General features: G+C 45.3%; 47 protein-coding genes (1 of these 47 running past the window's edge). 35 read left to right on the top strand and 12 right to left on the bottom strand.

Annotation, left to right across the window (positions count from 1 at the left end; translation table 11 throughout):
• The 5 genes from H6A34_RS00990 to H6A34_RS00970 all read left to right on the top strand — a co-directional run.
• Positions 1–193 carry the 3' portion of an NADH-quinone oxidoreductase subunit J family protein gene (locus H6A34_RS00990; RefSeq protein WP_205102900.1) on the top strand. 320 nt of this gene lie to the left of the window's left edge, so only the last 193 of its 513 coding nucleotides appear in the window; its start codon lies beyond the left edge, outside the window; the stop codon is at positions 191–193.
• A 6-nt stretch (positions 194–199) separates the two neighbouring features.
• On the top strand, positions 200–508 hold the full coding sequence (gene nuoK, locus H6A34_RS00985; protein WP_021948889.1) for an NADH-quinone oxidoreductase subunit NuoK: 309 nt from the start codon (positions 200–202) through the stop codon (positions 506–508).
• A gap of 7 nt (positions 509–515) precedes the next feature.
• Entirely contained in the window at positions 516–2,495 is a 1,980-nt protein-coding gene (locus H6A34_RS00980) for an NADH-quinone oxidoreductase subunit 5 family protein (protein WP_021948888.1), read from the top strand.
• A gap of 15 nt (positions 2,496–2,510) precedes the next feature.
• Positions 2,511–4,016, top strand: coding sequence for a complex I subunit 4 family protein (locus H6A34_RS00975; protein WP_205102899.1), 1,506 nt, complete (start codon positions 2,511–2,513; stop codon positions 4,014–4,016).
• Positions 4,017–4,145: 129 nt separating this feature from the next.
• Complete coding sequence (locus H6A34_RS00970; RefSeq protein WP_205102898.1) at positions 4,146–5,582, top strand: NADH-quinone oxidoreductase subunit N; 1,437 nt, start codon at positions 4,146–4,148, stop codon at positions 5,580–5,582.
• Between the two features lie 975 nt (positions 5,583–6,557).
• On the opposite strand, the gene H6A34_RS00965 is transcribed toward H6A34_RS00970, so the two are convergent.
• Complete coding sequence (locus H6A34_RS00965; RefSeq protein ID WP_205102897.1) at positions 6,558–10,049, bottom strand: hypothetical protein; 3,492 nt, start codon at positions 10,047–10,049, stop codon at positions 6,558–6,560.
• 656 nt (positions 10,050–10,705) lie between these two features.
• Here H6A34_RS00965 and gyrA point away from each other — a divergent pair.
• The 9 genes from gyrA (at position 10,706) to H6A34_RS00920 (ending at position 21,975) form a co-directional block, all read left to right on the top strand.
• Positions 10,706–13,315, top strand: coding sequence for a DNA gyrase subunit A (gene gyrA, locus H6A34_RS00960; RefSeq protein WP_205102896.1), 2,610 nt, complete (start codon positions 10,706–10,708; stop codon positions 13,313–13,315).
• Between the two features lie 24 nt (positions 13,316–13,339).
• Positions 13,340–14,581 carry a tetratricopeptide repeat protein gene (locus tag H6A34_RS00955; RefSeq protein WP_239480710.1) on the top strand — a complete coding sequence of 414 codons (1,242 nt, stop codon included), beginning with the start codon at positions 13,340–13,342 and terminating at the stop codon, positions 14,579–14,581.
• Between the two features lie 156 nt (positions 14,582–14,737).
• Positions 14,738–15,961, top strand: a complete 1,224-nt coding sequence (locus tag H6A34_RS00950) for a tetratricopeptide repeat protein (protein ID WP_205102892.1) — start codon at positions 14,738–14,740, stop codon at positions 15,959–15,961.
• A gap of 122 nt (positions 15,962–16,083) precedes the next feature.
• On the top strand, positions 16,084–17,355 hold the full coding sequence (locus tag H6A34_RS00945) for a nucleoside permease (protein ID WP_205102890.1): 1,272 nt from the start codon (positions 16,084–16,086) through the stop codon (positions 17,353–17,355).
• Positions 17,356–17,369: 14 nt separating this feature from the next.
• Positions 17,370–17,933 carry a bifunctional nuclease domain-containing protein gene (locus tag H6A34_RS00940; RefSeq protein ID WP_205102889.1) on the top strand — a complete coding sequence of 188 codons (564 nt, stop codon included), beginning with the start codon at positions 17,370–17,372 and terminating at the stop codon, positions 17,931–17,933.
• A gap of 12 nt (positions 17,934–17,945) precedes the next feature.
• Positions 17,946–18,677, top strand: a complete 732-nt coding sequence (locus H6A34_RS00935; protein WP_021948878.1) for a 16S rRNA (uracil(1498)-N(3))-methyltransferase — start codon at positions 17,946–17,948, stop codon at positions 18,675–18,677.
• Positions 18,678–18,752: 75 nt separating this feature from the next.
• Positions 18,753–20,126: a DUF4836 family protein gene (locus tag H6A34_RS00930; RefSeq protein ID WP_205102888.1), complete on the top strand. Its 1,374-nt coding sequence runs from the start codon at positions 18,753–18,755 to the stop codon at positions 20,124–20,126.
• 5 nt (positions 20,127–20,131) lie between these two features.
• Positions 20,132–20,776 (top strand): ATP-binding cassette domain-containing protein, encoded by a 645-nt coding sequence (locus H6A34_RS00925; protein WP_205102887.1) that lies wholly within the window; start codon positions 20,132–20,134, stop codon positions 20,774–20,776.
• Complete coding sequence (locus H6A34_RS00920) at positions 20,773–21,975, top strand: ABC transporter permease (protein ID WP_205102886.1); 1,203 nt, start codon at positions 20,773–20,775, stop codon at positions 21,973–21,975. The genes H6A34_RS00925 and H6A34_RS00920 overlap by 4 nt, the downstream gene beginning before the upstream one ends.
• 517 nt (positions 21,976–22,492) lie before the next feature.
• Here the strand turns inward: H6A34_RS00920 and aroB are convergent.
• Positions 22,493–23,545, bottom strand: coding sequence for a 3-dehydroquinate synthase (gene aroB / locus H6A34_RS00915; RefSeq protein ID WP_205102885.1), 1,053 nt, complete (start codon positions 23,543–23,545; stop codon positions 22,493–22,495).
• Between the two features lie 131 nt (positions 23,546–23,676).
• On the opposite strand from aroB, the gene H6A34_RS00910 reads away from it, so the two are divergent.
• Positions 23,677–26,634 carry an outer membrane beta-barrel protein gene (locus H6A34_RS00910; RefSeq protein WP_205102884.1) on the top strand — a complete coding sequence of 986 codons (2,958 nt, stop codon included), beginning with the start codon at positions 23,677–23,679 and terminating at the stop codon, positions 26,632–26,634.
• Positions 26,635–26,730: 96 nt separating this feature from the next.
• Here H6A34_RS00910 and H6A34_RS00905 read toward each other — a convergent pair whose 3' ends face one another.
• On the bottom strand, positions 26,731–27,981 hold the full coding sequence (locus tag H6A34_RS00905) for a type IX secretion system plug protein (protein WP_205102882.1): 1,251 nt from the start codon (positions 27,979–27,981) through the stop codon (positions 26,731–26,733).
• 312 nt (positions 27,982–28,293) lie between these two features.
• Between H6A34_RS00905 and H6A34_RS00900 the strand changes: the two genes are divergently transcribed.
• The 13 genes from H6A34_RS00900 to H6A34_RS00840 all read left to right on the top strand — a co-directional run bounded on the left by H6A34_RS00900 (position 28,294) and on the right by H6A34_RS00840 (position 37,423).
• Positions 28,294–28,800, top strand: a complete 507-nt coding sequence (locus tag H6A34_RS00900; RefSeq protein WP_021948948.1) for a DMP19 family protein — start codon at positions 28,294–28,296, stop codon at positions 28,798–28,800.
• A 70-nt stretch (positions 28,801–28,870) separates the two neighbouring features.
• On the top strand, positions 28,871–29,350 hold the full coding sequence (smpB, locus tag H6A34_RS00895) for an SsrA-binding protein SmpB (protein ID WP_021948949.1): 480 nt from the start codon (positions 28,871–28,873) through the stop codon (positions 29,348–29,350).
• Positions 29,351–29,449: 99 nt separating this feature from the next.
• Positions 29,450–30,103, top strand: a complete 654-nt coding sequence (locus tag H6A34_RS00890; RefSeq protein ID WP_205102881.1) for an HAD family hydrolase — start codon at positions 29,450–29,452, stop codon at positions 30,101–30,103.
• Positions 30,104–30,175: 72 nt separating this feature from the next.
• Positions 30,176–31,039, top strand: coding sequence for a type I methionyl aminopeptidase (gene map, locus H6A34_RS00885; RefSeq protein WP_205102964.1), 864 nt, complete (start codon positions 30,176–30,178; stop codon positions 31,037–31,039).
• 10 nt (positions 31,040–31,049) lie between these two features.
• A complete protein-coding gene (gene tsaD, locus H6A34_RS00880) occupies positions 31,050–32,075 on the top strand; it encodes a tRNA (adenosine(37)-N6)-threonylcarbamoyltransferase complex transferase subunit TsaD (RefSeq protein ID WP_205102880.1) in 1,026 nt (341 codons plus the stop codon).
• Between the two features lie 11 nt (positions 32,076–32,086).
• Positions 32,087–32,635, top strand: a complete 549-nt coding sequence (locus tag H6A34_RS00875) for a CinA family protein (RefSeq protein ID WP_205102879.1) — start codon at positions 32,087–32,089, stop codon at positions 32,633–32,635.
• Positions 32,636–32,791: 156 nt separating this feature from the next.
• The gene (rpmB, locus tag H6A34_RS00870) at positions 32,792–33,055 is read left to right on the top strand and encodes a 50S ribosomal protein L28 (protein ID WP_021948954.1); all 264 of its coding nucleotides are present in this window, start codon (positions 32,792–32,794) and stop codon (positions 33,053–33,055) included.
• A gap of 5 nt (positions 33,056–33,060) precedes the next feature.
• Positions 33,061–33,249 (top strand): 50S ribosomal protein L33, encoded by a 189-nt coding sequence (gene rpmG, locus H6A34_RS00865; RefSeq protein WP_021948956.1) that lies wholly within the window; start codon positions 33,061–33,063, stop codon positions 33,247–33,249.
• 20 nt (positions 33,250–33,269) lie between these two features.
• Positions 33,270–33,428 carry a DUF4295 domain-containing protein gene (locus tag H6A34_RS00860; protein WP_006950479.1) on the top strand — a complete coding sequence of 53 codons (159 nt, stop codon included), beginning with the start codon at positions 33,270–33,272 and terminating at the stop codon, positions 33,426–33,428.
• A gap of 103 nt (positions 33,429–33,531) precedes the next feature.
• On the top strand, positions 33,532–34,491 hold the full coding sequence (ftsY, locus tag H6A34_RS00855) for a signal recognition particle-docking protein FtsY (RefSeq protein ID WP_205102878.1): 960 nt from the start codon (positions 33,532–33,534) through the stop codon (positions 34,489–34,491).
• Positions 34,488–35,792: a 30S ribosomal protein S12 methylthiotransferase RimO gene (gene rimO, locus H6A34_RS00850; RefSeq protein WP_205102877.1), complete on the top strand. Its 1,305-nt coding sequence runs from the start codon at positions 34,488–34,490 to the stop codon at positions 35,790–35,792. The genes ftsY and rimO overlap by 4 nt, the downstream gene beginning before the upstream one ends.
• 27 nt (positions 35,793–35,819) lie before the next feature.
• Positions 35,820–36,107 (top strand): HU family DNA-binding protein, encoded by a 288-nt coding sequence (locus H6A34_RS00845; RefSeq protein ID WP_205102876.1) that lies wholly within the window; start codon positions 35,820–35,822, stop codon positions 36,105–36,107.
• The gene (locus H6A34_RS00840; protein WP_205102875.1) at positions 36,107–37,423 is read left to right on the top strand and encodes an HU family DNA-binding protein; all 1,317 of its coding nucleotides are present in this window, start codon (positions 36,107–36,109) and stop codon (positions 37,421–37,423) included. The genes H6A34_RS00845 and H6A34_RS00840 overlap by 1 nt, the downstream gene beginning before the upstream one ends.
• A 124-nt stretch (positions 37,424–37,547) precedes the next feature.
• Here the strand turns inward: H6A34_RS00840 and H6A34_RS00835 are convergent, their stop codons facing one another.
• On the bottom strand, positions 37,548–38,783 hold the full coding sequence (locus tag H6A34_RS00835) for a DUF4861 domain-containing protein (RefSeq protein ID WP_205102874.1): 1,236 nt from the start codon (positions 38,781–38,783) through the stop codon (positions 37,548–37,550).
• A 508-nt stretch (positions 38,784–39,291) separates the two neighbouring features.
• Between H6A34_RS00835 and H6A34_RS00830 the strand changes: the two genes are divergently transcribed.
• From H6A34_RS00830 to H6A34_RS00820, 3 genes are read left to right on the top strand one after another with little or no spacing between them, the layout of a single operon-like run.
• Positions 39,292–40,104 (top strand): gliding motility protein GldB-related protein, encoded by an 813-nt coding sequence (locus tag H6A34_RS00830; protein WP_205102873.1) that lies wholly within the window; start codon positions 39,292–39,294, stop codon positions 40,102–40,104.
• A 45-nt stretch (positions 40,105–40,149) separates the two neighbouring features.
• Positions 40,150–41,604 carry a right-handed parallel beta-helix repeat-containing protein gene (locus tag H6A34_RS00825; protein ID WP_205102872.1) on the top strand — a complete coding sequence of 485 codons (1,455 nt, stop codon included), beginning with the start codon at positions 40,150–40,152 and terminating at the stop codon, positions 41,602–41,604.
• A gap of 19 nt (positions 41,605–41,623) precedes the next feature.
• Positions 41,624–42,103: a cytidine deaminase gene (locus H6A34_RS00820; RefSeq protein ID WP_205102871.1), complete on the top strand. Its 480-nt coding sequence runs from the start codon at positions 41,624–41,626 to the stop codon at positions 42,101–42,103.
• Here H6A34_RS00820 and H6A34_RS00815 read toward each other — a convergent pair whose 3' ends face one another.
• From H6A34_RS00815 to H6A34_RS00800, 4 genes are all read right to left on the bottom strand, one after another.
• Entirely contained in the window at positions 42,104–44,971 is a 2,868-nt protein-coding gene (locus H6A34_RS00815; protein ID WP_205102869.1) for a PD-(D/E)XK nuclease family protein, read from the bottom strand. It lies immediately after the preceding gene.
• Positions 44,972–45,129: 158 nt separating this feature from the next.
• A complete protein-coding gene (gene rpsA, locus H6A34_RS00810; RefSeq protein WP_021947407.1) occupies positions 45,130–46,899 on the bottom strand; it encodes a 30S ribosomal protein S1 in 1,770 nt (589 codons plus the stop codon).
• A 178-nt stretch (positions 46,900–47,077) separates the two neighbouring features.
• Positions 47,078–47,608 carry an FHA domain-containing protein gene (locus H6A34_RS00805; RefSeq protein WP_021947408.1) on the bottom strand — a complete coding sequence of 177 codons (531 nt, stop codon included), beginning with the start codon at positions 47,606–47,608 and terminating at the stop codon, positions 47,078–47,080.
• Position 47,609: 1 nt separating this feature from the next.
• On the bottom strand, positions 47,610–48,731 hold the full coding sequence (locus tag H6A34_RS00800; RefSeq protein ID WP_205102868.1) for an HU domain-containing protein: 1,122 nt from the start codon (positions 48,729–48,731) through the stop codon (positions 47,610–47,612).
• A gap of 105 nt (positions 48,732–48,836) precedes the next feature.
• On the opposite strand from H6A34_RS00800, the gene rfbC reads away from it, so the two are divergent.
• The 3 genes from rfbC to H6A34_RS00785 are packed head-to-tail and all read left to right on the top strand — an operon-like array spanning position 48,837 to position 51,517.
• Positions 48,837–49,385, top strand: coding sequence for a dTDP-4-dehydrorhamnose 3,5-epimerase (gene rfbC, locus H6A34_RS00795; RefSeq protein WP_205102962.1), 549 nt, complete (start codon positions 48,837–48,839; stop codon positions 49,383–49,385).
• A 12-nt stretch (positions 49,386–49,397) separates the two neighbouring features.
• A complete protein-coding gene (locus tag H6A34_RS00790) occupies positions 49,398–50,714 on the top strand; it encodes a UDP-glucose dehydrogenase family protein (RefSeq protein WP_021947411.1) in 1,317 nt (438 codons plus the stop codon).
• Positions 50,711–51,517, top strand: coding sequence for a DUF4738 domain-containing protein (locus H6A34_RS00785; protein ID WP_205102866.1), 807 nt, complete (start codon positions 50,711–50,713; stop codon positions 51,515–51,517). The genes H6A34_RS00790 and H6A34_RS00785 overlap by 4 nt, the downstream gene beginning before the upstream one ends.
• Before the next feature lie 232 nt (positions 51,518–51,749).
• Here H6A34_RS00785 and glyA read toward each other — a convergent pair whose 3' ends face one another.
• The 3 genes from glyA to pyrB form a co-directional block, all read right to left on the bottom strand.
• On the bottom strand, positions 51,750–53,030 hold the full coding sequence (glyA, locus tag H6A34_RS00780; protein WP_021948995.1) for a serine hydroxymethyltransferase: 1,281 nt from the start codon (positions 53,028–53,030) through the stop codon (positions 51,750–51,752).
• Between the two features lie 106 nt (positions 53,031–53,136).
• The gene (gene pyrI / locus H6A34_RS00775; protein ID WP_021948996.1) at positions 53,137–53,592 is read right to left on the bottom strand and encodes an aspartate carbamoyltransferase regulatory subunit; all 456 of its coding nucleotides are present in this window, start codon (positions 53,590–53,592) and stop codon (positions 53,137–53,139) included.
• A 16-nt stretch (positions 53,593–53,608) separates the two neighbouring features.
• Positions 53,609–54,556, bottom strand: a complete 948-nt coding sequence (gene pyrB, locus H6A34_RS00770) for an aspartate carbamoyltransferase (protein ID WP_021948997.1) — start codon at positions 54,554–54,556, stop codon at positions 53,609–53,611.
• Positions 54,557–54,674: 118 nt separating this feature from the next.
• Here pyrB and H6A34_RS00765 point away from each other — a divergent pair, with 118 nt between their 5' ends.
• The gene (locus H6A34_RS00765; protein ID WP_205102864.1) at positions 54,675–56,975 is read left to right on the top strand and encodes a transglycosylase domain-containing protein; all 2,301 of its coding nucleotides are present in this window, start codon (positions 54,675–54,677) and stop codon (positions 56,973–56,975) included.
• A gap of 405 nt (positions 56,976–57,380) precedes the next feature.
• Here H6A34_RS00765 and H6A34_RS00760 read toward each other — a convergent pair.
• A partial coding sequence (locus tag H6A34_RS00760) for a hypothetical protein (RefSeq protein ID WP_205102862.1) occupies positions 57,381–57,671 on the bottom strand: 291 nt, incomplete at its 5' end.

The raw sequence follows: 57,671 nt of genomic DNA, 5'->3' as shown, positions 1-57,671 counted from the left end.
TGTAGCGGTGTTTTTCAAGAACAAGTTTATAGATATGTCGATGCAGATGACTGACGCAGAAGTTCCGATGAACGTAATAGGCAAGACTCTTATGGGATCGGAAAAATACCAGTATGTGTTGCCGTTCGAGTTTATCTCTGTGTTCCTGCTCGCATGTATCATAGGTGGAATTGTAATATCGAGAAAGGAGTAATATAGTATGGTACCGGTAGAATGTTTCTTCGTGCTTTCAGCACTGTTGTTTTTTATTGGCGTATTCGGGTTCATTACGAGACGCAACCTGATTGCCATGCTTATTTCCGTAGAGTTGATACTCAACTCGGTCGATATTAACTTCGCGGCTTTCAACCGTCTGTTGTTCCCCGGACAGTTCGAGGGATTCTTTTTCACCCTGTTCAGTATTGGTGTGAGTGCAGCCGAGACAGCCGTGGCAATAGCTATTATTATTAATGTTTACCGTAATTTCCACAGTGACCAGGTGAACTGTATTGAAAACATGAAAAATTAATTGAGTTATGGATTATAGTTATGTATTTCTGATACTCTTGTTGCCTGCTCTCACGTTTGTGCTGTTGGGATTGGCCGGAATGAAGATGTCGCATAAGACGGCAGGTCTTATCGGCACATGTTCATTGGCCATTATAACAGTGCTGTGTTACTATACGGCATTTGAGTATTTCCTTGTGCAAGGAAGAGACGCGGCTACGGGACTTTATCCGACAGTTACCGTGTTTGATGTCACTTGGCTTAAGTTTTCTGAACTTCTTACTTTTAACATCGGTTTCCGTATAACTCCGATTTCGGCCATGATGCTTATCGTCATTTCCACGGTAAGTTTTATGGTTCACATTTATTCGTTCGGATATATGCACGGTGAAAAAGGCTTCCAGCGTTATTACGCTTTCCTTAGCCTCTTTACGATGTCAATGCTTGGATTGGTTGTCGCTACCAACATCTTCCAGATGTACTTGTTCTGGGAGCTCGTGGGTGTAAGCTCATATTTGCTTATCGGTTTCTATTATCCGTTGCATGCGGCTGTGGCAGCTTCAAAGAAGGCATTTATCGTTACACGATTTGCCGATTTGTTCTTCCTTATAGGTATTCTGTTCTACAGTTTCTATGTTGGAACGTTCAATTACGATTTGACAGCAATGGCTCCTGCGCAGGCGGGTGCACTCCAGCAGGCAAGTTGGATTATGCCTACGGCACTCTTCCTGATGTTCATCGGTGGTGCCGGTAAAAGTGCGATGTTCCCGTTGCATATTTGGTTGCCGGATGCAATGGAAGGTCCGACTCCTGTCAGTGCACTTATCCATGCGGCTACGATGGTTGTTGCGGGCGTTTACCTTGTGGCAAGCCTCTTCCCGCTGTTCATTGAATTTGCTCCCCAGGCTTTGCATTGGGTTGCTTATATTGCCGCTTTCACGGCATTCTATGCTGCTGCTGTTGCATGTTGCCAGAGCGACATCAAGCGTGTACTTGCTTTCTCTACCATTTCACAGATCGGTTTCATGCTCGTTGCGCTTGGCGTTTGCATGCCCGACCCCGAACTTGGCAAGGTTGCAATGACAGAGGAGTATGCTGACGTTAACGGCCTTGGCTATATGGCCGGAATGTACCACTTGTTCACACACGCTATGTTCAAGGCTTGCTTGTTCCTTGGCGCTGGTTGTATCATTCACGCGGTACATTCTAATGAAAAAATGTACATGGGTGGTTTGCGCAAGTATATGCCCGTTACCCATTGGACATTCCTTATCTCATGTCTAGCCATTGCAGGTATTCCGTTCTTCTCGGGCTTCTGCTCAAAGGATGAAATCCTTGTGGCTTGCTACAATTTCTCTCCCGTGATGGGCGTAATAATGAGTGGAATCGCTGCCATGACAGCGTTCTATATGTTCCGTCTGTATTACTCTATCTTCTGGGGCAAGAGCTATTACGAGACTCACAAGGCCGAAGGCGCGCACCAGCCTCACGAGGCTCCGGCAACGATGACCATACCACTTATTGTTCTTTCGGCAATTACCATGCTTGTCGGTATATTCGGAACGTTGCATGTATTCGAGTTCGGTGAGTTCGTATCAGCCAATGGTATAGGTTTCGGTACCCATACTAACTGGGCTGTGGCAGCGTCGAGCACGATATTGGCATTGTGTGGTATCGCCCTTGCGACATATATGTACAAAGGCGAGGAAACACCTGTTGCAGATATGTTGGCAAAGAAATTCCCGCGCCTGCATGAGGCCGCATACCGCCGCTTCTATCTTGATGAAGTGTGGATGTTTGTTACCCATAAGATTATCTTCCGTTGCGTGAGCCGTCCTTTGGCATGGTTCGACCGTCATGTTGTTGACGGAGCCATGAACTTCATGGCTTGGGGAGCTAACGAGGCAGGAGAGAGCATTCGCGGATGGCAGAGTGGCGACGTTCGCCAATATGCCGTGTGGTTCCTCACTGGAGCTGTTGCATTAGTCCTGATATGTATTTGTCTATAAAAGAAAACCGGTAAAATGAGTATATTAAGTTTATTCGTATTGATACCCGCGCTGATGTTGCTTGGCCTGTGGCTGGCACGCAATCTTAACCAAGTGCGCGGTGTAATGGTGACCGGAGCGTCTTGTTTGTTGCTCTTGTCAATTTGGTTGACTGTTACATTCATACAGATGCGTGCGGGAGGCAACACAGACGAGATGTTGTTTACATACAGCATACCTTGGTTCGAGCCTTTGAATATTGCCTATTCTGTAGGTGTTGACGGTATCTCTGTCGTAATGTTGCTGTTGTCGAGCATTATCGTGTTTACCGGTACGTTCGCTTCATGGCAGTTGAAGCCGCTTACAAAGGAGTATTTCCTTTGGTTCACGCTGCTTAGCACAGGTGTGTACGGTTTCTTCATCACTACCGACATGTTCACGATGTTCATGTTCTATGAGGTTGCGCTCATACCGATGTATCTTCTTATTGGTGTTTGGGGCAGCGGTCATAAGGAGTATTCGGCAATGAAGCTTACCCTTATGCTTATGGGAGGTTCGGCCCTGCTTATTCTCGGAATCCTCGGAATATATTTCGGCAGTGGCGCTACTACAATGAACGTGCTTGAGATTGCGCGTATGCATAATATCCCGGTGGACATGCAAAAGGTGTTCTTCCCGTTTGTTTTCATAGGATTCGGAGTTCTCGGGGCACTGTTCCCGTTCCATACATGGAGTCCTGACGGTCACGCTTCAGCCCCCACTGCGGTGTCAATGCTTCACGCCGGCGTGCTGATGAAGCTTGGAGGCTATGGCTGTTTCCGCATCGCAATGTTCCTCCTGCCCGAGGCTGCCCATGAGTTGGCATGGATATTCCTTATCCTCACTACCATCTCAGTTGTGTACGGAGCGTTGTCTGCATGTGTGCAGACCGACTTGAAGTACATCAACGCGTATTCTTCAGTGTCGCACTGCGGTTTGGTGCTCTTCGCTCTGCTGATGATGACAAAGACGGCATGCACGGGAGCAATCCTCCAGATGCTTTCACACGGATTGATGACGGCCTTGTTCTTCGCACTTATCGGTATGATTTACGGTCGTACACATACCCGTGATGTACGCCAGCTTGGCGGCTTGATGAAGATTATGCCGTTCCTTAGTGTCGGCTATGTCGTTGCCGGTCTTGCCAATCTTGGTTTGCCGGGCTTCTCGGGCTTCGTTGCCGAGATGACGATATTCGTAGGTTCGTTCATGAACAACGACGTATTCCACCGCACCGCTACGATAATAGCCTGCACGAGTATAGTCGTTACGGCTGTGTACATTCTTCGTGTAGTGGGCAAGATTCTTTATGGTAAGGTGGCCGATCCGCATTACGAGACTCTCACCGACGCTACATGGGACGAGCGCGTGGCTGTATGCTGCCTGATATTCTGTGTGGCAGGCCTCGGTATCGCCCCGCTTTGGGCGAGCGACGTTATCGACAACGCGCTTGTGCCGATACTCGACCATATTAATAACGTTTCAGCTATAGCGGCAATTTGATGAAAGCAGACAAGTGACAAGTAAACAAGCAGACGAGGAGAAATGCCTGCTTGACGGCCGAAATGCTACAAGTGAAATCTCCTTGTTTGCCCGTCTCTCGTCAACTTGTCAACTTAAAAAACAAGAACAATGAATTACAGTCAATTTTTAAACATGATACCGGAAGCCACGTTGATGGCTATCCTAATTATCGTCTTCATTGCCGACTTCGCGTCGAGCCGCAGCCAGGAGCGCAGGTGGTTCAATCCGCTGGTGTGCCTGCTCTTGCTTGTGCAGACGGTAGTGTCTGCTGTGCCTCAGGAGCCTACGTCGGCCTTCGGCGGCATGTATGTTACCACAGCGGCCGTCAACGTGATGAAGGCAATACTCGCCGGCGGTACGCTAATCGTGACGATACAGGCACGTAAGTGGCTGAGCCGTCCCGACACGAGCTTCAAGGAGGGCGAGTTCTACATGCTGGTAATATCCACGTTGCTCGGAATGAACATGATGATGAGCGCGGGCCACTTCCTGATGTTCTTCCTCGGCCTTGAGATGGCGTCTGTGCCTATGGCGTGTCTCGTGGCTCTTGACAAATACCGCCACAACTCGGCTGAGGGCGCTGCCAAGTTCATACTTACGGCCATGTTCTCAAGCGGCGTAATGCTGTTCGGCATATCGTTCATATACGGCGCGGCAGGCACCCTTTACTTTGACGACGTTGCCTTGGCGCTTGCGCAGAAACAGCATCTCACGATGAGTGTGATGGGTCTTGTGTTCTTCTTCAGCGGTCTGGGCTTCAAGATAAGCCTCGTGCCGTTCCACTTCTGGACGGCTGATGCCTACCAGGGAGCGCCTACAACGGTTACGGGCTACTTGAGCGTCATCTCCAAGGGAGCCGCTGCGTTTACGCTTATGGCCATTCTCATGAAGGTTTTTGCGCCGCTTACCGAGTATTGGACGTACGTGCTCTACATTCTCGTGGCGCTTACGATAACGGTGGGCAACCTCTTCGCCATACGCCAGAAGGACCTCAAGCGCTTCATGGCGTTCAGCTCCATATCCCAGGCAGGATATATCATGCTTGCGGCGATTGGCGACAGTGCCATGGGCGTGGCCGCCCTGTCGTACTACGTGCTGGTTTACGTAGTGGCTAACATGGCTGTCTTCGCAGTGATAGGAGTTGTTGAGGAGAACAACGGGGGCGTTACCGACATGGACGCTTACGACGGTCTTTATACCACAAACCCGAAGCTCTCGCTGCTGATGACCTTCGCGCTGTTCTCGCTGGCGGGCATACCGCCTTTTGCCGGCATGTTCAGCAAGTTCTTCGTGTTCATGGCGGCTGCCCACGAGGGCTCTCCGCTGACGTACGTAGTGGTGTTCATAGCGTTGGTAAACACTGTGGTGAGCCTTTACTACTACCTGCTGATTGTCAAGGCTATGTACATCAAGAAGTCAGATGCGCCGCTGCCTACGTTTAAGAGTGACGGCAATACAAAACTGGCTCTCGCGCTTTGCACGGCAGGCATACTGCTCTTCGGCGTATGCAGCTGCTTCTACGACTGGATTGCCGCAGCAGCATAGTCATATAGTCACATACATTAAGGCGGACGGGCCCGGGCGTAAGCCCTGCCCGCCCGCCTTAATGTATGCGTGGGTTTGAGCCAGAAAATTGAATGATGTAATCAGTTGAACGCAGTGTGATATGCAGTATTAGGCGATATGGAACAGTTTGCTGTTGTAGCTTTGTTTATAATCCCTTACGTACACTTTTCATTTCTTTTGACTTTACGCTTAAATGAGTAGCGAAAAAACGTAATTCCTGCATAAGAGAGATCTTGTTTCAAGCCCGTTATTGTCAATAACGCCAATATTCAATGGCGGTTCTTCTAACTCCTATTTAATTTTGCACTTGTTGATTGTAAAGCGTTATGATGCAAAGCGTTGATTAACAAGTGATACATCCGTTTGTGGCCTTTTACCATATAAAAGAACGCGAATCGCAAGGTAAAAAGCCGTGTTTTATAAGTAAACAAATGATGATAATTTTCGCTAAATCTCCGTCAGTCTGTCAGCATAGAGGATAACACGCTGTTTATCAAGACGTTTGCTGCTGAAAGATTGAGTAAGTATCTTTCAGTCTCCTTCATCCCTGCAACTGACGGGAAACGGGCTGACAGATGTAAGTACGGCATCTGGCAGTCTGTAAACAGCTGATGGCCAGGCTGTTAAGCGCAAGACTGAAAGATGACAGATATTTACCGAAAATGTCTTTACACGCAAAGCTGTGTCGTCAGCCAAATTCTTTAACCGTCGTCGGCAAGTCACCGGCCTGTCGCATTATTGGTTCATCCGCTGTTTAGTGCATGCGGGAATATACATTCATATCGGCTTTTTCGACGTTCTTATATTGTAATATTTCATACAATCAAATTGCAAATGACCCCCGTTAGCGCCCTTTAGAAGCGCAAAAGACCGCAAAACGCATGATGAAAGGCCGCAGTTTGCATTGCAAACTGCGGCCTTTTGTAAGTATCAGGATGTCAGTATATTATGCGGTTACTTGACAATAAACTTCTTCCCGTCCATGATATAAATGCCCTTTGGTAATTTTTTGAGGTCGCCGTCACTGTTCACCATGCGTCCGTCAACGGTATAAACCGGGCCACGCTTGAGGCTGTCGACATCTGCTGTTGTCACGTCATCGATGCCGGTTGGCGTGCTGTAATTTACAGAGTTGGACTCGGCTGACTCGTCACCGTCAACTGTTGCGGTAACGGTGTATACTCCCTCCGCCGCATTCTCAACAACAAATTCGGTAGCGGTTATACCTGTCTGCACAGGTGTACCGTCTCTGTAGACAGTGTAAGTTATGCCTTCGTCGCCAGCAGCTTTGGCTTTCAGCGGTTCAAGCTGCTGGTCTGCCGTCTTCAGTGTGGCAGAAATCGCCCAGTTCCAGGCGTAGCCGTAGTTTTCTGTAAGCGATCTCCAGTAATCAGGAGTTGCCGATGACGAGATGAGGTCGCTGTAATATGGTGTCACCGTTACTCCTTCATAGCCAAGTAAAGGATGGCCTCCTGAATTATATGTGATGAAATAGCCCACTGACAGGTCTTGCCCTGCAATAACTGGCACGGGTTTGTCAAGACGCACAGTCGTGAACCTTTCGCCGAGAGTTGACGGATCTACGTCCTGCATGTAAATAATATTCTCACCATACATGACATAAACGGACAATGTAAGTGCAACGTTTTCATATAGTCCGAAAGTGATGTGTGACACCTCTTGTCCTACTTTATCGGCTATCTCTGATGCCGGGAATTTCACAGCAACGTAACTTTCGATAACGCTACTGCCGGTCATTGCTATGCCTCTCAGCGTACCTTCGCCTGTGTTGTAGGTCAACACTGGCGCAGAGGACACTGGCTTCCACGTCAGGTTCAGGTTCTTGCCGTCTGGCGTTCCTTTCAGGTCGTAGGGCGCTTCAGTGCGCTGTGCTATGGTGTTGGTGAATCGCATCACGTCGCTCGCCGGCGACTCCCAACCGTTTTCATATACGGTGGTTATGTAATAGTCGAATACGCCGTAGTCGGTCAACGTCGTAGTGTATTCCGTTGCTTCGGTCTCAGTCACTATTTCGCCGTTGCTGTATATTCGATAGCTCTTTGCCACAGGCTTTTCTGCGGATTTCGCCGGAGTTTTTGCCTGCTTCATAAGCGGTTCTACGCCAAAGGTTGCATCGTCAAGATTGACGTTGCGTATCTTTGCCGCAGCAAGTTTCTCTATTCTTTGGCCGTCAAGCTTCGTGCCGTTAAGGCGTACGGCCTGGGCCTTGGCCATGCTTTGGCTCGCATTGTCTGCCACAGCCAGTGCGCTGATGACGATATTCGTGCCGGCAAAGTCAGAGGCAATGGTGCCGAGATTGAGCCATGGACCCGTGCCGCCGGTCAGGTTGACAACGGCTCCGCCATTGACTTCGGGACCACCGTCGAGCAGTATCGCTGACACTCCTGCGGGCAACGTGGCATCATAAGCGAGGTAAATGTCCTTGCCTTCAGGTATTTTTATGGCTTTGTCAGCCTCAAAAGTAAGAGTGTAAATGTATCCGGGCTCGATGTCACCCTTGACAAACGGTTCTTCATAAAGTACTTCTCCGTCTTCTGTTATTACCTTCAGGCTGAACGCATCAAGTTCTTCGCCGATACCGAAAGTCATCGAATAGAGCTTGTAGCCTGCATAGTCGGCAAGTTCTTCGGCGGTAAACCTTGCTCCATACATCATTGCAATTTCTTCGGCGAAGCCTGCGATGTAGGTTGCGGTGCTGTATTTTTTCATTTCATATGCGTTCGAGCTCCATGACATTGAAATGTCTTTGCCAGTCTGTTCGTAGTCAACTATCACGGGAGCGGTGTACTCAGAAGGCAGCGTATATGTCATATTGAAGGATGCGGGCTCTGACTTCTCGCCGCTTTCGCCATTTTCCACAATGGCATAAGTGTATGTTCCGAGGTCTGGCACCTCATCTTTGTATGTGGTTTCCGTCAAGTTTGAAGCTATTATTTCACCGTCACGATAAACGTCATAGCCGGCTATAGTCTGGGGCTCTGCAGCCTCGGGGCTCATTGCCTCGACGTCGGCCGTAAGCATGAAATTGCCTGCAATGTCGCCGCTTGACAGTGTTTTCCAGTAAGGATCGCTCTTTCCAAAGTCGCTTGATGACGGCCCGGAGGTAGAGAATGTGTTGCCTTTGCCTTCAACGGTGACGCCGTTGTCAACGCCTACGGGGTGTCCGCCCGTCGTGTGTTTGTAATAAAGGCCGAAGGCGTATTCGTTGCCCAGTTCCATCTTGTACGGCTCTGCGAGCGTAAACTTGTTCCAGGCGTCGGGGCTGATGGCCTCCACTGCGTCGGCGCTTATTTCCTCGAAATAGTCTATCACGCCGTTTTTCATCACGAAAGCCGTGGCCGTCGTGATTGTTCCGTCATTCTTGATGTAAGAGTTGATGGCTGTTATCTGGTGGTCGGGGAAAGCCGCGAGGTCTGTTGGTGAGAACTGTTGGATGATCCATACCTGCGGATTTGTCGACGAAGTTCCGCCTATTCCGTTTGCCAATTCCTTGTTGCTCCAAGTCATTTCACTGCCACGTTTAAGCGGTGTGGCCCAAGTTAGCGTGCCTGAAAGATGGTCAGCAGTGCCTGAAATGCCAGATACGGACGGCAGACAACTGTATACAGACATTGCGTTTGCAGTAACTTCGGCGGACATCTTTTCGTCGGAAGTATATACAGCGCCTACTTTATATTTATGCGTTCCTTCCGTCTCGCCAGTCAATGTATAGCTTGTGGCGTCGGTCAAAAGTTCGGTATTGACCTTTGTATCGTCACGGTATACGTTGTAACCTGTAGGTGCTGTTGTAGCTTCGTTGTGCAAGAGCGCGGTTATGAGGAAGTCGCCTGGGCAGTCGTTGTGCCATGTTTGGCCGTCGTATGAGTATAGATTACCTTTGCCGATGGTCGGTATGCGATCACAGATAGCCACGAAGCTCATGTTGCGTCCGCACGAAAACTTCACTGCTATCATTACTTCCTTACCCTCCGGGATTGTGTAAGGCTTGTCAAACTTTACGTTACGCCACGAATTCTTTTCAAATTCAGACAAGTCGGCGTTCTGCTCATATACAGCCTTGCCGTCTTCAAAAATAATTACTGAGGCTTTGAATACTTCGCGGTATTCCCAATACCGCACGGCGTCAATTGTCTGTCCTGAATATGGGGCAAGCTCATCCGCCGTAAACTTGCTTGCCGCATAAAACTCAACTGCCCCTTGCGGGTCTTTCAATACACCGTCAAGGCCGTTGTAATCCTCGTCGTCATGCCACTGCAAAACAATCTCGTCTGCAGGTGATTTCCAACTAAGTGTAACGTCTTGGAATGTAACATCGGCCTTTAAAGAGTGAGGTTGTCCGTTCTGAGCATGGATTTTACCCCCCCCCGAAAGTCCGTAAACAACTGACACTAAGGCCATTGCACGTAATAGTAGGCTCTTTCTCATAGGAATGTGTTTGATTTAAGATTAAGCGGCGGTTGATAACGGGCTACATCTTGACTTCCTGTCGGTGTGCTGTCGCCCAACCACGCTCAATGGCGCCGCTTTTCCCATTGAACGCAACAAATGGTCATCTTTGGCAAAGATAGCGATTTGTTTTCAAATGACAATGCGAAAAGAACATTTTTTCTTATTTTATTTACATTAACATTAAATAAAGTGTATTTGTGTAAATGAAAATTGATATTTTGTGCCTTAAGAAAGTATTTTTACTCATTAAGAAAGCGTGTTTTATATCTGTGCGACTATATTACTTTTTAAGAATCAAAATGCCCTGTTTCTGAAGACATGATCTATGTGATATGTTAAATTTTCTAATCCAGATGTATAATTACTAAAATAACGTGCGCACGTACCTTTAGTAGGATCCTTTCGTCATGTTACGACAAGCTGTACCTGTATCCTTATCTTTATTACGGTCATGCGAGAAGCGTGGAGGAGGGGAGAACGAATATGCCCGTGTTTTGCTTTTTTTGCGTGAAAAGCCTTTCGTAATTCGAGGAAAAGCAGTAATTTAGCACGCTGAAAACAACCAAGAACGCCGCAGAGCGCAAGCAAATGGCCTCAGGCGGCGTTTATCGAGAATTTTAACTAACTGATAAATGGACAATAACAACAACACGTTCGACCAGGACAGGATAATCAAGATTAACATCGAGGACGAGATGCGCTCGTCGTACATCGACTACTCAATGTCGGTGATTGTGGCCCGTGCGCTGCCCGACGTGCGTGACGGCTTCAAGCCCGTACATCGCCGCATTCTCTACGGCATGCTGGGCATAGGCAACACGAGCGACAAGCCATACAAGAAATGCGCCCGCGTGGTAGGTGAGGTGCTCGGTAAGTACCACCCTCACGGCGACAGCTCAGTCTACGGAGCGCTGGTGCGTATGGCGCAGGACTGGAACATGCGCTACACGCTCGTTGACGGCCAGGGTAACTTCGGCAGCATTGACGGCGACTCGCCGGCGGCCATGCGATACACCGAGTGCCGCCTGTCGAAGATGGGCGAGCACATCATGGACGACCTCGACAAGGACACCGTCGACATGACCAACAACTTTGATGACTCCCTGCAGGAGCCTACCGTCATGCCGACGAAGATACCCAACCTGCTCGTCAACGGCGGCAACGGAATAGCCGTGGGCATGGCCACCAACATACCTACGCACAACCTCGGCGAGGTGATAGACGGCTGCTGCGCCTACATAGACAATCCCGACATCGACACCGACGGACTGATGCAGTACATCAAGGCGCCCGACTTCCCCACCGGGGCATATATCTACGGCATACAGGGAGTGCGCGACGCCTACGAGACGGGGCGCGGGCGCATAGTAATGCGCGCCAAGGCCGAAATAGAGAGCGGCGAGGCGCACGACAAGATTGTCGTCACCGAGATACCCTACGGTGTCAACAAGGCGCAGCTCATAGAGTATATCGCCGACCTGGTGAAGGAGGGGCGGCTCGACGGAATAAGCAATGTCAACGACGAGTCTGACTACCACGGCATGCGGATAGTAATAGACGTTAAGAAGGACGCCAACGCCAATGTCATACTGAACAAGCTGTTCAAGATGACGGCGCTGCAAAGCTCGTTCTCGGTCAACTGCATCGCCTTGGTGAAGGGACGCCCACGCTTGCTCACGTTGAAGGACTGCGTGCGCTACTTCGTTGACCACAGGCACGACATAACTATACGCCGCACACGCTACGAACTGCGCAAGGCACGAGAGCGCGAGCACATACTTCAGGCCCTCATAACGGCCTGCGACAACATTGACGAGGTAGTGCACATAATACGGGCCTCGAAGACGCCGTCCGACGCACAGCGCAACCTTGAGAGCCGATTCGGCTTCGACGAGGTGCAGTCCAAGGCCATCGTCGACATGCGTCTTAGCCAGCTCACGGGCCTGCGCATGGAGCAGCTCCGCGCAGAGTACGAGGAGATAGAGCGGCGCATTGCCTACCTGCAGTCGATACTCGACGACCCCGAGCTGTGCAAGAAGGTCATGAAGGACGAACTGCAAGCCGTCAAGGAAAAATACGGCGACGAGCGGCGTACGGAAATCAAGTACTCGAGCGAGGAATTCAACCCCGAGGACTTCTATCCAAACGACCCCGTAGTCATAACTATAAGCCATCTCGGATACATCAAGCGTACGCCACTGTCCGAATTCCGCGAGCAAGCCCGCGGCGGAGTGGGCAGCAAGGGGGCGCACAGCCGTGACAACGACTTCACCGAGTACATCTACCCGGCCACCATGCACAACACCATGATGTTCTTCACGCAGAAGGGCCGCTGCTACTGGCTGAAGTGCTACGAGATACCCGAGGGCGCGAAGAACTCGAAAGGGCGCGCCATACAGAATCTGCTTAACATTGAGAGTGACGATAGTATCAAGGCTTTCCTCCGCCTGCGCGGCAGTCTTGACGATGAGGAATTTATCAACAGCCACTACGTAGTCTTCGCCACCAAGCGCGGACTCATCAAGAAAACCAGCCTCGAGGCATACAGCCGTCCGCGCGCCAACGGCGTTATCGCCATCAACGTGCTCGAGGGTGACGAGGTGGTAGGTGTGCGTCTCACCAACGGACGCAACGAACTGCTCATGGCTGACCGTAACGGACGTGCCGTGAGGTTTAACGAGAACACGGTGCGTGCCATGGGACGAGTGTCTACGGGCGTCCGTGGCATGAAGCTCGACGACGGCGACGACGAAGTAGTAGGCATGGTTGTGGTTAACAGACCCGATGTCGAGACTATAATGGTGGTCAGCGAGAACGGCTACGGCAAGCGCAGCCAAGTAGAGGACTACCGTATGACGAACAGGGGCGGTAAGGGCGTCAAGACGCTCAATATAACCGACAAGACCGGACGGCTTGTTGCCATAAAGGTAGTAACCGACGAAAACGATCTCATGATTATTAATAAGAGCGGAATACTCATACGCTTGAAAGTTTCCGACTGCCGTGTCATGGGGCGCGCCACGCAGGGCGTAAGGCTGATAAACCTGACAAAGAAGAACGATGTAATCTCGAGTGTTTGCAAGGTGATGGGTTCTGACCTTGAGGCTGTGGCCGAGGCTGAGAGCCGCAAGGATTGGGAAACTGACGGCGAGGCAACCGTGGATGATACTACGGACTTGTCGACAAATGACAGTGACATGACCGACAACACCGGAGGGTTGACCGAAGAAGAGAATATTTAGGTTTTAATTTAATATACATTGATTATGAAAAAATTAACCATGTTGGCGCTTGCTGCAGTGTTCAGCGCGTCTGCTTTTGCACAGGATGTGTATAAGCAAATTTCTAAGATCAAGGATTATAAGGAGGCTTATAATCTCTTGCAGGCAAATCTCGGCAGCCTGTCGGCCGAAGAGAAGGCAAAGTGTTATAATGCCTTGGTTGATCTGGCCCTGGATAAGGTTGCCAAGGAACAGGGTACGATAACCAGTAACCAGATGGCAGAGCAGTTGAAGACAAAAGTCGAGCCATATGATACCGTCGGTCTGTATGACGCCGTGATGCAGGCATTGGAGAACGGTGTGGCTTGCGACGAGTTTGACATGCAGCCAAATGAGAAAGGAAAGGTTAAGCCAAAGTTCCATAAGTCGAATGGCGACCGCTTGTATCCCATCCGTTTCCATTTGGTTAACGCAGGTATCTATTACCAGACGTCAAATCCAGAGTTGTCATACAAGTACCTCGCAACTTATGTTGAGAGCGCTGATTACCCTCTCTTTAAGGAGCAGGACAAGAGCAAGGACCCATATCTGACGCAGATGGCATATTATGCAGCCCGTGACGCTTATTTCGCAAAGGACTATGCGAAAGCTGAAAAATATGCGGACGTTGCTATGCAGGATACTGCAATGTCAAAAGATGCGCTTCAGTTGAAGCTTGCCATTATGCAGAACCAGCTGAAGACACATGAGGATACTCTCAATTATGTCGCTAAGTTGAAAGATATTTATGCAAAGGACGAGAATAATGACGTGGTGTTCAGTACTATCTGCTCAATGCTTATTTCAATAAGCGACAAAGCAGGCCTTAACGAGATTGTGCAGGCAAAGCTTGCTAAAGACCCCAATAACTTCACGGCATTGGCAATGCAAGGACAGGCATACATGAGTGACAGCAAGTGGGACGACGCTATTTCGTCATTCAACAAGGCCGCCACTGCTCAGCCGGACAACGTTGCGATTTTGGCTTCTGTCGGCAACTGCTATATGTATAAGGCACAGGAGACTGCGGAAAAGGCTTTGGCTAATGGCAAGACATTGACTCCTGACGCAGAAAAAGAGATTGTCGGCATATATGAACAGGCCATTGGTTATCTTGAGAAAGCCAAGGATTTGGATAAGACAATGCAGTTCAAGAGCTTCTGGGCATACTCTCTTTACACTTGCTGTTACAGGGCTTTGGGTCCGGACGATGCGAAGACGAAAGAGGCAGAAGCCTTAACAAAGTAGTAATAATCCATTAACGGTTATAAAGTGGGTGTGCCAAGACAAAATTGGCAGTACGGTTTAGAATTGTTTTTACGGTACATGCTGATGTGACGTGACGGCCGTGTTTTTTATCGTGCTCATGCCATGGTTTTGTCTTGACACTCCCACGGTTATTGTTTGATTTCTAATTTGTCTTTTACAATGCGTTTATTGTTATTGTTTTTAGCAATATTGTCACTTTCTTCCGCGTATGCACAGAAAAAAGAGATAAGTGAGGCACGTTCGAATATTAAGAGCCGCAGCAATCTCAGTCAGGCTGAGGCATCAATGCGTGGCTTGCTTGCGGATTCGGCAAATAGACGCAATGTGAAGATATATTTAACGCTTGCCGAGGCTGTACGTGCACAGTACGAGGAGGCTAACGAAAAGTTGTATTTGAAAGAAGGCTATGATACAGCCGCGTTTTTTGATACGGCCAGACGTATGTTCCTTGCATATGAAAGTCTTGACAGCATAGAGATGTTGCCTGACAGGAAAGGCCGTGTAAAGCTGAAGTATCGTGAGAAAAATGCTGAATATTTAAACAAGTATCGTCGTAATCTTTATAATGGTGGAGTGTATTTTCTTCATAAGAAGGATTATGTCAGGACATTCGCAATGATGGATACTTATATGGATTGCCGCCGGCAGCCTTTGTTCGCTGAGTATTCTGCGGATGAAGATCCGTTATATGTGCCAGCTGCTTTTTGGACGGTGTTTTGTGGATATAAGCTAAATAGTCCGGACAGTACACTCAAATACTCGTCAATAGCATTACAGGAAAAGAAATTCAGGCGCCGCACCTTGGCTTATATGTCGTCTGCTTATTTGTGGCAAGGGGACACATTGAAATACGTTGAGACATTGCGCCGTGGTTTTGATGAGAATAAAAAGTCTAAATTCTTTTTTAAGCGTTTGATGGATTATTATAACGCCGTCAATCAGCTTGATACGGCAATGAGCATAGCTGACGAGGCACTTAAGAGCGACAGTCTGAACGCATTGTTTTTATTCGCGAAAAGTAATATATTGCTCAATATTGGTGATTATGCTGGTTGTATAGCAATAAGTGATACGCTTTTGGCGCGTAATGACACTTTGCCTGATGTTTATCTTAATGCCGGAGTTTCGTATCTGAATCTGGCTTTGGCTCTTGAGAAAGATGTAAAATCAAAGCGCACTGATCGAAAAAAGATACTTGGTTATTACAGGAAAGCATTGCCTTATATGGAAAAATACCGTGAATGTGAGCCTGACGATAAAGAACGATGGGCTCCTTCACTCTATAATATATACCTGAAACTTAATATGGGGCGCAAGTTTGAAGAAATAAGCGATATATTGAGGAAAATGCGAGAGTAAGCTTGGCTCTCTTTATAAAATAATGTTATTTTTTTTGACGGTACTTTTTTTTGAGTTATCTTTGCATAAAGATAGGCGGTATGTAGCTTCATGCCGTTTTGAAGATTAAAAGTATCGGAATTATGTATCTTAAAGTTCGCTTAGCGCTCATGAACTTTCTTGAGTATGCGGTTTGGGGCGCTTATTTGACTTCAATGGGCCGCTATCTCGGAAATATAGGATTGGGCTCAGATATTGGTTGGTTTTATTCAATGCAGGGTATTGTGTCTATTTTCATGCCTGCGTTGATGGGAATAATAGCGGACAGATGGGTTCAGGCACAGCGTTTATTGGGCCTTTGTCATCTTATAGCGGGGCTGTTCATGATTTTTGCTGCATTGTATGGTCTTTCATTTGGTATTGATTCCGATTTCTCCATTCTTTTTATATTGTATTCCTTTTCTGTTGCTTTTTACATGCCAACCTTGGCATTGAGTAATTCGGTTGCATATAACGCATTGACACAGGCGGGGCTTGATACGGTAAAGGATTTTCCTCCGATACGTGTGTTCGGTACAATAGGTTTTATTTGTTCGATGTGGCTTGTTGACCTTATGGGATTTCAAGCCAATCAAAACCAGTTTGTTGTATCCGGAATATTGGGGGTAATATTGTTTTTATACACGTTTACATTACCTTCTTGTCCGGTAGCGGCGTCTGGTGAAAAGAAGAGTGTAGTTGATGCTTTAGGTCTTAAGGCTTTTACGTTGTTCAAGCGTAAGGATATGGCTATATTTTTTATATTCTCTATGTTGCTGGGCGTAAGTCTTCAAATTACCAATGGCTTTGCTAATCCTTTCATAAGTAGTTTTGCTGCTTTGCCTGAGTTTAGTGATACTTTTGGAGTACAGCATGCTAATATTCTTATATCTTTGTCGCAAATAAGTGAGACATGTTGTATTTTATTGATACCTTTCTTTATGAAGCGTTACGGTATTAAGAATGTTATGTTGATAGCTATGTTTGCGTGGGTATTGAGATTTGGCCTTTTCGGACTTGGCAATCCTGGCAGCGGTGTATGGATGTTTATTCTTTCAATGCTTGTTTACGGTGTCGCTTTTGATTTCTTTAATATAAGCGGTTCGTTATATGTTGATAAAAGTACAGACCCTTCAATACGTTCCAGTGCACAAGGTTTGTTTATGCTCATGACAAATGGAATAGGGGCAACAATTGGAACTTTGGGGGCACAGGCCGTTATTAATGCATATACGATGAGTGAGCAGGTCGGTGACGACTTTTATACTGTTGGTGATTGGCAGACGTGTTGGTTTATCTTTGCTGGTTATGCGTTGTTGATAGGTCTTGTATTTGCCGTCGTTTTCAGACCCAAGAAGGAGCATGTCAAGTATTGATGCGGAGGTTTTTTATGACAAAGGAACGACTTTTTTTCAAGGGAGTGTCAGAGATTGTCGGAACAGATGACCTTGGATTGCTTATATTGACGGATGAATCAAAGGAACGGCAGATAACCATTGTGTGTGACAAGGCTATGGCTGTGCAGATAGAATTGCGTGTCAAGAAGTTACCTATTACAAGGATTATGCTCCCGGAAGTGATGAGCAAACTGCTTAGTAGTTATGCTGATTCCGATTTCGAATTGCTTATTGACGATATAATAGATGGGCAGTACCGTACGTTATTATATAACAGGACAACTTTGACGCCTATGTTGATTCGGGCATCAGATGCAGTTCTTTTATCATTAGTGGGAGATATACCGCTGTATATCGAGTCCGGCCTGATGAGGAGGCAGTCCGTAGCTTATCGTGAGAATTCAAGAGGTGTATCGCTTCCGGTCAATACAATAAGCGACGAAATGTTGCAAGCCGCGTTGGACAAAGCTATAGCTGACGAGAATTATGAGCTCGCATCACATCTGCTAGACGAAAAGAAACGAAGAAACAAAAATGGTGAGAAACCAATTAACTAGTAAATTTCTACTATGAAGGAAGTAAGATTTTTTTATGTACCCTCTGCAGCAACCCTGACGGAAATGCCAATGGATGAAGCTCTACATGCTTTGCGTGTACTTAGGCTTAAGAGCGGTGACGAAATGTTCCTTATGGACGGTGAGGGAAACTTCTACCGTGCAGTCGTAACAATCGCCGCGACAAAGCGTTGTATGTATGAGATAAAGGAGGTGTTGCCGCAAGAAAAAGGCTGGAAGGGCAATATACATATAGCGATAGCACCCACAAAGATGATGGACCGCATAGAATGGTTTTGCGAAAAGGCTACAGAAATAGGCATAGATGAGGTAACTTTTCTAAACTGCAAGTTTTCAGAGCGTAAGGTTATGCGTACAGTTCGCCTTGACAAGATTGTTGTAGCGGCGGTTAAGCAAAGCCATAAGCCGTGGAAACCAAGATTGAACGCAATGCTGTCATTCAAGGATTTTGTCATGGCCAAGCGACCGGGCCGTAAGTTTATAGCGCATTGTTACGAGGAGATTGAACGCAAGGATTTCTTCACGGAAGTATATTCCATGTCGTCATCTGCCGCTCCTGAAGATGTGACAGTTCTCATTGGCCCGGAGGGCGATTTCTCTGTTGAAGAGGTAAAGATGGCTATTGATAACGGCTATGAGTCTGTTTCGTTGGGTAACAGTCGCCTGCGTACCGAGACGGCCGCCCTTTCGGCAACGATGATGGCACAGCTGGCGTTACGCAAGTGATGTGTGTACGCATGGCTGAAATTCACGTTAGTAATTTTTCGTGGTGGAGTACCCGCCGGGATTATATGTATTTAAATGAAAAGGAATTATTTTAAGCTGATAGCGGCGAGCATTTTATTTATGCCGCTTTTTGCCTTGTTCACTTCTTGTTCGGGTGACGATTACTTGAACGCAATACCAGGAAACAGCACGGCCTTGGTTTCCATTGACGTGCAGAAGTATGCCGAGAAAGAAGGTAGTGCCTCCGCACAGGCTGTAATAACAAGTTTTTTGGGTGTGGATAATATATCTGATTGCGGAATAGACGTTGCGTCAAGGATATATATGTTTGAGACCGCTGACGGCAATATTGGTTTTGCGGCAAAGGTAAAAAGCAGCGGTGATCTTACGGACTGGTTGTCATTGCAGGTAAAGAAAGGTTTTTGTAGTGAAGTAAAGGACTATGGTGGATATAGCTTTACGGTCTTGAAGGATTCATGGGTTGCAGGCTACTCTTCCGAAGCGTTGGTAGTATTAGGTCCCGTTCTTCCTTCCGCTCAAGCTGTGGTGCGTCGTCAAGTGGCCCAATATCTTGCCCAGAATGAGGACGAGGGTATTCAAGCTTCTCCAATGATGGCTTATCTTGACAGCATACAGGCGCCTGTGGCATTGGTTGTACAGGTCTCCGCTTTGCCCGAGAAATTCGTCGCTCCGTTCATGCTCGGCGCTCCCAAGGACGTTGATGGATCTAAAGTGATGTTGGCTGCAGGACTTTCGTCAGGCGTGAAGGGATGTATTGTGATACGTGGCACGACGTTTTCGCCTGACAAGAGGGTTGATGCGGAATTGAGACGTTCACGTGAAGTGTTCCGCCCGATAGCGGGTGATTACCTGAACAGTATGTCCCCTTCGTCGGCTATTGGTGTTTTTGCCAACGTGGAAGGCGGTCATTTCATCCGTCTGCTGCATTCTGACAAGACATTCCAGGCTTTGCTTGCGGGTATGAACATGGCCGTTGACATGGACAACATAATAAAGAGTGTTGACGGCGACATGGCTATGATAGTCGAAAATACCGGTGGAAGCAATATTGGACTGCTTATGTTGGCAAAACTGGGTAGCACGGCGTTTATGGAAGACATAGATTATTGGAAGCAATCATGTCCTGCCGGTACGAGCATATCTGACTTGGACGACGGCGCGTACCGGTATTCCGGCGGCGATATGGATTTTACGTTCGGCGTAAAGGATAATCAAAGGTTTTACGCAAGCACGTTTCCCGGTGTTGACAGGTTGTCGTCCGTGCAGTCTGGATGGTCGTTGCCGTCGGCTGCCGACAGTCTTGTCATGGGGCGCCGGATGGCTGTAGTGGCCAATGTCAGTGCCCTGTCGGCCATTGTTGGACCTGCCGGCAGTTATCTTAAGGCGCTTGCAGGTGGAGTCCAGACCATTATTTTTATTATGGAGTAGTTGTTATGAAAAGGATAGAATTCAAGGGGGTTTTGCCCGATATCTTCTCTTGTAACGACGGCATAAAGTCTGACGTATGGCGGGGCGACGCCTTGTTTGAGAAAGGACGGCTGTATCTTGTCGAGGCGGATAGCGGTCGCGGCAAAAGTACTTTTTGCAGTTACGTGATGGGATACCGCCGTGACTATACGGGGCAGGTGCTTTTTGACGGACGCGAGGCCCGTGGATTGAAGGTTGAAGAATGGTCTGAGGTACGCCGCAGACATGTTGCGTGCCTGTTTCAGGAGTTGCGCCTGTTTCCCGAGCTGACGGCTTACGAGAACGTTGAGGTTAAGAACCGTTTGACGGGCTGTAAGAACCGTGAGGAGATACTGCGCTGGTTCGACATGTTGAGAATACCCGATAAGGTTGATTCTCCCGTGGGGCGCATGTCGTTCGGACAGCAGCAACGCGTGGCGATGATGCGTGCGCTGGCACAACCTTTCGACTTCATTTTGGCCGATGAGCCTATCAGTCATCTTGACGATGCTAACGCGCGCCTTATGGGAGAGCTACTCACCGACGAGGCGCGACGCCGTGGCGCTGGCGTGATAGTTACGAGTATAGGGCGGCGCATTGACCTTGATTACGATAAAGTGTATTGTTTATGACTTTGGTATGGAAATTGTTGCGCAGGCATGTCAGTGTGCCTCAGCTTGCGGGGTTTGCCTTTGCGAACCTGTTCGGAATGCTCATCGTATTACTCGGTTACCAGCTTTACCGTGATGTGCTGCCTGTATTTACCGCGCAGGACAGCTTCATGAAATCAGGTTATGTAATAATCAACAAGAAAGTTGGCGCTGCCGGTTCGCTGTCGGGGCGCGGCGGAACGTTCACGCAGGCCGAGATTGACGATCTTGCGGCCCGCCGCTTTACGGGACGCGTGGCGGCCTTTACGTCGACGGGCTATCGTGTCGACGCACGTATGGGCATTGACGGCCAGCCGATACTTTCTTCTGAGCTGTTTCTCGAGAGTGTGCCCGACAGTTTTGTCGACGTTCCGCTTGACGACTGGAAGTACTCTCCGGGCAGCAAGGAGGTGCCCGTGATATTGCCGCGGTCGTATATTAATATGTATAACTTCGGCTTCGCGCGTATGCATTCGTTGCCCAAGATAAGCGAGGGGCTTGTCGGAATGATAGACTTCGACATCTTTATAACCGGCAACGGGCGTCACGACGGTTTCCGCGGACGTGTCATAGGGTTTTCTGGAAGGCTCAATACTATACTTGTGCCGCAGTCGTTCATGGACTGGAGCAATGACCGCTACTCTCCTGACGGTGCGCCGGCACCGACGCGGCTCGTAGCCGAACTTAGCAACCCGACAGCCGACAACATTGCCAAGTATCTTTCTTCACGGGGCTACGAGGTTGATCAAGACCGTCTGCAGGCCGAGAAGACGGCTTATTTCCTGCGTCTTGCCGTCACTGTTGTGATGGCCGTAGGCGGGGTGATAAGCCTGCTAAGCTTCTACATACTCATGCTGAGCGTGTATCTTCTGGTGCAGAAGAATAGTTCGAAACTTGAGAATCTTCTACTTATAGGCTATTCGCCTATGCGTGTGGCCATGCCATATGTACTGCTGACCGTGGTGCTCAATGGCGTGGTGCTCGTTCTTGCGCTCTTGGCTGTAGCCTTGGCGCGCGGTGAGTATACAGACGTTATCGCCGCGCTTTATCCGCAGGCCGATTTCGGCGCTATGTGGCCGTCCGTAGTGTTAGGCCTGTGTCTATTCGTTGTGGTGTCGCTGGCTAATTTCGCTGCCATACGCCGCAAGGTAGTGCGCATTTGGTGGCGAAAGGATGTGTAGATGGTTCTCGATGGTACAGCGTACGCCTGGTGACGGGCGTACGCTTTTTCGTATTGACAGATGGCCGCTTTTGTGCGTTATTGCGTTGCATAATGTCAAAATAAAAATTCCACGCTTTTCTCGCAATCTGGAAACGGATTTTGTGGAAATGCTATGTTGACTTAGCAAAACGGCCTTTCTCTTTATAAAGAATTATTTGTTAAATTGAGTACACTATGCTTTCTCATTGAGGGAACATAGCTTTCTCGGTGAAGGAAGATAGTTTTCTCGATGAAAAAGCATAGTGTACTCAACGTAAAACATGCCTTTTCCGAGCGAAAAAGGCCGTTTTTTCATTGCACAAAAGCTATCCTGCGTGCGTAACCATAAGTAGTTCAACGAGTTATGGTTGCACACGCAGGATTGGCGTATTTTGGTCAGTCGGAAGGAAATTTTTGGCCGCGCCCGTTCTACAGCGTTAACGTTTTTCAATGTGTAGGCGTTTTGCCGTGATTCGCACGCAAAGTGCCACTTGCCGTCAGAGCCCCTCGCGTATAAAGTCGAGCGCCTCCTTGATTTCGTCGGGGGTGGCAGTCCGGTCGGTGCGGATGTCGCCCGTGTCGGCCAGCAGGGTGAAGTTGATGTCCGTGCCGGTGTTCTTCTTGTCGTGTCGCATGAGCTCTATTAGTGCGTCGTAGTCCTTGCACGATACGGCCGGCGTGCCGTAATGTTCACGGACGAAAGTTGCCGTTTGCCGCAGCTTGCCCTCCGGGAACCCCGTTTTCACGCAGCTTAGGTACAGCTCACATGTCAGCCCGTACGCTACGGCGTATCCGTGCAGTATCGGGCGGCCGACTGACAGCGCATGCGACTCGAACGCGTGGCCTATTGTATGTCCCAAGTTAAGCGCCTTGCGCAGGCCTTCTTCGTGCGGGTCAAGGCTAACTATGCGCTCTTTTACGGCTATGCTGTCGGCCACGAGCGCGCTCAGGCGCTCAAGATCAGGACTTTCTATGTCGTAGGTCAGCAGTACGGCCCATGCCGGGTCGCCGTTCAGCAGTCCGTGTTTCAGCATTTCGGCGTATCCCGATAGCAGATTTTCGCGGTCGGAAGTCTTGAGGAACGATGTGTCGATGATAACCCGCCGTGCGTTGTTAAACACTCCCACCTCGTTTTTTAGGCCGTTGAAGTTTATGCCCGTCTTGCCGCCCACCGAGGCGTCGACCATCGACAGCAGCGTCGTTGGTATGTTGATGAAGTCGACTCCGCGCTTGAATGTCGAGGCTGCAAAGCCCCCCAGGTCGGTTACCATGCCACCTCCCAAGTTGATTACGCACGAGTGGCGCGTGGCACCGAGCCGTCCCAGTTCAGTCCATACGTGCGTGAGCGACTCTATGTCCTTATGCGCATCGCCTGGGTGTATTGATATCACGTCAGCTCCCTCCAGGCCGCGCGTTCCGGATATGAGCGGCAGGCAGAGGCGTCGTGTAGTGTCGTCGGTTATTATGAAAGTCCTGTCGTGTGGACGGGCAGCCACTGCCGCGGCCACGTCCTCTTTTAGACATTTGGTTATAACAATACCCTGTTCCATATGCAATTTATCTTTCAATGGTTGCAAAAGTAATTATTTTTGTAGATAAAACACGCTAAAGTTTGATTTTTTAATATTTGTATGATTAAACCGTAAGCTTTTTCCTCCGTCAAAAACAATAAAAAACATAAATGAAAAGACTCTTTCTGCTATCGTTGGCACTATTTGCCATCACCTTAGCGTATGCACAAGAACTGAAAATAACCGGCACGCTCGTAGACCGCGACACCCGTGAGGGGGTAATGCTGGCAACCGTACAGCTGCTCAAGGCTGACTCAACGTATATAACCGGTGTGCTCAGCGACGACAACGGGCGCTTTGCCGTCAAGGCTCCGGCGGCCGGACAATATATATTAAAGGTGTCAAGTGTGGGCTATGTCACACTGATGAAGAACGTAAAGGTAAGCGGCAAGAGCACTTTGGCGCTCGGCAACATCGAGTTCGGGGCCGACGCTATCATGCTAAAGGGTGCCACCGTGGTTGGTCAGGCCGCCCGCGTGACGGTCAAGGAGGATACCTTCGTGTACAATGCCTCGGCCTACCGCACGCCTGAAGGCTCCGTCGTTGAGGAGCTGGTCAAGCGTTTGCCTGGCGCTCAGGTAAGCGATGACGGCACGATAACCATCAACGGCAAGGAAGTGAAGAAGATACTTGTCGACGGCAAGGAGTTTATGACGGGCGACACGAAGACCGCCATGAAGAACCTGCCTACGTCAATCATCGAGAAAGTCAAGGCCTACGACGAGAAGAGCGACCTGGCCCGCGTTACCGGCATAGATGACGGCGAGGAGCAGACAGTGCTCGATTTCGGGATAAAAAAGGGCATGAATAAGGGCTTGTTCGGCAATGCAGACGTGTCGGTGGGCACACATAGCCGTTATTCTGAGCGCCTCATGGGGGCAATGTTCAATGATAAGACTCGTGTAATGCTGCTTGGCAACGCAAATAATGTTAATGACCGTGGATTTCCCGGAGGCGGGGGCGGCGGACGTTTTGGTGCCGGACGGCAGGGCTTGAATACCTCCAAAATGGTCGGAGCGAACTTTAATATTGACACGGGAGACAAGTTTAAACTCGACGGAAGTGTCCGATGGAACCACTCTAATAGCGACACGCGTACTGAGCAGTCGTCAGAGAATTTTGTAAGTACCGTCGGTTCGTTCTCCAACAGCCTCAATCAGAGTTACACGCGCTCTGACGGCTGGGACGCCCGGTTACGTCTTGAATGGAAACCGGACACTATGACGAACATAATGTTCCGCCCGACATTCAGCTATACCGAGAGCGACAGCCGTTCGACCGGCGCCAGCGCATCATACAACGAAGACCCTTATCAATATACTGATGACCCTCTTGACGCTGATGCCATAAGTTCTATGGCAGATGACGGCATAATGGTCAACACACGCAACAACACATCCATCAGTTATACCGACAGCAAGTCGGTAGGAGCGATGCTGCAGGTCAACCGCAAGCTGAACAGCAAGGGACGTAACGTAACGGCCCGTGCTGACGTCAGTTACAACGAGAATGACGGACGCAGCCTTAGCACGTCAGCCGTACATCTGTACCAAGTTCTCGACGAAACAGGGCGTGACTCCACCTACCAGACAAACCGTTACAACCTGACTCCTACCAAGTCGCTTAATTACAGCTTGCAGTTCAACTACAGCGAGCCTATTTTCCGCGCCACGTTCCTTCAATTCAGCTATAAGTTCAGTTACAAGTACAACAAGAGCGACCGCTCTACGTTTGATTTCAGTAATCTCGGCGAGGATTTTTTCTCGGGTATTCCGAACGTTTACAGGGGCTGGGACAATTATTTCGAGCGCCTTGACAACCCTTTGGACACATATCTTGACAGTGACCTTAGCCGCTTTTCCGAGTACAAGAATTATATTCACGACATACGGGTAATGCTCCGCTTAATACGTGAGAAGTACAATTTCAACATCGGTGTGTTGGTGCAGCCTCAGCGTACACGTTTCGTTCAGCGTTACCAGGGTGTGAGCACCGACACAGTGAGGAATGTTGTCAATGTTACGCCAACGCTTGATTTCCGGTACAGATTCAGCCAGTTGAGCAACCTGCGCATTAATTATCGTGGTACTACGTCACAGCCCTCGATGTCGGACTTGCTCGATATCGTTGACGACAGCGACCCGCTGAACGTTACTATGGGTAATCCCGGATTGAAACCGTCGTTTACCAATACGTTGCGCATGTTCTACAACAACTACATACAAGAGCACCAGCGGGCCATAATGGTCAACCTTAATTACAGCAACACGCGCAACAGCATAAGCAATATGGTGACATACGACGAACAGACAGGCGGTCGTACCACTCGTCCTGAGAACATCAACGGCAACTGGAACGTGTCGGGAGCATTCATGTTCAATACTGCTCTTGACTCTATAGGCCACTGGACTGTCAATACATTCACTACTGTGAGGTACAATAATTATGTTGGATACCTTGCGCTCGACAGCAACTCTGATTCGCAGAAGAACACCACCAAGACAATGCAAATAGGCGAACAGCTTACGGCGAGCTTCCGCAACAGCTGGCTGGAAGTGTCGCTCGACGGTTCGTTGGACTACACCCACACACGCAATCTGCTGCAAAGCAACAGCAATCTTGACACTTGGCAGTTTTCTTACGGAGGTTACGTGAATGTGTACTTGCCGTGGGGCACGAGCCTTTCTACAGACTTACACCAGAACAGCCGCCGTGGTTATAACGACAATTCGATGAATACCAATGAGCTTATATGGAACTTGCAGGTAAGCCAAAGTTTCCTCAAGGGAAACGCTTTGACTGTTTCGTTGCAGTTTTATGACATTCTGCATGAGCAGAGCAACTTAAGCCGTACAATAAATGCAATGCAGCGTAGCGACACAAGGTATAACAGCATTAACAGCTATGCCATGTTGCATGCAGTGTACAGGCTTAATCTGTTCGGTGGTAAAGGCAGTTCTGCGCGTCCTGGGCGTGGAGACAGAGGCAACAGAGAAGAACGTTCAGGCGGCAGGCCGCATGGTTTCGGACATGGCGGACCCCGCGGAGGAGGCTTCGGAGGACATTAATGGCACTCGTGAAAAAGAACCAAGATTCAGTTTGTAGCGATGCAACATTCTGCAATTGCAAACTGAATCTTGGTTCTTTTTTAGTTTTCCGGTTGTTTATTTGAATTGTACTTCCTGATAGCCTACGAGGCGGTCGGTACGCTCTCCACGTCCACGGTAGTAGACAAGGGCCTGGTATTTATTCTCGGTCTGGTAAAAACTCCCTTCTGACGGAACCGCCTGACTTACTCCGTTGTCGTCTACCATGACATACTGGTATGAGTAATATCCTTGTTTTTGCCTGATTGTAGCGGTATAACATTTGTTTATTTCGTCGTAAGTCATCAGGTATTCTGGCGTAAACTGGTCGTTAGTCCATGCGCCGTTCACGTATATGTCGCCAGCGAAACGCTGTGGAGTCTTCAGCGTGTAGTGAACGTAGACGTATTCGGAAGAAATGTCGTTCTCGATGTTGTCGCTGTTCCTGATGTAGAATGCGCCGTTGGCGTCTTCGTCGTAAAGATAGTTCGGGCGCGGTGTACATACGTACGGGTAAACCTGGTAGTCGTTGCCGTCCCATACGATGCGGTCGATGCCCATTGAAGGATGGTCAACATCCAGGATTTCATATTTATGGTATTCGTTTCCTGCCTGGAATATCAGGTCGCGGTTATGTTCCCATTTCAGTCCGTCAGGCATGATGTATTGCGGGCGTGGGTTAACCTTTGCGTTGTCCCAGCGCCTGTTTTGCATGATGACGGTTTTAATTTGCGACATGGGATCCGTAACATTTATGCCACCATAGTTTACCTGCATCGAAACCTGTTGGTGGGCCTTGTTTATGTCGATGTCGGTATTCGTGGTTACGTCAAGCGCGACTCCCATCGCCGGTTCTATCACCATAAAACATGCTGTAAACATCGGCCGGTCGCCATCGTTCTCGTCATATACGGTCAACTTGTAGTTGCCGCTCATTTTCAACGAGCATTGTTCGTTGGGTATTTGTAGTGAATAATGAGTGTAAAGTGTGTTCGTGTTGATAGACTCAACGATGTCGTCAATGGTGTTGCCGTCCTGGAAGCCCTCGATATAGTCGCTTGAGAACAGCTGGTCGGATACGGTCCAGTCAGCTTCGCAGTGCTCAATTCGGTACACGTAACGGTGATACGTGTGCGTAAGGTCGTCGAAGCTTATGTTTATCCGCTCGTTAGGACCATGGCTGCCGAGCTTGATTATCGGCAGCGAGAGCCATTGCTGGCCTGCGACTACTTGCAGGCTGGCAATGCCACGGTCGTAGATTTCATTACGTTGTGCCGATACGTTTTTAACGAGAATTAGGGATAAAAGAATGAGTAGGGTTTTCTTCATATGTGTTTTTATTCCATAACGGCAGGCATGCGTTTTTATTGTGTATATCCGGTTGCGTTGTCGTGTGGTAAAGCAAACGGTGCCCTGTTTTGCGAAAGGCCGTCAAATGTACTGCAAAATACCGTCTTTTATCGCCTGAAAGGCCATGTTTTGCAATGCGTTTGACGGCCTTTCGCAATGTGTGCTGTAAAGTGCTGTATTTCAATGCGTTGGAGATGTCATTGTGAAAAATACCTGCATTTTACCACCTTTTATTTTGCATTGTCTTCGGTTTGGAGTATCTTTGCAGTTTGAAACGTATAAAGTTTTGATATGAACGCTATTACCATAAACGAGCCCGAACTCAAGGCGGCTGCCGAAAAAGGAAGTGATGAATTCCTGGATGTGTTTTTCAATGCCATATTCACTCGTTACGGCGGTAAAATAGGCGAGCCGATGATGAGCGAACTGAATGCGGACCAAATGACACTGGTGGCATTCAAGGCGATGCATGACGAGGTTATGGACGGCGGATTTGTCCAGCTGATATACAATGGATACGGTCCGTTCTTGTTTTTCAACCCGTTTGTGAAGGTTGTAAGGGAATGGGGGCTTGACGATTTGGCGTCATTAGTTAACAAAGCCGGCCGTCTGTTCCGTAAATATGGGCGTGAAATAGAGCGCGACTGTACTGACGAGGAGTTCATGGCAATGTTCGAGCAGTATCCAGAGTTTGACGAACTTGACGATAAGTTTGTTGAAAATGAGGAGGAATGGGTAGCGAAGATAGCTTATTATGTTGACGAACACATTGACCGCTTTGCGGAAGTAGTGCCTTAAAACTGTGGCCGTTGAACGTAATTTTGTAAGGGTAGGAAGTGGCAAGCTTTTTTATTGCTAAAAGAGAACGATGAACAAACAAGAGGAACAGATAAGAAAGAAAAGTCCGGTAAGCATAAGAAACAAGAAAGCCTCGTTCGAGTATTTCTTTGTCGAGACATATACGGCAGGCATTGTGCTTACGGGTACTGAAATAAAGTCAATCCGTCAGGGTAAGGCCTCATTGGTGGACAGCTATTGCTATATCCACAATGGCGAGATATGGGTAAAGGGAATGAACATTTCGCCGTATTTTTTCGGTTCGTATAACAACCACGAGGCGAAGCGCGACCGTAAACTCCTGTTGACGAAAAAGGAGATACACAAGCTGCAGGAGGCTACTAAACAGGTAGGATTCACCATCGTGCCGACGCTTGTATTCATTGATGCCAAGGGGCGCGCCAAGGTCGACATAGCCTTGGCCAAGGGTAAGAAAGAATACGACAAACGCCAGACCTTGAAGGAAAAGGAAGACCGCCGAGAGATGGACCGGGCGATAAAGCATTATTAATAAAGGTGAAAGGGCGGAAAAGTGAAAAGGTAAAAAGTAACTTATGATGACTTTAAAGACCTTAACTCCCATAACCACATAACCGTAAAACCGCAGAAAATGATAAAGAACTTGATATTCGATTTGGGCGGCGTGATAATGACAATAGACCAAAGCGAGGCTTTGCGCCGCTTTAAGGAGACCGGACTGACTGACGCCGAGACATATCTTGACCCGTATACCCAGTCTGGAATATTCGGTGACGTGGAGGAAGGCAAGATTACCGCGGAGGAATTCCGAGCGGAGTTGAGCCGTATTATAGGCCGCGAGTTGACATTCGACGAGTGTAAGTATTGCTGGTTGGGCTATCGTAAGGAAGTGCCTGCACGTAATCTTGACGTATTGAGGAATTTGCGCGGTAAAGGTTATCGCCTGATACTTCTGTCAAACACAAACCCATTCATGATGAGTTGGGCGTTAAGTAATGATTTCGATGGCGGAAAAGCGTCGTTAAGTGATTATTTTGACGCGCTTTACCTTAGTTTCCGCATTGGCGTTATGAAACCTGACCTAAAATTCTTCCAGGCGGTTATCGACAATGAGGCTATAAATCCTGAGGAGTCGTTATTTGTTGATGACGGACCTCGCAATATCGAGGCGGCTCGCCGGCTCGGTTTCAATACCATGTGCCCTAAGAACGGTGAGGACTGGACGGGTGAATTGTATTCTTTTATTAAAAAGTCGGGCAAGCTTCCGTCGCGTGGTTTATATTAGGAAAATAACATTCGTAAAAGTACTCATTTTGCGATAAAGTTTGTACTTTTGCAAAAGATATTTATAGTAAAGATGGTATTCAAGAAGAAAAGAAGGTGGCATACGGTGCCAGGACAACCGCTTACGGAAATGGATAAGCAGGTGATGTACTGGGAAAACAAGGGAAAACTGGTGCCTACTCGCAATTTAATCAAGACTCCTGAGCAGATAGATGGTATCCGCAAGAGTGGAGTTATAAACACAGGTGTACTGGACGAAGTGGCGGCACGTATACATGCAGGTATGAGTACAGCCGAGATTGACAAGATATGTTACGACTACTGCACTGAACATGGGGCGGTGCCTGCGTGTCTTAATTATGAAGGCTATCCGAAGAGCGTATGTACCAGCATAAATGAAGTGGTGTGTCACGGAATACCAAAGGAAACGGACATCTTACAGGAGGGCGACATAGTAAATGTCGACTTTACAACGATATTGGACGGATATTACGCAGACGCATCGCGTATGTTCATTATAGGAAAGACTACTCCGGAAAAAGAACAGCTTGTACGTGTGGCAAAAGAATGCCTCGAGATTGGTGCCGAAGCGGCAAGACCATACGGATTTGTAGGGGACATAGGCCACGCTATACAGAAACATGCAGAGAAATATCATTACGGCGTCGTGCGTGACTTATGCGGGCACGGGGTAGGTATTGAATTCCACGAGGAGCCAGAAGTATTGCATTTTGGCCATAAAGGGTCTGGCATGCTGCTTGTGCCGGGCATGGTGTTTACTATTGAGCCTATGATTAATATGGGTACGTGGAGAGTCTTTATTGATGCGGATGACCCTTATGGCTGGGAAGTAATAACGGAAGACGAGAAGCCGAGTGCACAGTGGGAACATACTTTCTTGATGACTGAGCATGGGGTAGAGATACTTTCCGCTTAAATTGTGTGTTATGGAAGACGTATATATATTAGGTATTGAGAGCAGTTGCGACGATACATCGGCCGCTGTGTTGCGTAACGGAGTATTGTTGAGCAACGTCACTGCCTCTCAGGAAGTGCACAAGGCTTATGGTGGCGTGGTTCCGGAATTGGCTTCGCGGGCCCACCAGCAGAATGTTGTGCCCGTGGTTGACCAGGCAATAAAGCGTGCGGGAATTGTAAAGGAACAATTGTCGGCTGTCGCTTTTACCCGAGGGCCGGGGCTGATGGGCTCTTTGTTGGTTGGCGTCAGTTTTGCCAAGGGATTTGCACGTTCCCTGAATATTCCGCTCATAGACGTGAATCATTTGCAAGGTCATGTCATGGCACATTTTATAAAGGAAAGTGACGATGACAAATCGGCTCCTCCGTTACCGTTTATTTGTTTGTTAGTGAGTGGTGGAAATTCACAAATCGTGAAGGTTAACGCTTACAATGACATGCAAGTGTTGGGACAGACAATAGACGATGCGGCTGGCGAAGCAATTGATAAGTGCTCAAAAGTTATGGGGTTGGGGTATCCCGGAGGACCTATAATCGACAAATTGGCACGTCTGGGCAATCCACATGCATACAGCTTTTCCGAACCACACATTCCAGGATTGGATTATAGTTTCAGTGGCTTGAAGACCTCTTTCCTGTATAGTTTGCGAGAGTGGGTTAAGGATGATCCGGATTTTGTTGAGCACCATAAGGAAGATCTCGCGGCCAGTCTTGAGTTTACGATTGTCGACATATTGATGAAAAAACTGAAGCTTGCGGTTAAGCAGACAGGTATTAAGCATGTGGCCGTGGCAGGCGGCGTCAGTGCCAATACCGGATTGCGTAATGCTTTTCATGAATATGCGGATAAGTATGGCTGGACAATATATATACCGAAGTTCAGTTATACTACTGACAATGCTGCGATGATAGGTATTACCGGTTACTATAAATATCTTGACAAGGATTTTTGTTCTATAGACAAACCGGCGTTCTCAAAAGTAACATTTCAATAAAATATAAGAATATGGATTTCGAGAATAAAATATTAAGTAAGGAAATCAGCCAGTTTATTTGGGAAAAAGGTAAAACTCTTGGGACGGCGGAGAGTTGTACGGGTGGAAGGATTGCCGAGGCAATAATACTGATGCCAGGAGCGTCAAATTATTTTAAGGGCAGTATCGTTTCTTACACTAATGAAATTAAGGAAAAGATATTGGGTGTTAGCCATGACGTGCTTGAGGAAAAGACAGCCGTATGTGAGGAAGTCGCAATTGCGATGGTCAAGGGTGCTATTAATGCACTTGGTGTGGATTATGCAATATCTGCGACAGGTGTAGCCGGGCCTTCCGGAGGTACAGCCGAGATACCTGTAGGTACAATATGGCTGGCTTGTGGAAGTGCGGACGATATAGTTACATTGAAAATAGAACAGGATAAGGGCCGCGAGTTGAATCTTTCGAACGCAACAACCCAGGCACTTCAGTTATTCCTTGATTATCTGAAAGAAAGGCTGAAGATAGATGACATTCAAGATGATGAGGGGAATGTGAAATTTCCGTTCCAAGGCGTTTGATGCAGATGTTTGTTGTGACGAGAGACGTTATTAATACTAAAAATAATTAAAAGCTGTATTATTGGTGCAAATATTTTGCACTTTCGGAAAAAGTTAGTAATTTTGCACTCTGTTTGGAATAAGTATCAAAAATTAAAACAAAAAAAGTAGATAGCGATGTCTAAAATTTGTCAAATAACGGGTAAGAAAGCCCAGATTGGAAATAACGTTTCACACTCAAAACACCGCACAAAGCGTACTTTTGATGTAAACCTTTTCAGAAAGAAGTTCTATTATGTTGAGGAACAGTGCTGGATAAGCTTGAAGATAAGTGCTGCCGGTCTGCGTCTCATTAATAAGGTGGGCTTGGATGCAGCTCTCAAGCAGGCTGTTTCAAAAGGCTACTGTGATTGGAAAGACATTAAAGTAATAGGAGAATAACCACCATGGCAAAAAAGGCTAAAGGCAATAGGGTTCAGGTAATATTGGAATGCACTGAGATGAAGAACAGCGGCCTTCCTGGTACAAGTCGTTATGTTACGACAAAGAACCGTAAGAATACACCTGAAAGAATGGAGTTAATGAAGTATAATCCTATCCTGAAGAAAATGACTCTTCACAAGGAGATAAAATAATAATTAAAATATAACGTAAAATGGCAAAGAAAACCGTCGCAACCCTCCATGAAGGTTCAAAGGATGGTCGCGCTTATACAAAGGTTATCAAGATGGTAAAGAGCCCTAAGACTGGCGCTTATATCTTTGATGAGCAGATGGTGCCCAACGAGGCTGTTAAGGATTTCTTCAAGAATTAAGATTTCATGATATAATATTAAAAGAAGGTCGCAATGAATTTTGCGACCTTTTTTGTTGTAGATATGAGTTCATTTTACTAATTTTGTGGCAAAATACAGCGATATGGGATTATTTGGAATATTCAATAAGAGTAAGAAGGAGACGCTTGATAAGGGGCTTGAAAAGACAAAGCAAAGTGTTTTTTCGAAAATTGCGAGGGCTGTTGCAGGTAAATCTAAGGTAGACGATGATGTCTTGGATAATCTTGAAGAGGTGCTTATCACTTCGGATGTTGGTGTGGATACGACATTAAAGATTATCAGTAGAATAGAAGAGCGTGTAGCAAGAGATAAATATGTTTCTGTTTCCGAACTTAATTCCATACTTCGTGACGAGATTGCTGCATTGTTGACAGAGAACAATTCTATTGATAATGAGAATTGGGATTTACCGTCAGACCATGCCCCTTATGTAATTCTCGTTGTAGGTGTCAACGGTGTTGGTAAGACTACTACTATTGGTAAACTTGCATATCAGTTTAAGAAGGCTGGTAAGAAAGTTTATCTGGGTGCTGCTGACACTTTTCGTGCTGCCGCTGTAGAACAGCTTTCCATATGGGGAGAACGTGTTGGGGTTCCTGTAGTGAAACAGCAAATGGGTGCCGATCCTGCAAGCGTAGCTTATGATACATTGAGTTCGGCTAAGGCAAACGGTGCCGATGTAGTATTGATTGATACAGCAGGGCGCTTGCATAATAAAATTGGTTTGATGAATGAGTTAAAGAAGATCAAGGATGTAATGAAGAAAGTCATTCCACAAGCGCCAGATGAAGTTTTGCTTGTCCTTGATGGTTCTACCGGACAAAATGCTTTTGAACAGGCAAAACAATTTTCTGCTGTAACACAAATAACAAGTCTTGCAATTACAAAACTTGATGGGACAGCCAAGGGAGGCGTTGTCATAGGCATTTCCGACCAGTTAAAAGTGCCTGTAAAGTATATTGGACTGGGCGAGAAAATGGAAGATTTGCAGTTATTTAACAAGACACAATTCGTAGATTCACTCTTTAATATAGAAAAGTGAAAAAGAACCAGATTGATTTTATAACCTTAGGTTGCTCAAAGAATCTTGTAGACAGTGAACTCTTGATGAAGCAATTTGAGGCTAATGGGTATAAATGTACTCACGACAGCAAGAACCCTAATGGTGAAATTGTTGTTATTAATACTTGCGGATTTATCGGAGATGCCAAAGAGGAAAGCGTGAATACTATCCTTGAATTCGCCGATGCCAAGGAGTGTGGACGTATACGGAAATTATATGTAATGGGATGTCTGTCGCAAAGGTATAAATCTGAGCTGGAGAAGGAAATTCCACAAGTAGATAAATATTACGGGAAATTTGATTTTAAGCAATTGTTGAATGACTTAGGAAAGGCAGAAGTCCCTTCTTGTAATGGTCAAAGACTATTGACGACACCACATCATTATGCTTACATAAAGATAAGTGAAGGATGTGACAGGCATTGTGCATATTGTGCTATACCGTTGATTACAGGCCGTCATGTCAGCAGGCCAAAATCCGAGATTCTTGATGAAGTAAGAATGCTTGTCGCTTCTGGTGTTAAGGAATTTCAAATAATAGCACAAGAACTAACGTATTACGGTATTGATATTGACGGTAAGCAGCATATAGCAGATTTAGTATCAGATATTTCAGATATCCCTGGTGTAAAATGGATACGTCTGCATTATGCTTATCCAACATGTTTCCCTTATGAACTGTTGGCGGTAATGCGCGAGAAACCTAATGTTTGCAAATATTTAGATATCGCATTGCAACATATTTCCGACAATATGCTTTCCGCAATGCGTCGCCATATTACGAAGGCTGAGACATATGCTCTGATAGAGCGTTTGCGAAAGGAAGTGCCGGGTATACATATTCGCACTACATTAATGGTCGGTTTCCCAAATGAAAGTGATGATGATTTTAATGAATTGATGGAATTCACCAAATGGGCCAGATTTGAGCGTATGGGAGCTTTTGCGTATTCTGAAGAAGAAGGGACGTATAGTGCCATTCATTACGAAGATAATATAAGCCAGAGCGTTAAGCAAGCCAGGCTTGATAAGCTTATGGCTTTACAACAGGAAATAAGCACCGAGATTGCTGCTTCTAAGGTAGGAAAAGTTTTTAGGGTAATAATTGACAGGAAAGAAGGTGACTATTATATCGGACGAACAGAGTTCAGCTCTCCGGAAGTTGACCCTGAGGTTCTCATCCCTGCCGATGTGAAACAGTTGCGTACAGGTGCTTTTTATGATGTACGGATTACTGATTCCGAGGAGTTTGATTTGTACGGCATTGTTGTTACCCATTGATGGTATAATTATGAAAGTTTATTTATAATGAATAATAAAAGCTTTATTTCCGAATTATCCCAGCGTTTGGGATACACTCAGGATGACACTCAAAAGATAATTCATACTGTCATCGATTCCATGAACGACGGTTTTCAGCGAGGTGACAGTGTGTCTGTTCCAAAATTCGGAACTTTTGAAGTTAAGAAACGTTTGGAACGTATTGTCGTGAATCCTGGAACAAAACATCGGATGCTTGTTCCCCCAAAACTGGTGTTGGGATTCAAGCCGATAGCTGCGATAAAGGAAAAATTAAAGAATGGAGGTGAGGGATAATGGCTAAGGTTTCTATTGTGGATATGGCGAAAGCCATTGTCTCTAAACACGGATTATCTCAACAAGAAGCAGAAAAGTTTGTGACAGCTCTCTTTGATGTCATAAACGAAGGGTTGTACCGTGATAAAATAGTCAAGGTAAAAGGTCTCGGAACGTTTAAAGTGATAGATGTACGTGAACGTGAAAGCGTTAACGTCAATACCGGTGAGCGTGTCGTTATTGAAAGCCATGGTAAGATAACGTTTACGCCTGACCCAATAATGCGAGATCTTGTAAACAAACCTTTTGCCCAGTTTGAGACTGTTGTTTTAAACGAGGGTGTTGATATAGAGGAAATAAGCAAGGTGAATGTTCCAGATACAGACATAAGTGGCCAGGACGGAGATGTTGAATATGATGATGAACAAGAGGAACAAGACTTAGCTGCGTTACAAAATAATGGTACAGAAAGTAGTGAAGGGCTTATCCAAGATGACGTTTTAGTGGATGAGAATTCTGTGGCTGAACCTGTTGAAGCACCTTCTGACAGCAGTGTTGATGACGTTGTGGACGATAATGAAATTGCGGATGATGGTGACTTATCTGAAGACAGTGCGAGCCAAGATGACGGAAAAACTACGGAAGGTTTACCTGCTGATGATGGGCCAGTATGTTCCGGTGCTGATGACGATGGAACAGTTTGTGACAATTCACGCGAATCAAGCATTTCACCTGATGTAGAACCAGAAAAAGGAGATGATTCAGATAATTTGGTTGAAGAACAATCAGAAATTCAATCCACCGGTTTTATTTCCCGTAATAAGTGGGCGTGTTTTACAGTATTAACCATAGTCATTGCCGCGGCTGCTTTTACTGGCGGTTATTATTGGGGGAGGAGCACTGTTGTTCCTGCTGTAAAATACCGGACGGAGAGGGTCGTGGTAAAATCGGCACAACCGAAGTCGCAGGCAGATACCTTACAGCGTACGGATACTGTTGCTCTTGATGAAACCGTAAACCGTTCTTCCGACACTTTGAAGAAGGCTGAAGTTAAGGGCAAAGAACCGATAGATGAAATTGTACCTAAGGCTACTGCCAAAGGGCAATCCCTGGAATTGAAGAATGCCCAAGCTATGGTCAATACCGGCGCATACAGGATTACGGGTACTGCCCAAACTGTAGAAGTAAAGCGAGGAGAGACTTTGGAAAAGATTTCAAGATTTTATCTTGGTGCCGGCATGGAGTGTTACATTCAAGTGCATAATGGTATTTCGGAGGTTAAAGAGGGTATGCGTCTTAAAATACCGAAACTTGAATTAAAGCGGAAGAAACGCTAATTTGTCGGTTCTTGTTTTCTTGAAAAGGACACAAAATAGGGTCGGGATGATATTGTATAACTGAAGACTAAACTTAATATATTGCCGGCACATGGTGAATATTTATCATGTGCCGGCATTTATTTTATTCTTTTGTAATTGTTACGGGATGTGACAAATCGTCTTTCCATTCTTTCAGAAAATCAAACCATTCCTTATCGCTATGGTATCCGAAAGTCTCGTTGTCGCTGCAGAATGTGATTTTGTAGTGGAGCTCGTCCGTTGTGGTGTTGATTACGTATCCGTAATTGTCCTTGTTGGCGGGTTCTTCGCTTACGATATACTTTTCAGGTATGTATATACCGAGGCCAACGGTTTCACGTTTGTGCCCTACGCTGTCTTTTGCAGATACAGGCCAGTCTGTGCCCCAGCAGCCTCTTAGGCCTTTCTTGTCAGAATATTCGGTTGAGTTTTTGACATTTATAAATCCTGTTGAAAGCATGTAGTCGCCGGCTGGTTTGTTGAATTTTACGTCTACACTGCATTCGCGTCGGCCTGCGTACAGTGTGTAGAGTGTTGTCATGTCGATTGGGGCCATGTCTGGACGTATGGATTGCGGTGTCCAGCCTTTGTCTTTTACTTCAACGATGGTACGTATCGGGCCGCGTGATATTATTCTTTGACTGCGTTTGTCAACGTCTGTTAGCATTGTAGGATTATGGCCGTCCCACCCGCGGAGCGTTCCAAGTCCGAGAGTCGAGCCTACCCAAAGTACGTCGTCGCCATATTGTGCTGCCTTTTGGGCTTTGTCCGGATAAAACTGTGTTTGCTTCAGTTCAAGCTGTTTTTTGTATTTTCCATATATGTCGACAGTCTGGCGATGGTCGAAGTAAATGCGGTAGGCCACCATGTCGTTCTCGAATGCCGCGCCGTGGTGGTGAAGTGTCCAATATGGATTAGTTCCGTTGTCAACGGTCAGTTGCGAAATGTACAGGTTCTGCTTATTGCTTTCTTTTACCTTTTTGTTGCTTAACAACATTTCCACGTACACTTGCGGCTCGTATGACCTTGGTTTACCTTCACTATACAGCGTTATGCTGAAATTTTTTGCTGCTTTGTCTTTTACGTCAGTGATGAAACAGAGCTCGTCCATCTTGCCATCCTGGTCGATGTCGTCAAGCTGGCATGGTATCTCCTTGCCTCCGTCGGTTACGAGAGCAGATTTTACATCCATTCCATAGTCCTTGAGTTGTAGTACTACGGGTACATTGGCCTTTGGTTTCTGGCTGTCGTTGGATACCTTGATGTTGATTGTTTTTTGTGGAAATGCCGGGATTGCAGCTAACAATACCAGCATGTTGGTCAGTAGTTTCTTTTTCATGTTCATATACGATTTTCTAAAGTCTTTCTTGTGTGCAAAGATAATTCAAATTTTCGATAGAGCGAAATGAAAAACTTGGAGTTTTGATTTTTTAATTTCTTAATGCAACGTCCTTGGCGATATATTTTCTTGTGCGTATTTCCCGGAAGTGCATGTTTAATCCTGAAAGGCCGCAAAACGCATTATAATTGATGGCCTTTTGTAATGTAAAAGGCGGCCTTTCACATTGTAGTATGCCGTCTTTGGCAAATCCGTCGGTTCTTGGCATTTTATGTTGTCGGCATGTTGTTGCCGGACTTCCGTACATAGTGCTTGTTTTGTTGGTTTTATGTCATTTTAAGGTAGGAAAGACATTATTTGTTCTTTGAATATATTTTGCAATTTTAGCCATTTTTTATAATAAAAGAAAAATTAAGCGATATTTAAGCTTGTAATTTAATTTTTTTAGCTAATATGTTTGATAATACTAATGTTTTTTAGTATTTTTGCAAAACAAATCATGTTTAGTGTGAGAAAGGTATTTTGTCTATTGACGATGGTTATGATGGTTTTCGTGTCGTGTGACATGAAATTAAAGCCATTTGAGGACGGTGAGGGCGAGCATGAAATCGAAGTATGCCGCTATGACCGGCTTGAAAGCCAGTACCTTACCACGGGTGATTTTTCAGCCCTTCAACAGATGAACATGGACTATCCTATCGAGACGCGTACCCTGATAGAGGACGTGTTGAGGCTTGGAGAGGTGAATGACCCGCAGATAAACCATAAGTTTCTGGCTTTCTTCCAGGATTCGACACTTCAGCAGATTGTATCTGACGCAGAGTCGCAGTATGCCAATATGGACGATATAAATTCCCAGTTGAATGCGGCTTTTGACCGTTTGAAGGCGCATGTGCCGTCATTGCCTATTCCGCAGGTATATGCGCAGATTGGAGCTCTCGACCAAAGCATTGTAATCGGCAACCAGACTATCGGCATATCGCTTGATAAGTACTTGGGCAAGGATTATGAATTATATAAGAGGTATTATCTCCCGTCGCAGCTTGAAACTATGACTCGTGAACATATCGTGCCTGATTGTCTCAGTTTCTATTTGCTTAGTCTATATCCGATGCATGACTTCGAGTCGCGCACTCAGCTCGAGCGCGACCTCCATATGGGCAAGATAATGTGGGTATGCAATATCGCGCTCGGACGAAACTTCTTCAAGTCACGCTATATAAGCGTGGTTGACAAGTATATGGGAGGTAACAAGGCTTCGGGAGTGGAGACCCTGTTGAGAAACAACGACTATTCAAACCTTGTCAGGATGATGAAATAACGTCGAAGGCAATATTATCGTACAGTCGGCGTTATTAATAAACACATGGGTAAAATTTTTAAGATAATGTTATGCGCCGCTGCCGTATTGCTGGCTTGTAGCGCTTGTACAGACGACGATTCGTTTAGTTCGTCGCCATCTAACCGGCTTACTTTTTCAACCGATACGGTACGAATGGATACGGTTTTTGCGACTGTACCATCTTCAACTCGCTCATTCTGGGTTTACAATAAGTCAGGAGACGGCATACGCTGCACTACGGTACGCCTTGCGGGAGGCAACCAGACAGGTTTCAGGGTAAATGTAGACGGTGAGTATCTTAGTCCTACAGCAGGATACCAGGTGTCGAATGTCGAAATCAGGAAGAATGACAGCATACGCGTATTTGTAGAGTTGACTTCACCTGTCAATGCCGAGGAAGGGCCGCAGGAGATAGAAGACGACCTTGTGTTCTTGCTTGAGAGTGGGGTAGAGCAGAAAGTAAACCTTAACGCATATTCATGGAACGCTACATTGCTGAGGAATGTCGAAATATCCAACGATTCTACTATCAACGGAACAGAGAGGCCAATAGTCATTTATGGAGGACTGAAGGTTGACAGTCTTGCTACATTGCGAATAACTCCGGGGACGACGTTGTATTTCCATTCCGACGCAGGTATCGACGTGTATGGAACATTGATTGCGGAAGGTTCGGCAGAAAGTAATATCGTGCTTCGTGGCGACCGTACGGACTGGATGTTCGACTATCTGCCATATGACATGGTAAGCGGCCAGTGGCAGGGAGTTAAGTTCCATGCATCTTCTTATGGCAACAGAATCTCCTATACAGATATCCATGGCACGTTTGACGGAATAGTATGTGATTCTTCCGACGTAACGCGGGCGAAACTCCAGCTTTACAATAGTACGGTGCATAACTGCCAGGGATTTGGTTTGAAGACCGTCAACAGCAAGGTTGACGTAAGGAACTGCCAGATAACCAATACGTTGAATAATTGTGTAGCCGTATATGGCGGCGACGTGTCTTTAACGCATTGTACCATAGCACAGTTTTATCCGTTTGACTCTAATCGAGGTGCCGCATTGATGTACACGAATGTTCTCGAGGATACAGACATTCCACTTGAAAGGATGGATTGCGTCAACAGCATTGTTACGGGTTATGGTGAAGATATGATGAGCGGTTTAAAAGGAAAAGAGGACGTAAAATTTAATTATAGGTTTGTGAACACATTGTTGCGTACGCCTGAAATCGAGGGTGACGAGAACTTTGTGGACGTGATTTGGGAAAATGTTGAAGACACTGCGGCTGTGTCAGGTGAAGAAAATTTCAGTTTAGTGGATATTGACATGCAGAGATATGATTTCCACCTTTCACAAGACTCTCCTGCTATAGACAATGGGGCGGCTGATTATTCATTGCCTGACGACCGCGACGGGAAGACGCGTGACGCCTCTCCGGATATGGGTTGCTATGAATTTATCAAGGAAGAATAGTTATTTAAAACTTTGATATATGGAACACGTTACTATAAAATCTGACTTGATGATATTCCATTATGGCGAGCTTGCGGAGGAAGACCGCATGCTGGTGGATATCGCACGTGAAGCAACGGCAAACTCATATTCTCCGTATTCTCATTTTTGTGTCGGTGCAGCCGTAAGGCTTGAGGATGGGACAGTAATCCGTGGGGCCAATCAAGAAAACGCAGCTTTTTCGGTTACAATGTGTGCGGAACGTTCGGCAATATTCAATGCGCAGTCAAATTATCCGCATTTAGCGATAACGCATATTGCCATAGCGGCAAAAAATATTGATGGATTTGTGAAAAATCCGGTTTCGCCGTGTGGATCATGCAGGCAGGCCATATTGGAAATAGAGCAACGCTATGGCCGTGACATAAAGATTCTTCTTTGTGGTGTAGATGTCATTTATGTCTTTGACAGCATAAAGGCTTTGCTTCCATTATCGTTCGTTGACGATTCGATGAGATGATTATCTTCCGCATAAACTGTGATATGGACAATATTCGCAGATGGATTTGTCCTCTGTAGGTTTGAAAGGTATTTTTGGCTCGAATATTTCTGTAATGATGTTGAGCAACCTTTCAGTGAATTCATCTTCAAAGTCGGAAATGTCTATTATGCGTTCTTTCCCGATGGATATGGTTGGGTCATATCCTTCTTCAGATGTATGTTGGATAAACAGTAACGCTGGACTTACAGGCAATGATTCAGGATTATAGTCTTTATCGTGCCTGATGATCATTGCGTAGAGCATGGTCTGCAGGAAATAATCAGCATGTTTGCCTGCCTCTATCGGCATTTTAAATATTTCGTCGATAGTATTGATTTTTTTCATTGTGTATCGCCCGGTTTTGTAATCAATAATTCGCAGGCGTGTGCAGGCTGTATTTTTGTCGTAAATCTGGTCAAGTCTGTCTATTCGTCCGCCGATACGTAACTTGCGTTCACCGAGACTGGTATATATTGTTATGTCTGTGTATGCCGAGGCTTCAACGTTGTTGATTTTAAAAGGAGTGAGTTGCAGGTCTATTTCGAGCAGCCTGCCGATATATCTGATAATGACCTCCCTATTGATTAGTTGTAAGCCGTTGTATTCGATCTTCTTGTTCGATTTCCCTTCGAAGATAACTTTGGTGAAAGCCATGTCAACAATACGCCCAATCAGTTCTTTATGTTTTATGGCATAGTTAATGCTGTCACGTGTTATGCTTCCGTCTTTATCCATTAACTGTTTGTATAATATTTCCGAAGCATTGTGGAATACATTTCCGAAAATCCTGTTGCTCATTTCGTCCATGTCTTCTTCCGGCTCGGTTATCTGTGCCACATTATTATAATAGAATTGTAACGGACACCGCATGTAACGGTTTATCGATGTAGGCGATAGATAGCCAATCTCGTCCAGTGCTTGTCTTATATTTTTGTCTTTTGCAATTATTGGTGCATGGCTGAATTCCATTTGTTGACCCGCCTGGAGTGAAACTCGCCTGATTTTAGCGTTGCTTTCTATCATAAGTTGCAGCATGAATCGGCTCATTTCGCCTGTATGTCCGTTTTCAGTGGAACAATTATAGGCAATTGTTACATCTGTGGCTCTTTGTATTAAGTTGTAAAAATAATAGGCGTAGATGGCAACTTTGTTGTCAATGGTAGTAAGACCGTTTGCTTTTCTTATTGAATATGGTATGAAAGACGAGTCATTAATGCCTTTTGGCATATTTCCCTCATTGCATGAAAGTATCAGGATATGGTCGAAATCAAGGTTTCTTGTTTCAAGTATTCCCATTATTTGTATGCCTTCAGCAGGTTCCCCATGAAATGGAATTGAAGTGGAATTGATAATTTGGACAATAAGCTTTTGCAGCGTTATTATGTCCACATTAAGGTCTCCGCTTTTTACAAGTTCATTCATCCTGTTGCACAAAGTGTACATCCTGAACAACGATTCTTGTGTAAGTTGATCTTTTTCAGTTGTTCCGCATTTATCCGCAATAGTCCTAATGACGTCTAAGAGCCACTGTGTCAATGGTTGGTTATTGTCAGGAGAGCGGAATAGGGTAGAAAGCCCTTTGTCTTGCGATAGTATGGCAGGAGTAGGGTTGTATATGCGTTCATTAGCAAGTTTCTCTTTTATCGTCGTGGATTGTCCGGATACATATTGGGCATACGGGTGTGAAAGTATTTGCATGACATGTTTAGTCCTGAATGTTCCTTTGCCGGATGAGTATCCATTTATCCTTAAATCTAATAATTGAAGTACGAATGATGATATGGATGTTTGAAAAAGCGGGTATCCTGTTGTTATGTTCACACTTTCCACTTCTTCCGGTATGCAATGTATTGCGGTAGACAGTAATGCTTCGTCGCATAAAACGATAGCAGTATTGCGCCCATATTTATATCTTTCATTTTCTTTTAGCCAAGTATTTATGTATCTTGCTTGTATATTTTCTGTTGTGGCACTGATGTATGTTATTTCTTTAGGTTTGTGAAGATTATCGTAAATAGCGTCATTTGAGCAGTCCAATTCATTTGGATATTTATCTAAATATCTTGAAATGTAATGTCCGGCTTCATTTATCAGGATACCTGATTGCTTTTTTTGCATGTAATATTTATCAAAATCCCAATAGAAACGTGCCTTCTTCTCTTTGTAGAGTCGCATGAATACTTGTTGCTCAACTTTCTGTATTACGTTAAAGCCTATAAAAATGTAGGTGTCATAACGGTAGTCTATAGCTGGGTCTGACGCTACTTCGCGATACATCATACCTTCATATGCAATGCCTTGGTGCTTAAGACGTACTCTAAAGTTGTTATATATATCTTCAAGGTGGCACCATAATTGCATGAAACGTTTTTTTAATTCACTGTTATTGTCGTCCGTGAAATTACTGAAAAAACGTTTTAGTATTTTTTTCTGTTCATCGTCGAGGTATGAAATGTCGTCAAGCTCATGTAAGTTTTTCACATTCCTGAACACTTGTGATGCATCGGCCATGTTTTTGTCTATGTCATCAAAGTCAGATATAAGCATTTGTCCCCAACCGTAAAAGTGGTCAAGTGTCTCGTCAATACCAGTGCATTCAGTAAAAGACTTGTGTATATCGCAAATGAGTTTTATCGAGTCGCCTATTGTAAGTTTTGAATGTTGGTTGAAAAATTCGCTGATTGTAATATATGCAGGTGACCATATCGGATGTCCGGCTTGTTTGGCAAGTAGTTCGTTAAGGAAAAGTGAGGCGCGTTTATTGGGGAATACTACAGCAATACGTGACAGATCTGTGCCGTATTTGCTGATAATATCTTCTGCAACGTATTCAAGAAATTTTTTCATTTGGTCATGATAAGTGTTTATGCAAAGATACGATAAAAAGATGACAGCTCTTGTCTTTTTAGTTTTTTTCTTATTGTGTGTTTCTCAAAAATTTAAATCCCCATTGACAAGATAAACTGTCAATGGGGATTCGATATGGAATAAAATTATTTATTCAATTATTCGCCTTTTTCCATTTTGGCTTTCAGTTCAGCAAGAGCATCGATATCGCCAAGTGTTGTTCCGGCTGCAACGTTGTTGATAGCAGGAGCTTCTTCTTTCTTTGACTTCTTGCGTGCTGCCTTCTTAGGCTCGTCTTTTACATCCTCGAAAGTACGGCTATGAGAAAGGATTATACGCTTAGTCTCTTTAACGAATTCGATAACCTTGAATTGCAACTCTTCTCCGAGTTGAGCCTGGCTACCGTCTTCCTTAACAAGGTGTTTTGGAGTTGCGAAGCCTTCGCCACCTTCGTTCAGTGCGATTACGGCACCCTTGTCCATAATTTCGGTTATCTTGCCTGTATGGATTGAGCCAGGAGTATAGATCGTTTCGTATGTATCCCAAGGATTGTCTTCAAGCTGCTTGTGGCCAAGGCTCAAACGACGGTTCTCCTTGTCTATTTCTAGAACTACGACATCGATGTCCGCACCAACTTGAGTGAACTCTGATGGATGCTTAACTTTCTTTGTCCAAGAAAGGTCGCTGATATGGATCAGGCCGTCCACGCCTTCTTCGAGTTCAACAAATATACCGAAGTTTGTGAAGTTGCGTACCTTTGCAGTATGCTTGCTTCCGATAGGATATTTAACTTCGATTGTTTCCCATGGGTCTTCCTTGAGTTGTTTGATGCCAAGCGACATCTTACGCTCCTCACGGTCAAGCGTGAGAATAACAGCCTCAACCTCATCTCCGACATGCAGGAATTCCTGTGCACTGCGAAGATGCTGACTCCAACTCATTTCTGAAACGTGGATAAGTCCTTCTACACCAGGAGCAATTTCTACGAATGCACCGTAGTCAGCAATGACAACAACTTTACCCTTAACATGGTCGCCAACCTTAAGGTTAGGATCAAGTGCATCCCAAGGATGTGGAGTGAGTTGCTTCAAGCCGAGGGCAATACGTTTCTTATCGTTATCGAAGTCAAGTATGACAACGTTGATTTTCTGGTCCAAAGAAACGACTTCGTGAGGATCACTGACACGACCCCATGAAAGGTCTGTGATGTGAATGAGTCCGTCTACGCCGCCGAGGTCGACAAACACACCATAAGAAGTGATGTTCTTGACTGTACCTTCAAGTATCTGGCCTTTCTCGAGTTTGCTGATAATTTCCTTTTTCTGGGCTTCAAGTTCAGCTTCGATGAGTGCTTTATGTGAAACAACTACATTACGGAATTCCTGATTAATCTTAACGACCTTGAATTCCATCGTTTTTCCTACGAATACATCGTAGTCACGTATTGGGTGAACGTCAATCTGGCTTCCCGGGAGGAATGCTTCAATACCGAACACATCTACAATCATGCCACCCTTTGTGCGGCATTTGATGTAACCCTGGATAACTTCTTCGTTCTCAAGAGCAGCGTTGATACGTTCCCAGCTCTTGCTCAAACGAGCTTTCTTGTGTGAAAGTAACAGTTGACCTTTCTTGTCCTCTTGGTTTTCAACATATACTTCAACAGTATCGCCAACCTTGAGTTCAGGATTGTAACGGAATTCGCTTGCCGGAATGATACCATCGCTTTTGTAACCGATGTTTACGACAACTTCTTTCTTGTCGATAGAAATTACCGTTCCGTCAACAACTTGATGCTCGCTTACTTTGTTAAGGGTTTCATCGTAAGCTTTTTCAAGTTCTTCTTTGCTTACGCTTACATTACTTCCATTTTCAAACTCGTCCCAATTGAAGTCTGCCAATGGTTGTACGTTCTTTAAATCTGACATAAAAAATAATTAAGTTTTAATTAATAAAGTTCGACTTTATATCGTTATTATAAATCGGCTGCAAAGGTACAATCTTTAAATCTTCTAAAAGAATTATACTATTATAATCTTGTTGAAATAATATGTATTTATGATTATTTAACTTAACAACCGCAAAATATGTGGAGAAACTTGGTCGTTATTCTTCACTATTTGCAGCTCGCAATATAATACTTGTAGCTCCAATGGTAAATAACGTCCCATCGTATATTATCCTTCTTTCGCGGTCGCCAAGAATCATGTTATCAACGAATGTACCTGTGTTACTCGGCCCGTCACGTAATGTATATTTTAAATTGCCATTCTTGTCTTTTGACACGTTAATTACGCAGTGGTTATTGTCAATGCTTGGGTCGTTAGTCTCAATCGGGGTGTTAGCTTTGCTCCCTTTCATGTATCTACCTATTATATTATCACCCCATTTTAATGGTATTACCTGTTTGTAGTGAAATACATTTTCTATTACAATGATTGAGCCATATCCGTTCTCATCAGCGTTTTCATCTGGATTCTCTTCTTTTTGTATGTTCCTGAGTTTGGATTTGCCTATTCTTATACCAAATTGTTTCCCGCATTGTGGGCATACAAAAACCAACGCTTGCCCTTCTTGGTATTTAGTCTCATCAAATGTGATGAATTCGTCGCATTTAGGACATCTTACTCTTTTCATGTTATTTTTTTACTTGATATACCCAAGCATCATAAAAATTATCGTTTCCACGCAAATTGTTTAATTCGTTATATGCTTCACCCTGAGTAGTATAATGACCGTAGATAACTTTTATAGACCTATTTTTCTCAATCAATACAGATGCCTCGTCGTATCCCTGTTTGCCAAGGCGTTTAACGAAGTCTTCTGCATTATTCTTTGTTACCTGACTGGCAAGCACGATGCAGTAATAGTCCTTTTCCTGCTTTACCGAGTACTGATTTGTTTTTGTTGGCGCGTTTACGGTTGAATTTTCTTTTTTATTCGTTTTTGCGCCTTGTGATTTTGTTGTACCTGTTATTTTTAGGTTTAAACTATTGTCGTTTTTTGTAATGTTATTGTAACCGTTGTTAATTAGCGTATTGATAAAGCCATGGTCGATATTACTCGTCATCAACGTTCCGCTATTTTCATTAACAGGTGTACCCAAGACCATGAACAATATTACGGCGATTACAGCTGCGGCAAAATTCCTTAATGCGCTTATGCGTATTTGTATTTTTCCGTTGTCTTCTGATGTATTTGCCGAGATTTCAGTCTGCACACCAAATTCATTGTCTTTTGTTAGTTTTGTTATGCCATTGTGTGCATCGAATGGTATGGCTACAGCTTTTTTATCAGTTGTAACGAAATCCGTAGAGGTAATTTTCTTCATTTCGAAAGAGCTTAGGCTGTACAGCTCTGGGGTCAGAATACCTGCTTCGCATGGAGTGAATTCCATATTGCCGTCATCGTTGAGATATAATGTTCCTATATCATACAATTCGTATGAACCATTGTTGGCAATATGCTGCCTTAACTCGTTTACCTCGTTCTCAATGCGGTTGTACGCTTCAGGGTAGCTTAGGTCATAAGCCTCTGAATATGACTGAACTAACAATGAATCGTTAATGCTTAATTTAGGATTGAAACCTAAAGTTCTTACCGGTGGTATGAACATGCTGTCTGCCTCATCGAACCGTGCTGCAACATGGCTTGCTATGAAGCCTCCTAAGCCCGGTACGATGACACAATCACTTTTTAAAAGCAATATCTCGATATGTCTTTCTAATTCAATCACGTGTGCAAAATTAGTGATTTTCATTTAAAAAAGCAAATATAAACGCTGTTTATGGCTAAAAAAACAGGTTATATTACCGAGTATTCGGATATATTTTATACTTTTGCACAAGATTACAAACGTTTTCTTATGAAATACATAAAGACTGAAATAGAAGGTGTTTATATTTTAGAACCTAAAGTTTTTGAAGATGCCAGAGGGTATTTTTTTGAGGCATTCAAAAGTTCTGATTTCAAAAATAATGTCGGTGACATAGAGTTTATTCAAGATAATGAGTCGAAGTCAAGCCGTGGCGTGTTGCGGGGTTTGCACTATCAAAGGGGTGCCTATTCACAGGCTAAGCTCGTTCGTGTGATAAAAGGGCGTGTGCTTGATGTGGCCGTTGACTTAAGAAGGAGCTCTGCAACGTTTGGAAAGCATGTCATGGTTGAGCTTAGTGATGAAAACAAGAGGCAGTTCTTTATACCTCGTGGTTTTGCGCATGGTTTTCTTGTGCTGAGCGATGAAGCCGTTTTTACATATAAAGTGGACAATGTGTATGCGCCGGATAAAGAGGCTTCAATACGTTTCGACGACGAAATTCTCGGTATTGAATGGCCGATGGATTCATCTGAGATATTGACAAGCAAGAAGGATTTGGAGGCTTTGCCGTTTGACAAGGCTGAATATTTTGATTAATTTACAGTTTATATGAATATCGCAATAGTAGGTACCGGATATGTAGGCCTTGTCTCTGGAGCATGTTTTGCAGAGACTGGCGCTACGGTTACGTGTGTGGATGTTGACGAGAATAAGATCGAGGCCTTGAAGAAAGGTATAATTCCTATATATGAACCAGGCCTTGACGAACTTGTAGTAAAGAATGTCAGGGCTGGCAGGCTTAAATTTTCCACATGTTTGCCGGATATAATCAATGAACAGGAAATTGTCTTCACTGCTGTAGGTACTCCGCCTGACGAGGATGGCAGTGCAGACCTGAAATATGTGCTTCAGGTCGCTAAGACAATAGGCGAGAACTTGAATAGATATTTGGTCGTTGTCACCAAGAGCACAGTGCCAGTCGGTACTTCACGCAAAGTCTATACTGCTATCAAAAAAGAACTTGATAAGCGTGGCGTGGATGTTCAGTTCGACGTCGCAAGCAATCCTGAATTCCTGAAAGAGGGTAATGCCATCAAGGATTTCATGAGCCCAGACCGTGTTGTCATAGGAGTGGAAAGCGAGAGGGCGAAGAAAATTCTGACAAAGTTGTATAAACCCTTCCTGATTAATAATTTCAGGGTTATCTTTATGGATATTCCCAGTGCCGAGATGACAAAGTATGCAGCTAATTCGATGCTTGCTACCCGTATCAGTTTCATGAATGACATTGCCAACCTTTGTGAACTTGTCGGTGCTGACGTGAATAAAGTGCGTGCCGGTATAGGTTCAGACACACGTATAGGCCGTAAATTCTTGTATGCGGGGTGTGGATACGGTGGCTCATGTTTCCCGAAGGATGTAAAAGCGCTGATTAAGACAGCTGATGATAATGGTTATTCACTTGAGGTTCTCAAGGCTGTGGAACGCGTAAACGAGCGTCAGAAGGGCGTAATGTTTGAAAAGTTGAAACGTTCTTTTAACGGAGAGTCGCTTGCTGGAAAGAAAATTGCTTTATGGGGATTGGCGTTCAAGCCGGAAACTGACGATATGCGTGAGTCAACGGCATTGGTTGTCATGAAGAAACTGCTTGATGAAGGTTGTATCGTAACAGCTTATGACCCTGAGGCGATGAAGGAATGTAAGCGGATAATGGGTGACAGTATTATTTATTGTAATGATATGTATGAAGCTGTAAATGGAGCTGATGCCTTGTTGCTGCTTACGGAGTGGAAGGAATTTAGGTTGCCTGACTGGGAGGCTATAGGCAGGTCAATGAACCGTAAACTGGTGCTTGACGGTAGGAATATATATGATAAGGAAGATTTGAACGAGCATGGTTTCGAGTATCACTGTATTGGAAAATGATACGTATTAAGGCTTTACATATAATCGTTGTTCTTGTGCTTGCCGCTTTATTAGGCGGGTGTAACGGTAAGGCCGAGCATAAGGCCGAGCCTGAGGAGAACTTGAAGGCGAAAAACATGCTTTCCGGTATCTGGGTAGATGCTGACGAGGAAACCGTAGTATTCAGGATAAAAGGTGACACTATTTATTATCCTGACTCAACCAGCCAGCCTGTAGAGTTCAAGATTATTGAGGATACAATGGTGTTGCTCGGTAATAATTTGTCCAAATATCCAATTGTCAAGCAGGATGTACATATCTTTCAGTTCAAGAATCAAAACAACGATATCGTAAAGCTGGTTAAGAGCGAAGATCCCAACGACACTCTTCAGTTTGTGCGTCACCGTCCGATAGTTCTCAACCAGGGTAAGGTAATCAAGAGTGATACTGTTGTATGGTTTGCCGAGACAAAATATCATAGTTATGTTCAGGTTAACCCTACGACATACAAGGTTTACCGTTCTTTCTATAATGCCGAGGGAATGGAGATTGAGAACATTTATTATGACAACATAATACATATAAGTATATTCAAGGGGGCGCAAAAACTTTTCTCCAAAGATTTTACGAAGTCGGATTTTGCAGAGGCGGTGCCTGAGAATATGTTGAGGCAAAGCATATTGAGCGACATAGTGCTGATGTCTTTAAAAGATGACGGATTCCATTACCAGACACAATTGGCAATTCCTGACAGTCCGAGCAGTTTTTTGGTAGAACTTGTTGTGTCGTATGAAGGCAAGACGAGCTTGCAAGTCTTGAAGTGAAGCAAGCGATAAACTTCGTATAATGCGATTATGTAAGTAAAAAGGGATATTTGTCTTTTAATATGAAAGACGGTTTAGCCGGATTTATAAAGGGCCGTCTTTAACAGTGTTAAAAGCCGCCTCTGGCCGGCCCGAAGACGGCCCTTGGCATAGCCATTGGCCATCCTTATAAAAAGAAAGCGTGCCGAAGCTTTAGAGCTTCGGCACGCTTTCTTTTTGCGGCTTGATATTTTTAATAAGCGAATAATGGATATTTCGACATTGTGTCGTTGACCTTTTCACGTACGCGCGCTATTACCTTTTCGTCTTCAGGGTTATTGAGCACTTCTTCTATAAGGTCGGCAATGAGTACCATCATGTCCTCTTTTGCTCCACGCGTTGTTATAGCCGGTGTACCGAGACGTATTCCCGATGTCTGGAATGCGCTCCTTGTATCGTAGGGTACCATGTTCTTGTTTACGGTAATGTCGGCAGATACAAGGGCTTTCTCTGCTACCTTACCTGTAAGGTCAGGATATTTAGAGCGCAGGTCAACAAGCATTGAGTGGTTGTCCGTACCACCGCTCACTATGGTGAAGCCACGCTTGATAAGTTCCTCAGCCAGTACGGCTGCGTTCTTTTGCACTTGTTTTGCCCATTCCTTGAATTCCGGTTGCAGAGCCTCGTTGAAGGCAACGGCCTTAGCGGCGATGACATGCTCGAGCGGTCCGCCCTGTGTGCCTGGGAATACGGCGCTGTTGAGCAACTGGCTCATCATCTTTATCTGGCCCTTCGGAGTTGTTTTTCCCCATGGATTCTCGAAGTCCTTACCCATAAGGATGATACCTCCTCGTGGACCACGTAACGTCTTATGGGTGGTTGACGTCACTATATGAGCGTATTTCAAGGGGTTGTCAAGCAGTCCGGCCGCAATCAGTCCGGCAGGGTGAGCCATGTCTATCATTAGTAGTGCGCCTACCTTGTCCGCTATTTCGCGCATACGTTTGTAGTCCCATTCACGGCTGTAAGCTGAACCGCCGCCGATTATCAATTTGGGCTTATGCTCCAGCGCCAGCTGTTCCATCTCGTCATAATCCACGCGTCCGGTCTCTTTGTTGAGATTGTAGCCTACTGCATGGTATAGAATGCCGGATGTATTTACGTTGGAGCCATGTGACAAGTGGCCTCCATGTGCGAGATTAAGTCCCAAGAATGTATCACCTGGATTCAGGACGGTAAGCAGCACTGCTGCATTGGCCTGTGCTCCTGAGTGGGGTTGTACATTGGCAAACTCGGCATTGAAGAGTTTTTTTACACGCTCAATAGCAAGGTTTTCAACCTCGTCTACTACTTCGCAGCCTCCGTAATAACGTTTTCCAGGCAGTCCTTCGGCGTATTTGTTTGTGAGCCAGGAGCCCATAGCCTGCATGACTTCGTCGCTTACGAAGTTCTCAGAAGCGATAAGCTCCATTCCTTTCAATTGTCTTTGGTGCTCTTTTTCGATAAGGTCGAAAATAACTTGGTCTCTTTTCATTTTGTGATATTTTGTTTGTGAATATTCTTTTTTGTCGCTTATTATTTTATTTATGCCGTAACTCTTTATTTGTTATGGCTTGAAACGAGCTTGACTCAGATTGTATTCAGATTAATTCAACTTCGTTTATGTCTTGTTCTTTATCACAGTAATGGCAACGTATGGTACCGTCTTTTTTGTTTATTACATTGAAGACGGTTTGCATAGGCTCGTTGTTAGTTATGCATTTGGGATTGTTGCATTTCACGATTCCAGTTAAAACGTCGGGTGTCTCAACCTTTTTCTTTTCAACTACTTCATAATTTTTTATGATGTTGAGCACGACGTTTGGCGCAACTACAGACAATCGTGAAATCTCTTCATCTGAAAAGAATTTGTTTTCTATCTTAATTATTCCTTTTCGTCCGATTTTTTTTGAAAGATAGTTATACCCGATCGTGACTACTGTATTAAGATTTTGTAGCCCAAGGATGTTTGCAACTTCATATGTCTTTTCCGACGGTATATGGTCTATGACGGTTCCGTTCTCTATTGCCGCCACAAGTCTTTCTTTCTTGCTCATAGTAACCTGATGTGTTTTAGTCAATAATAGTTTTGTCTTTAACGATTTCGTCATATGTGATTCCCAGGACATCGCATATTATTGCCTCACGTGCGTAAAGTCCGTTTTGCGCCTGCTGGATATAATATGCGTGTGGATTCTCGTCCACATCATATTCTATTTCGTTGACTCGTGGCAGTGGATGGAGAATCCTCATGTTGTCGCGCGCGTTGGTCAACATGTCATTCTTAAGAATATATACGTTTTTTACCTTTTCATATTCCATCAAATCAGAAAAGCGTTCTTTTTGGACACGGGTCATGTACAGTATGTCCGCCTGGTTTATGGTTTCTTCGGTAAATTCCGTGTGTTCAATATATTTTATGCCGTTATCCCTGCAATATAGTTTATATTCGTCCGGCATAGCGAGTTCTTTAGGCGCAATGAAATGGAATGTAGGGTTGAAGTGGCGCATAGCCATTATCAGTGAATGCACGGTGCGGCCATATTTTAAGTCTCCCACCAGGCAGATGTTTAGGTTGGAAAGGGTGCCTTGTGTCTTGTAAATCGAATAAAGGTCAAGCATGCACTGTGACGGATGTTGATGTGCCCCGTCACCGGCATTTATAATGGGAACGGGAGCTACTTCGCTTGCGTATTGCGCCGCTCCTTCGATATAGTGTCGCATTACAATCACGTCGGCATAGTTGGATACCATCAGAATTGTGTCTTTGAGTGTTTCACCCTTGGTGGCGCTTGTCACTTTAGCGTCGGTGAAGCCTATTACTCGTGCCCCGAGACGGTTTGCTGCGGTTTCAAAACTAAGACGTGTGCGGGTTGACGGCTCGAAAAAAAGTGTAGCCACAACTTTGCCTTTAAGGATTTCCCTGTTTGGGTGAGCTTCAAACTCCTGTGCCGATTTTATCAGATAAAGTATTTTTTCACGTGATAAATCGGCAATAGTAACAAAATTATGTTTTCCCATTGAGTGTTGTGATTTCAAATTCGAGCGCTAAGTTACGCATTATTTTTAATTTATGGTGGATAAATCGAAAGAAAAGTAGTATTTTTGCAGCTAATTAGTGTTTATCTTTAAATTCATAATGAGAAAAGCATTTGTACGCATATTGTGGGGATTACTTTGTGCCGTGGTCATTTTCATGGCTGTTGCGTTTACGTCAATATGGTTTGGATGGGTTGGGTATATGCCTGATATCGCTGATTTGCAGAATCCCATAAGTAAATATGCATCTCAAGTATATTCTGTTGACGGCAAGATACTCGGTACTTATAGCATGAACCGTGAAAATCGTGTTCATGTGGATTTTGACAATCTTTCGCCTTATCTTGTTGAAGCTCTTGTTGCAACCGAGGACGAAAGATATTATGATCATTCAGGTATTGATTTTATTGCTTTGACTCGAGCTGTGATAAAACGTGGACTGTTAGGCCAAAAGAGTGCCGGAGGAGGGTCAACAATTACACAACAGTTGGCTAAGCAGCTTTATTCAGCCACGGCAAAAAGTACTCTTGAACGTGTAATGCAGAAACCGATAGAGTGGGTAATTGCCGTTAAGCTTGAACGCTTTTACACAAAAGAGGAAATCATCACAATGTATCTTAATTATTTTGATTTTCTTCATAACGCGGTAGGTATTAAGACGGCTTCTGACGTTTATTTTAAGAAAAATCCCAAAGACCTAACTCTTACTGAGGCTGCTACGCTTATCGGCTTGTGCAAGAATCCATCTTATTTTAACCCTGTCAGGTATCCTGAAAGATGCACTGAACGCCGTAACGTAGTGCTCGGGCAGATGCATAAGGCAGGTTATATTTCGGACGAAGAGTATCGTACGGCACACGATGAGCCGTTGGCTCTGAACTTCCATCGCATAGACCATAAGGACGGTATAGCAACTTATTTCCGTGAGTTCCTGCGCCAGTATGTAATGGCGGAGAAGCCGAAGCTAAGTAATTATCCGTCGTGGAACCGCGTGCAATATTCAATTGATTCGACAGCTTGGGAGAATGACCCCCTATATGGATGGTGTAACAAGAATTTCAAGAAGAACGGCGAGCCGTATAACGTCTATACTGACGGACTTAAAATCTTTACTACAATAGATTCACGCATGCAGAGATATGCCGAGGAAGCAGTGCTGCAACATGTCGGACATTATCTGCAACCAGCGTTTACAAAGGAGAACCGTGCTAAGCCTAATGCTCCTTTCACAAATGCGTTGACTGCCTCGGAGGTGCGTGGCATACTTAATCGTTCGATACGGCAAAGCGAACGTTACCGTGTCATGCGTGAACAAGGGGCAACGGATGAAGAGATACAAAAATCGTTCAGGACTCCTGTCGAGATGTCAGTTTTCACTTACCATGGTGATGTCGACACGGTGATGACACCATTGGACTCAATACGTTATATAAAGTCGTTCTTGCGTTCCGGGTTTGTTAGTATGGATGCGAAGACAGGTGCTGTAAAGGCGTATGTCGGTGGTGTTGACTTCACACACTTTACATACGATATGGCGACCCAAGGGCGTCGTCAGGTTGGTTCGACAATTAAACCGTTCCTGTATGCTTTATGCATGTCAAATGGAATGTCACCTTGTGATGTCGCTCCAAATGTCCAGCAGACTTATGGTAATTGGACTCCGCGTAACGGCAGTCGTGCACGTTATGGCCAGATGGTGACGTTGAAATGGGGGCTTGCGCAGTCTAACAACTGGATATCCGCATACCTTATGAGCCGCCTCAATCCGCAGGACTTCTTGCGTATTCTCAATGATTTTGGTATAAACACTTATGACGCTTATCCTTCGATGGTACTGTGTCTCGGTCCTAATGAGGTGTCGGTAAGCGAGATGGTGAGCGCATATACAACATTTGCCAATCATGGAATACATTGTTATCCTATGTACGTGTCAAAGATAGAGGATAATGAGGGCAACGTCGTTGCTACCTTCCAGCCCCGTATGAACGAAGTTATCAGTGAGGAAAGTACTTACAAAATGCTTGAGATGTTGCGTGCGGTGATGAACGGTGGTACCGGTAGCCGTATGCGTTACAGATATAATATAGAATGTGACATGGGAGGAAAGACCGGTACAACCAACCGTAATGCTGATGCCTGGTTCATGGGCTTTACGCCGTCACTTGTCAGCGGATGCTGGGTCGGTGGTGAAGATCGCGACATCCATTTCGATTCTACGCGGATGGGTCAAGGTGCCAACATGGCCTTGCCTATTTGGGCGTATTATATGAAAAAGGTGTTTGCTGACAAGTCATTAGGTTATGATCCGAACGAGAAATTCGATATTCCAGAGGATTTTAATCCATGTTCCTCTGAGTTGGATGATTATTTGCCTGGTGGAATAGAGGAAGTTTTCGAATGACATGGTGTATGTCTTGATATTTTAATGCATGAAGTTCATATAATTTGAGGTAATGATTGTTCTCTTTACAGTCATTACCTTATTTTATTTATATATGTAACTTAATTTTTTCTACATTTTGATGAATTTGCAATATATGCCATATTGCAATGTGAAAGGTGCTGTTTTCATTGATAAAAGACGGCCTTTTGGTATGCAAAATAACGCCTTTTGCATATTGATAGCATATTTTTATATGTCAATGGTATGAAAACCAATTTTTATCTGAAGCTATAGTTCCGACAAATTAGTCTCATTGATAGCTCTACGTCTGTTCTTGAAAATATCTGTTTTGCCCTATAATATAATAATGTGGAAAGCCCCTTTTGTGACGTTTTATTTGTAAACGTATGTTAAAATACGGTATTATTTAAAACTTTTTCTTGAAAAGGTTTGGTGGTTTGTCCGGAAGTGTGTACTTTTGCATCCGCTTTTCAGGGGTTGCCCCTGATGAAGTAAAAAGTTCTTTGAAATGATGACACAGGCGAGGAGCAGCGGCCGCCGGATGTAAAGAAGGCGGTTGTCATGCCGAGAGTAAGAAGCCGGGCGTTGGCCCGGCGGCGTATCGAAGGTAAAAAAGAAAAAAGAGATATACAATGTAGAGTTTGATCCTGGCTCAGGATGAACGCTAGCTACAGGCTTAACACATGCAAGTCG

It is taken from the genome of Marseilla massiliensis (genome assembly GCF_016899855.1).
GTDB lineage: Bacteria > Bacteroidota > Bacteroidia > Bacteroidales > Bacteroidaceae > Prevotella.
Note: the sequence above shows the minus strand (reverse complement) of the source record. Positions and strands in the feature narration are given on the sequence as shown.

Bases quoted from the DNA above. Each gene is read 5' to 3' on its own strand.
- H6A34_RS00790 (WP_021947411.1), top strand. From the start codon at position 49,398: ATGAATATCGCAATAGTAGGTACCGGATATGTAGGCCTTGTCTCTGGA.
- H6A34_RS00815 (WP_205102869.1), bottom strand. From the start codon at position 44,971: ATGAAAAAATTTCTTGAATACGTTGCAGAAGATATTATCAGCAAATAC.
- H6A34_RS00800 (WP_205102868.1), bottom strand. From the start codon at position 48,731: ATGAAAATCACTAATTTTGCACACGTGATTGAATTAGAAAGACATATC.
- smpB (WP_021948949.1), top strand. From the start codon at position 28,871: ATGAACAAACAAGAGGAACAGATAAGAAAGAAAAGTCCGGTAAGCATA.
- H6A34_RS00955 (WP_239480710.1), top strand. From the start codon at position 13,340: ATGAAAAAATTAACCATGTTGGCGCTTGCTGCAGTGTTCAGCGCGTCT.
- H6A34_RS00835 (WP_205102874.1), bottom strand. From the start codon at position 38,783: ATGAAAAAGAAACTACTGACCAACATGCTGGTATTGTTAGCTGCAATC.
- rpmB (WP_021948954.1), top strand. From the start codon at position 32,792: ATGTCTAAAATTTGTCAAATAACGGGTAAGAAAGCCCAGATTGGAAAT.
- H6A34_RS00840 (WP_205102875.1), top strand. From the start codon at position 36,107: ATGGCTAAGGTTTCTATTGTGGATATGGCGAAAGCCATTGTCTCTAAA.
- gyrA (WP_205102896.1), top strand. From the start codon at position 10,706: ATGGACAATAACAACAACACGTTCGACCAGGACAGGATAATCAAGATT.
- nuoK (WP_021948889.1), top strand. From the start codon at position 200: ATGGTACCGGTAGAATGTTTCTTCGTGCTTTCAGCACTGTTGTTTTTT.
- H6A34_RS00925 (WP_205102887.1), top strand. From the start codon at position 20,132: ATGAAAAGGATAGAATTCAAGGGGGTTTTGCCCGATATCTTCTCTTGT.
- rpmG (WP_021948956.1), top strand. From the start codon at position 33,061: ATGGCAAAAAAGGCTAAAGGCAATAGGGTTCAGGTAATATTGGAATGC.
- H6A34_RS00905 (WP_205102882.1), bottom strand. From the start codon at position 27,981: ATGAAGAAAACCCTACTCATTCTTTTATCCCTAATTCTCGTTAAAAAC.
- rfbC (WP_205102962.1), top strand. From the start codon at position 48,837: ATGAAATACATAAAGACTGAAATAGAAGGTGTTTATATTTTAGAACCT.
- H6A34_RS00940 (WP_205102889.1), top strand. From the start codon at position 17,370: ATGACAAAGGAACGACTTTTTTTCAAGGGAGTGTCAGAGATTGTCGGA.
- tsaD (WP_205102880.1), top strand. From the start codon at position 31,050: ATGGAAGACGTATATATATTAGGTATTGAGAGCAGTTGCGACGATACA.
- H6A34_RS00845 (WP_205102876.1), top strand. From the start codon at position 35,820: ATGAATAATAAAAGCTTTATTTCCGAATTATCCCAGCGTTTGGGATAC.
- H6A34_RS00805 (WP_021947408.1), bottom strand. From the start codon at position 47,608: ATGAAAAGAGTAAGATGTCCTAAATGCGACGAATTCATCACATTTGAT.
- H6A34_RS00910 (WP_205102884.1), top strand. From the start codon at position 23,677: ATGAAAAGACTCTTTCTGCTATCGTTGGCACTATTTGCCATCACCTTA.
- H6A34_RS00785 (WP_205102866.1), top strand. From the start codon at position 50,711: ATGATACGTATTAAGGCTTTACATATAATCGTTGTTCTTGTGCTTGCC.
- H6A34_RS00860 (WP_006950479.1), top strand. From the start codon at position 33,270: ATGGCAAAGAAAACCGTCGCAACCCTCCATGAAGGTTCAAAGGATGGT.
- H6A34_RS00970 (WP_205102898.1), top strand. From the start codon at position 4,146: ATGAATTACAGTCAATTTTTAAACATGATACCGGAAGCCACGTTGATG.
- H6A34_RS00965 (WP_205102897.1), bottom strand. From the start codon at position 10,049: ATGAGAAAGAGCCTACTATTACGTGCAATGGCCTTAGTGTCAGTTGTT.
- H6A34_RS00945 (WP_205102890.1), top strand. From the start codon at position 16,084: ATGTATCTTAAAGTTCGCTTAGCGCTCATGAACTTTCTTGAGTATGCG.
- H6A34_RS00890 (WP_205102881.1), top strand. From the start codon at position 29,450: ATGATAAAGAACTTGATATTCGATTTGGGCGGCGTGATAATGACAATA.
- map (WP_205102964.1), top strand. From the start codon at position 30,176: ATGGTATTCAAGAAGAAAAGAAGGTGGCATACGGTGCCAGGACAACCG.
- H6A34_RS00820 (WP_205102871.1), top strand. From the start codon at position 41,624: ATGGAACACGTTACTATAAAATCTGACTTGATGATATTCCATTATGGC.
- pyrB (WP_021948997.1), bottom strand. From the start codon at position 54,556: ATGGGAAAACATAATTTTGTTACTATTGCCGATTTATCACGTGAAAAA.
- ftsY (WP_205102878.1), top strand. From the start codon at position 33,532: ATGGGATTATTTGGAATATTCAATAAGAGTAAGAAGGAGACGCTTGAT.
- rpsA (WP_021947407.1), bottom strand. From the start codon at position 46,899: ATGTCAGATTTAAAGAACGTACAACCATTGGCAGACTTCAATTGGGAC.
- pyrI (WP_021948996.1), bottom strand. From the start codon at position 53,592: ATGAGCAAGAAAGAAAGACTTGTGGCGGCAATAGAGAACGGAACCGTC.
- glyA (WP_021948995.1), bottom strand. From the start codon at position 53,030: ATGAAAAGAGACCAAGTTATTTTCGACCTTATCGAAAAAGAGCACCAA.
- H6A34_RS00875 (WP_205102879.1), top strand. From the start codon at position 32,087: ATGGATTTCGAGAATAAAATATTAAGTAAGGAAATCAGCCAGTTTATT.
- H6A34_RS00935 (WP_021948878.1), top strand. From the start codon at position 17,946: ATGAAGGAAGTAAGATTTTTTTATGTACCCTCTGCAGCAACCCTGACG.
- H6A34_RS00920 (WP_205102886.1), top strand. From the start codon at position 20,773: ATGACTTTGGTATGGAAATTGTTGCGCAGGCATGTCAGTGTGCCTCAG.
- aroB (WP_205102885.1), bottom strand. From the start codon at position 23,545: ATGGAACAGGGTATTGTTATAACCAAATGTCTAAAAGAGGACGTGGCC.
- H6A34_RS00930 (WP_205102888.1), top strand. From the start codon at position 18,753: ATGAAAAGGAATTATTTTAAGCTGATAGCGGCGAGCATTTTATTTATG.
- H6A34_RS00980 (WP_021948888.1), top strand. From the start codon at position 516: ATGGATTATAGTTATGTATTTCTGATACTCTTGTTGCCTGCTCTCACG.
- H6A34_RS00825 (WP_205102872.1), top strand. From the start codon at position 40,150: ATGGGTAAAATTTTTAAGATAATGTTATGCGCCGCTGCCGTATTGCTG.
- H6A34_RS00975 (WP_205102899.1), top strand. From the start codon at position 2,511: ATGAGTATATTAAGTTTATTCGTATTGATACCCGCGCTGATGTTGCTT.
- H6A34_RS00900 (WP_021948948.1), top strand. From the start codon at position 28,294: ATGAACGCTATTACCATAAACGAGCCCGAACTCAAGGCGGCTGCCGAA.
- H6A34_RS00765 (WP_205102864.1), top strand. From the start codon at position 54,675: ATGAGAAAAGCATTTGTACGCATATTGTGGGGATTACTTTGTGCCGTG.